This is a genomic window from Arthrobacter sp. 05T444 (assembly GCF_056395905.1).
Genome location: NZ_JBFTKK010000008.1, coordinates 1 through 55,062 on the forward strand (window position 1 = coordinate 1; position 55,062 = coordinate 55,062).

Below are 55,062 nucleotides of genomic sequence, written 5' to 3' on the forward strand. Positions count from 1 at the left end.
CGTTCTTCGGGTCATAGATCGGGTACAGCCCCACCATGCCCTTGTAAACATTTGAACCTGTGTGGTCCATGCGGTGGTCGTGGAACCAGAAGAAACTCTGCTTCTCGCGGTCATCTCCACCGGCGGGCCAGTTCAGATACAGGTTGTCGCAGAACGTCTTCGGCAGGTAGCCCTCGTACTTGGGCCCGCTGGTCATGGAGTAGTGCGGGTTGCCGTCGCTCTCCGGTGCCGTGTGGCCGTTGTGCAGGTGGGTCAGGAAGGACCAGTCCGGGGAACCGAAGTCCTGGCGATCCAGGTTGAGCGGGTTCTCGTCCAAGTGGTTCTCGAAGCGGACCAGCGCCGGCCTGCCGTATTCGGCGTTGATCATGGGTCCGGGGAAGGTCCCGTTGAAGCCATAGATCGTGCTTTGCGGCAAAGTCCGCTTGGTGCCCGCAGGGTACGTCTTGCCCTTATCGTCAAACGAGACTGTCGGGCGGCCGTTTGCGTCGATCGGCAGCACCTGCGAGGTGGTGAACGCGTGCTGCCGCAACAGCAGGTCGATCTTATAGACGAGCGGGTCCGGATAGCCCACTTTGTTCGGCCAGATCTGGTGCTGCTCATTCTTAAAGGAACTCTGCTGGCCCTGGCCCGGGCCTGGCGGTTCGTTCCACTCGCTGTAGCCCTTCACAAAGCTGTCGCCCACCTTGGGTACAGGGGCCAGGGCCTTGGGAATAGTCAGCTTGTCGGTAAACGGGGCGATGATCAGCGGGCTGGTCGGGAAGGCCTCGATATAGAAGATCAGGTCGCCAAGCGCCGTTGACGTGGCAGCGAAAGCACCGTCCGGCGAGAGCAGACCTTTCTGGGCGAGCAGCGGGCCAGCCCAGCCCTGCGCCGCGACGAGCGCGGCGCCGGCTCCTCCGGCTGCCCCCAGCCGCAAGAGCGTACGGCGGGATACCCCGCCTGTGTTTGTAGATTCCTGCGACATCTGTCTGCGCCTCCTTCGTTTAGGGGCCGGAAAGGCCCCGCGGCCCCCGGTCATCGATACCCAGGCCGTTCCCGGAGCGTTGTGATCACCGGGGACTTCATGCCTTGCGGGGCCGACAGTGCGTTGTCGTTGCCCCGCGCAACCACTGTGGGGTGCAGGACTTGGGAAAACATTGCTATCAGCGGGGTGCATGACCCCTCAATGAGATGGGTATAGGAATGCCTGCCTGCAAGGTGGTCATCGGCTGGGCGAACGACGGCGGCACTCTTCTCCAGCGGAAACGCCGGGCCAGTTAGCCGGAACCGTTGCTTGCGTCCCGGCATGCGCATAGCCTGTGTCTCGCAAGTGTTCTTCAAACCTTGTTGGGGGGAGGCTTGAACAGCCTTCATCTCGAGGGGCACTTGCCGAAAAGGCTGGCTCCACGGTCTCAGCACGCCTGGAGCCAGCTTCGGCATCTCTGGACGCGAAACGCCGGCGGCAGGCAGCACAATCCGCTGCCCCTAAAGACTGGCTTCAGCAGTGTCCCGGGGAAGCGGCTCCTGAACATTCGTGCACGTAGCCGGGTTGCTCTCGCCAGGTCCTCCCGTGCAGGTCCTCCCACGCCACACGCGTACTCGTCAGTAACTTAGCGGCCTGGGAGGCCGATCGCCTTTGGTCAGGACCAGCGGCGGCCGGGCTGAATGCATGCACAGAAGTGCAAAGGGCATGTGGGCAGGCATGCGGGCTGCCTACGCTCGAAAGGCCGCCCCATGATCTAGGTCACACTCTCACCGTGGCCATTCTGGCCGGCGCACGTCCCGCAGACACGCAAAACGAAGAGGTTTCCATGTCGCTGCTCAAGAAAACTGTCTCAATAGCCGCCGTCGCGCTCCTTGCCGGCTGCCTCGGTGCGCTGCCCGCCCAGGCCGACGCCATCGATGTCTCTCCTCCCGGAGCCAATGACTGGTCCTGCAAGCCGTCGGCGGCCCACCCCTATCCGGTGATCCTGGTTCCCGGGACCTTCGAGAACATGGCGAAGAACTGGGTCACCATGTCTCCGTACCTCAAGAACGCGGGGTACTGCGTCTTCGCCCTTAACTACGGCGAAACCAACGGAGTGGACGCCACGGCACCCGTAGCCGACTCCGCCCGGGAGCTCGCCCCGTTCGTTGATGCGGTGCTGGCTGCGACGGGGGCAAAGAAGGTGAACCTGGTGGGACACAGCCAGGGTGGAATGATGCCGCGCTACTATATGGGATTCCTCGGCGGGGCCAAAAAGGTCAACCAGCTCGTGGGAATCGCACCCTCCAACCACGGAACGCAGGGAGTAATTGGCCCGCCGCCGGACGTCGTGCCGCCGGTGGCCGGTTCCGCCGGTTTCGCCTGCGCCGCGTGCGCAGACCAGCAGGCAGGATCGGCGTTCCTGCAGAAACTGAACTCCATCGGGGACACGGTGGCAGGTCCTGCCTACACCGTGATTTCAACCACGCACGACGAGGTGGTCACTCCCTACCAAAGCCAGTTCCTCTCAGGTCCGGCGAGGCAGGTCACCAACATCACCATCCAGGACAAGTGCCCGGCCGATCTGATCGGACACGACCAGACTCCCAACGACCCCGTGGTCCGGCAGCTCGTTGCCAACGCTCTCGGGATGACGGCCGGTCCCGCCGACCCCGCCTTCCAGCCCAGGTGCCTCTAACGGACCATGCCGCCGCAACGTGCTCAGAAGAGCGGGGCGAGCCCGTTCCAGCCGGCCCCCACCCGCACACGTGAAAGGAAGGTGCCGGCGCCGCTGCCGGGGTAGAGCCACAGCACGCCGGCGGCGTCACGCGCCAGCACGTCAGCGGTGCGGTCACCGTTGAAATCACCGGGGCTGACGACGGCGGTCATGACGTTCCAGCCGACGCCTACCCTGACGCGGGGGAGCCAGCCGCCGGTACCGCTGCCGGGGTACAGCCACAGCAGGCCGGTGGCTGTTTCCCGTGCCAGCACATCCACGGCACCGTCGCCGTTGAAGTCGCCGGGGCCCACGAGGGCATTGAAGACGTTCCACCCGGTGCCCACCCTGACGCGCGGCAGGAATCCTCCGGTGCCGCTGCCGCGGTACAGCCAGAGGCCTCCAGTGGCGGTTTCACGCGCCAGGACGTCGACGCGCTGGTCGCCGTTGAAGTCACCCGGCCCAATGATGGCGCTGAAGATGTTCCAGCCGATGCCCACCTTAACGCGGGCCAGGAATCCGCCGGTGCCGTTGCCGCGGTAGAGCCAGAGGTTGCCGGTGGCCGTCTCACGGGCAAGCACGTCCAGCGGGCCGTCGCCGTTGAAGTCGCCAGGGGTCTCAAGTGCGTTGAAACCGTTCCAGCCGGTACCGATGCGCTGGCCGGGAAGCCTGCCGCCGTGCCCGGTCCCCGGGTACATCCGCAGCTCTGCGGTGGCCGTGACCCGGGCCAGGATGTCGGTGTTCCAGTCCCCGTTAAAGTCCGCCGTCGACCGCGACAAGGCGGACGCAGGGACGGGCAGGGGAGTGAACGCGTACGGGTCGCAGGTCAGGTCGTAGTCCCGGACGTCGTCGTACCACTGTGACAGGTACACACGCCCACCGGAGAAGCTGGGCTTGCGGCAGAGATCGAGGGCCTCGGAGGGGAAATCGAGACGGCCGGCCGTGGCCCAGACGGGCACGCCGGGCAGCCGCCAAGAACCGGTAATGCTTGCCCAGCCGGAGGCGAAGGAATAGACGCCATAGGAGAAGCGGGCATCCCGCAGGCCGCGCATCAGGCCCTCGATGACATATCGGTTTTCGCGCTGCTGCAGGGCAGTGGCCGTGGGCCAGGGCTGGGCGGGCCGGGGTTCGACGTCGATCCAGACCACCCGCGGCGTGAATCCTGTCCGGGTAAGGCTGGCCACTGCGAAACGTGCTTCGGCGTAGCCCACGTTGGACAGCTGGCCGGCCCGGGTGGCGGCAGACCACGGCCCCTGCGACCGGTACGTTGTGAGCTGCGCCGCGGTGGGGAAAGCCGCCATGGTGTACGCCTGGGCGGGCTTGCCGCTGGTCCTCACGAAGCCCACCTGGCTGGCAAGGCACGGGTTTTCGGTGAAGGGGAGACCCTTCGTCAGGCCCACCACGACGAACTGGGATGACGCGGGCGGGAGAGGCAGGCCAAAGCCGCCGACCGCCGTCGGGCACTGGGGCCAGGAGATGTCATGGCCCCTCAGCGATACTGCCTGCGCAGGAGGTGCAGCCGGAACGTAACCGAGGAGCAAGGCCAGGAAGACGAGGAGCCCGATCAGGAGGCGCCGCGTCGACACCGCGGTCACGGCGACCACCGGCTCCTGACGGCGGCCACGGGGCAACCGCTGATGTTCCGCCCGCCGATGTACGTTGCGGGGTGTACCAGCCCGGAATCACGAGCTTCGCCATCCATTGCCGTTCGCTCCTTTGCCACCACCAGTTTACGTCCGGAGGCGGCGCCAGGCTCCCAAAGCCCGGCCAGGTCAGCTCACGGAAGCGCCGGCGGTCAGGAGCCGCTGGTGGCCTTGGTGCTTCCGCGGACGATCAGGTCGCACGGGAAGTTGACCCGCCGGGCCGGCTGGCCCGGACTGTGGATGCGTTCCAGCAGCATCCGCGCCCCGACACGGGCCATCTCGCGGCTGGGCTGCCGGACGGTGGTCAGGCTGAAGGAGTCCCAGGCGGCCATGTCGACGTCATCGTAGCCGATCACCCAGCAATCCTGGGGCTGGATCTCGTTGGCGCGCAGGGCATCGAGGGCGCCAAAGGCCATCAGGTCGTTGGCGCAGAAAACAGCCTGTGGACGGTCCGCGCGTGAGAGCAGCCTGTTCATGACCTGGGCGCTGATGTCGTGGGAAAAGCCGCCCTGGAAACGGAAATGTTCCGGAACGGTGTGCCCCCGCTCCGCCATTCTGCCGAGGAACCCCAGGCCGCGCTCGCGGGAGGTGCTTGCGTTTTCAGCGCCACCGATGAACGCGACCTTGGTTTTGCCGTTGGCCACCAGATAATCGGCGACGGCGGCGCCGCCGTCAGTGTTGCTGCTGGTGACCTGGTCACATTCCAGGCCTTCCACGACGCGGTTGATCAGGACGATGGGGCTGTTCTTTTCTATGGCAGCCTGCAGTTCCAGCGAGTCTTCCGTGGCGGTCGTGAAAATGACTCCGTCGACGGCATGTTCCCGGATGGCCTTCAACGCGTCGTGGTGACTGCCGCCGCCCGCGTTCCAGATAACGACGCGGAAGCCCGCTGAGTCGAGCTCGCGGCTCAGCTCGTCAAGAACCTCCGGGTAGAAGGGGTTCGTGAGGTCGGCAACCACCACTCCGATGGTGTTCGTTTTCCTGGTCTTCATGGCCTGGGCGCCGGCATGAGGTACGTAGCCCAAGGTTTCCATGGCTGCCTGAACGCGCGCCTTCGTGGCAGGCGAAAGCTTCGCGGAGGAGGACATGACTCTGGACACGGTGGCCTGTGAGACGCCGGCCAGTTCTGCCACATCACGGCTGGTAACCATTGCGTCGCCCTCCTTTCATCTTGTTTACGCCGCAGGTGCGCAGAGGATTCCCGCTCTCCGTTGTTTCAGAGTAGCCAAAGTTTCGGACCTGCACCTGCAGGCGACTGCCTTTGGAGGCAGCCGCCTGCCTTTGCAGTGGCGGGGTATTACCGGCCGGTTGTCGGGTCGTATTCGGCGCTAAGGCCACGGCGGAACCGGACCCGGGGCGCCGTCTCAGGCGACCACAGCGCTCCTACAATGGTGATGATCGACGTGACCACCATGTAAAGGGCAACGAGCCAGTACCGGTCGAACTCAGGACCGATGAGTGCCGTGGCGATCAGCGGTGCGAAGCCTCCGGCGAAGACAGCCGCGACCTGCGGACCGACTGAGGCTCCGGAATAGCGCAGTTTGGGTTCAAAGAGTTCGGTGAAGTAGGCCGGTTCCACGGAATAGCAGAGGTCGCGGCCGACGTTGCAGGTCAAGATGAGCACGAGCACGAGCATCAGGAAGTCACCTGTCTGCACGGCCCAGAAGAAGGGGAAGGCCATCAGGAGCATGGTGGTTGCTCCGGCGATCACGGTGTAGCGGCGTCCCCAGCGGTCGGATACCCAGCCCCAGAACGGGATGGAGAAGATGCCCAGGCCTGCCATGATCATGGTGGCCAGCAGGATGCTGTTCTTTTCCAGCAGCACTGCGGGGCCGTAGGCGAGCAGGAACGTCGTGTAGATGTAGTAGTTCGCGTTCTCGGCAAACCGCATCATGATGACTTTGAGGATGGTCAGCGGGCGGGTCTTGATGACTTTGACCACCGGCATCTTCTCGATCTCACCCTTGCGCTTGATTTCTTCGAACGCCGGGGATTCGTCCACCTTGCTGCGGATGTAGAAGGAGAGCGCCACCAGCAGGATCGAGACGAGGAACGGGATGCGCCATCCCCAGGCCACAAAAGCCTCCGGTGAGATCAGGTAGCCCATGATGTAGAAGGCGCCGTTGGCCAGCAGTGTCCCTTCCGGCACGCCGATCTGCGGCCAGGAGCCGAAGAACCCGCGCCGCTCGGCCGGGGCGAACTCGGTGGCCATCAGCGCGGCGCCGCCCCATTCGCCGCCGACGCCGATGCCCTGCACGATCCGCAGGAGGACCAGCAGGATCGGGGCGGCGATGCCGATCGTGGCGAAGTTGGGCAGGCAGCCGATGAGGAAGGTGCCGCCGCCCATCAGACCGAGCGTCATCATGAGCATTTTCTTCCGGCCCAGGCGGTCGCCGAAGTGGGCAAAGATGACGCCTCCGATGGGGCGCGCCGCGAAGCCAATAGCGTAGGTGCTGAAGGAGAGCAGGATACCGACGAACGGACTCGCCTGCGGAAAAAACTGCGAGTTGAGGATGATGGCAGCGGCGACGCCGTAGACGTAGAAGTCGTACCACTCGATGCAGCTGCCCAGCACGGAGGAGACGAGGGCCTTGCGGCGCATCTTTGGATCAATGGCGGGTGGCGCTGGGGTTGCTGTTGTCGCGGGGGTGCTCATTCAGAGACTCCTTTGTCTTCGACCGGACTGTGAGCGCAGCCACACCGGCTGCCTCGTGAAAAGGAGTGTATACGTATTCAATTCATCACTACAAGCCCTTGTGTCGAAAAATGTATACGTATACACTCGTTCATCATGCAGGCCGGATGGCTTGGATCGGGGCGCTCCAGCAGTCGCCCATCAATGAAGATGGAAGGTAAGCCTGATGACGGTTACAAATGAAATCAGTTCGGCCGTGGAGTCAACGATGCTGAAAGAGCCTGCCCGGAACAGCGTGGCCCGGGGAAGTACGCCCGAGGTCCGGGCGACCGTGGAGGGCGTCATCGCAGATATCCGCGAACGCGGCGACGCAGCCGTCCGCGAGTATTCGGAGAAGTTCGACAAGTACGCGCCCGAATCGTTTCTCCTGAGCCAGGATCAGCTTGACGAGATCATGGCCCGCGTTCCGGAGCAGACCATTGAGGACATCAAGTTCGTCCAGGAACAGGTCCGGGTCATGGCGCAGAAGCAGCTTGCGTCCCTGTCCGACTTCGAAATCGAAACCCTGCCCGGAGTGTTCCTCGGGCAGAAGAACGTACCGGTCCAGGCTGCCGGCGCGTACATACCCGGCGGAAAGTACCCGCTGCTGGCCAGCGCCCACATGACCATCATTACTGCCAAGGTCGCCGGCGTGGAGCGCGTCGCGGCGTGCACCCCGCTGATCCAGGGCGAGGTGCCGGACGCCACCGTCGCGGCCATGTATCTGGCCGGTGCCGACGAGATCTACCTTTTGGGCGGCATCCAGGCGGTCGCCGCGCTGGCCATCGGCACCGAAACCATCAAGCCGGTCAACATGCTGGCCGGCCCCGGCAACGCCTTCGTCGCCGAAGCCAAGCGCCAGCTCTTCGGTGAGGTCGGCATCGACCTCTTCGCCGGGCCCACCGAGGTCCTCATCGTTGCCGACGAACACGCGGACCCGTTCATCGTCGCCGTCGACCTCCTGTCCCAGGCCGAGCACGGGCCAGACTCGCCCGCCGTCCTGATCACTACCAGCGGGGAGCTGGGCCGCAAAGTCATCGAGCACATCGACACCATCCTCGTGGACATGCCCACCCGCGATTACGCCGCGGCCGCATGGCGCGACTGGGGCGCAGTCCACGTCGTTGAAAATCTTAACGAAGCGTACGTCCTGGCCGACGAGTACGCCTACGAGCACGTTCAGATCCTCACGCAGAACCCGCGCGAAGCCCTTGACAAGATGCACGACTACGGCGCACTCTTCCTCGGCGAAGGGACCTGCGTGTCCTATGGGGACAAGGTCATCGGCACCAACCATGTGCTTCCTACCCGCGGCGCCGCCCGGTATACCGGCGGCCTCTGGGTGGGCAAGTACCTGCGCACCGTCACGTACCAGGAAGTGACCAACACCGAGTCCAGCGCCTTCTTCGGTGAGCTCTGCGGCCGCGCATCCAGGGTGGAACGGTTCGAGGGCCACGCCCGTTCGGGCGACGTCAGGGCGGCGAAGTACCGCGGCACGTCCCTGCCCTGGTCGGACCACACCTTCGAAAGCTAAGGGCCAGGGTGCTGAATTTCCGCCTGGACGGCAAGAATGCACTGGTCACGGGGGCATCCCGCGGACTCGGCAAGGCCATCGCCGATGGCCTTGCCGAGTGCGGCGCCACCGTGTATGGAACCAGCCGTGACGCCTCAAGTGCCCGCCAGATCAGCGAACGGTACGGAACGCCCTCCCTTCCCATCGACGTGACCCGGACCAAGGACCTGCGTCGATTCGCTGCCACCCTGATGCATGACAGCGGAGGTATTGATCTGCTGGTCAACAACGCAGGCGTCAATGTACCCAAGCCGGCGCTGGAACTGACAGCCGACGACTGGGATACCGTTTTTGACACCAATCTCAAGGGCAGCTTCTTCCTGACCACGGCCATCGCGCAGCACTGGATGGACCGGGGAACGCCGGGCGCCGTCGTCAACGTCGCGTCCCAGGCGGGAATCGTCGGAATCGAGGAACGGGCAGCCTACGGGACCAGCAAGGCCGGCCTGATCCATCTCACCAAGATCCTGGCTCTGGAATGGGCCCCGGCCGGAATCCGGGTCAACGCCGTCGCACCGACCTTCGTGCGCACGGAACTGACAGCATCGACCCTCAGCAGACCTGAATGGGCTGCGGAGCTGCTGTCCAGAATCCCGATGGGACGGTTCGGTGAACCGGAAGACATCGCGGGGGCGATCGCGTTTCTGCTCAGTGACGCCGCCTCGCTGATCACGGGCCACACGCTGGCCGTCGACGGCGGTTACACGATCCGCTAACCGTGCCCGGCCCTTCGGTCCTGCGCGCCCGACCTTTCCTAGGAGCATGTTCATGACAATCGTTGACACCTTTACAACCACGGCCGTCGTCGGCTCAGGCTACATGGGCGGCGGAATCGCGCAGGTACTGGCTTTGCACGGCTACGAAGTCGCACTGGGCGACGTCGACGGCGAGACCGCCGAACGGGCGCGCGTCAGGCTAGTCGAACAAGCCCGCGGGTTCGAGGCCCACGGACTGTTCCCGGAGGGGGCGGCCGAGGTCATTGCGGGAAACCTTGCCGCTGCGGGCAGCATTGAGGAAGCGGTGGCGGCGGCGGACTTCATCGCCGAGGCGGTTCCAGAAGACCCAGGGCTAAAAGCCAATATCCTTCGCCGGATCTCGACGGCTGCTCCGGCCGGCGCTGTCATCGGCACGAACACCTCAGCCATCCCCATCGGAGAACTGGCCCTGTCGGTGGCCGGTCCGGAGCGGTTCCTCGGCGTCCACTGGATGAATCCCGCCCCGTTTATCCCCGGTGTCGAACTCATACCCGGCCCGGACACAGACCCCGTTGTCCTGGACCTCGCCGAGGAGCTCATCCGCGGCGTGGGTAAGACACCGGCAAAGGTGGCTGACACGCCGGGATTCGTCGCCAACCGGCTCCAGTTCGCGCTGTACAAGGAAGCGGTTCAGATTGTTGACGATGGTGCCGCTACACCTGAGCAGATCGACACAGTAGTCAGAAACACCTTTGGGTTCCGCCTGGCTTTGTTCGGGCCCTTTGCGATCGGGGACATGGCGGGACTGGACGTCTACGAATCATCGTTCCGTACTTTGGAAAGGGCCTACGGTGATCGGTTTGCGGCTCCGGAAGCGCTAGCCGTGATGGTCAAGGATGGAAACCTTGGCCTCAAAAGCGGCCTCGGTTTCCTGGGCATCGATCCGGATGACCGGGACGCGCTGCTGGCCTACCGGGACAGTGCTTACGGGCGGCTTTCGCACCTGCGGGCGGAGCTTGGAGAGGCGCCAGGGCTGTAGGCGGTACGTCCGGAGGCGGCGCCAGGCTTCAGCGGGCGGGTTGGATCCCCGAATCCTTGATGTACTGGGCCACGCGGTCCCCGGCAAGGGCCGTCCTGATCTTGGTGATGGCTGCCGGGTCCTGCAGAACTATTGACCGTCCGTCGTCGGACGTGCCGACACCCGCCGTGGGAAGGGCAAAAAACACGCTGTCCTGCAGCCGGATATTCCGCAGGCTGTACGCCAGTCCCGCCACGGCTGGCGCGTCCAGGCCGGCATTGACGGCGAAAAACGAGGAGACGGAGCTGACCACCTTACGGAGCGTCTCCGGGTTCGTCAGCGTTTTCGGGCTGAGGAGCTTTGCGATCAGCGCCTTCACGAAGGTTTGTTGGTCCCGCACCCGCTGGTAGTCGCCGTCAGCGAATGCGTAGCGCTCGCGGACAAACTCAAGTGCCTGGGCACCGGTGAGGGTCTGCTTGCCGGGCCTGAACACGTGGCCGCTGTCGTGGGTTGAAGTGAACGGCGTCCTGACGTCCACTTCAACCCCGCCCAAGGCGTCCACCAACCCCGTGAACCGTCCGAAGTCGATCAGGACAGTGTGGTCGATGTGCACCCGGAAGAGTGACTCGACGGTCTGCGTCATAAGGGGTACGCCTCCCAAAGCCAGGCCGTCATTGATTTTGGAGAAGCCGTGGCCCGGAATGGCAGCCCAGGTGTCCCGCATGACGGAGATCCCGTAGGCATGCCTGCGGTCCGCGGTGATGTGAACCATGATGATCGCGTCCGCCCGCTGGTCCGTGGCGACCCTCGCGGCGGCCGCCTTCGCATTCGGCTCCCGGGTGTCGCTGCCCAGCAGCAGGATGTTGACGCCCCGCCCCCGGAGCTTGTCGACGGGGACCGCGGGAGCCGAAGGCGTCGCCTTTGGCGAGGGAGTGGCGGTGGGGGATGCGGACGTTGCCGGAGGAATGGCCGGGGCGGCCGCCCGGTTGCCAGGGTGGCCCTGTACCCAGACGAAGACGCCTGCCAGGACGGACATAAGGACCCCCAGCGTTACAAGGAACAGCAGCACCTTAGGCTGGACGCGTCGTCGCTGGTCGCTCATGGGATAACTATGTGCCTGAAATGACCCGATGGGAAAGGACTCGCCGGGCGGCCTGAATGTGCCCTGAAAAAGCCCGGAATCGGTGCGGCTTTTGTCCCTTCCACCCTCCGCAGCCCCGGACGGGGCTGCGGAGTCAATGGTGGAACTAGCTGGCTCGGAAGAGGTCCTTCGCGACCGCCATGGCGGACATCGCCTTCGGCCATCCAGCGTAAAAGGCCAGGTGGGTGATCACCTCGATGAGCTCCTGCTCGCTGGCGCCATTGTCCTTGGCCCTGCCCAGGTGGTGGGCCAGCTGCTCAGTGCTGCCGCTCGTGATGAGACTCGCGACCGTTACAAGGCTGCGCTCCTTCGGGGTCAGCTCCGGTCGCTCCCAGACCTGGCCGAACAGGACATCGTCCGTGAAGCCCACCAGTGCGGGCGCGAAATCGCCAAACAACTTCTCCGCGCCGGAAGGTTCCTTAGTGTCTGTCATTGTCTTCACTTTCTCAGTAGTCGTTCAGTGCCAATGCCCCTGTGGCAACGCTTAGCTGAGGGTGGCGGTGTCTATGACGAAGCGGTACCGGACGTCGGAGACCAGGACGCGTTCGTAGGCGTCGTTGATCTTGCTGGCCGGGATGACCTCGATCTCCGCGCCGAGCTGGTGTTCGGCGCAGAAGTCGAGCATTTCCTGGGTTTCGCGGATGCCGCCGATGGCGGAGCCTGCGAAGGACCGGCGCCCCATGATGAGTGAGAACACGTTCACCGGGAGCGGTTCCGCCGGTGCGCCCACGTTGACCAGGGCGCCGTCGAGGGTCAGCAGCTGCAGATAGGAGCTGATGTCGATCTTCGCGCTGACCGTGTTGATGATCAGGTCGAAGGTGCCCGCGAGCCGTTCGAACGTGCCGGGATCGCTCGTGGCGAAGTAGGCGTCCGCACCCAGGCGCAGGCCGTCTTCCTGCTTCTTCAGGGACTGGGAGAGAACAGTGACGTCGGCGCCCATGGCGTGGGCGAGCTTGACGGCCATGTGGCCGAGCCCGCCGAGGCCGACAACCGCGACCTTCTTGCCGGGGCCGGCGCCCCAGTGGCGCAGCGGCGAGTAGGTGGTGATGCCGGCGCACAGCAGGGGAGCGGCGACGTCGAGTTCGATGCCCTCAGGGATGGTGACCACGAAATCTTCGGCCACTACGACGTGGGTGGAGTAGCCGCCCTGGGTGATGGTTCCGTCGCGGTCCACGGCGCCGTAGGTGCCTGTCATGCCGGCGAGGCAGTACTGCTCCTCGCCCTTGAGGCAGTTGGCGCACTCCATGCAGGAGTTGACCATGCAGCCGACGCCGACGCGGTCGCCCACCTGGTGCCGGGTGACCTCGGCGCCGATCTCGGTGACGATGCCGGCGATTTCGTGGCCGGGGACCAGCGGGTACTGCTGGGGTCCCCAGTCGCCCCGGACGGTGTGGATGTCTGAGTGGCAGATGCCGGCGTACTTGATCTCGATCAGGACATCGTGGGCGCCGACGTCCCGGCGCTCGATGGTGGTGGGAACGAGTTCCCCGTCAGCGGACGGGGCGGCGTAAGCGTTGGCGGTAAGCATGTGTCTCCTGTTTCAGGATCGGTTGGCAATGCCCCGCCAGAGGGGATCACCCGGCGGACCTTGTCGGCCGCGAGCGGGGCGGGGCACCATCCATACAACCCTGTTTGGTTCGGATGAGGGAGTCACTGCTGATACAGGTACTGGCAGGGACTCCCTCCGGGCCCCGCAAACTCCTAGCCTTGAGGCTATGGATAACCGCAACGAGATCCGTGACTTCCTCGCCTCCCGACGCGCCAAAATCAGCCCGGAACAGGCTGGACTGCCGGTCTACGGCGGTAAACGGCGGGTGCCCGGACTCCGCCGAGGGGAAGTGGCGACGCTTGCGGGCGTGAGCGTCGAGTACTACACCCGGCTGGAGCGCGGAAGCCTCGGCGGCGTGTCGGAGAGCGTGCTTGAGGCGTTGGCCAGGGCACTTCAGCTCGACGACGCCGAACGGTCGCACCTGTTCGACCTGGCCCGGGCTGCCAACACCACACAGCCGCGGCGTCGTCCCGCCCAGCAGCGCGTCCGGCCGAGCGTCCAGTTCGCCCTCGATTCGATCACCGACGCCCCGGCGTTCGTGCGCAACGGGCGCATGGACATCCTGGCCGCCAACCGGCTGGGCTATGCGCTGCACTCCGAGATGTACGTCAGCCCAGGGCGGCCGGCCAATTACGCCCGGTTCATCTTCCTGGAGGAGGAACGCTCCCGCCGTTTCTTCCCCGACTGGGAGCTGGCGGCCAACAACATGGTGGCCATCCTGCGCGCCGAGGCCGGCCGCGACCCATTCGACCGGGGACTGAGCGACCTCGTGGGCGAGCTCTCAACCCGCAGCGGCGAGTTCCGCACCCGCTGGGCCGCGCACAACGTGCGCCGCCACACCACCGGATTCAAGCACTTCCACCACCCCGTCGTCGGCGAGCTGCACCTGATGTTCGAGGCGATGGACCTCTCCGCGGACACCGGACTCTCACTGTTTATCTATCCGCCCGAGCCCGGTTCTCCCTCCGCGGACGCCCTGCGGCTCCTGGCGAGCTGGGCGGCAACGCAGGCCCTGGCTGCCGAAAGCCAGACCGGGCGTGAAAACGAGGCCGAGCGGACCCCGGCAGCCAAGGCCCCGGCCGCCAAGACACCGGCCACGCGGCAGGACTCGGCCCCGGCGGCCGCGGGGGACGGCGTCTGACCGTGCCCACGTAGACTGGCAGGATGCGGTTGGTAGCAAGTGACATAGACGGAACGATCCTTGGGCACGACGGAAAGATCAGTGGCCGCACGGTCCGGGCATTCCACGCCTGCCGGGAGGCCGGCGTCGAACTTGTCTTTGTCACGGGCCGCCCGCCGCGCTGGCTGCACCCGCTCGAAGAGCAGCTGGGGCACACCGGCACGGTGATCTGTTCGAACGGCGCGGTGGTGTGGGACCTCGAGGCGGGCCAGCTGGTATCCGCCCGGACCATGGCCCTCGCGGACGTTTTCGAGGCCCGCCGGATCATCAAGACACTTCGTCCCGCAGCCCTGTTTGCCGCCGAGACCCTCACCGGCTTCCACCTGGAACCGGGCTTCATCGAGAACGGCTCCAGTGAGCTTCTTTCCGAGTTCACCCCCGCTCCGCTGGCCGAGACGCTCACGGCGGATGACGCCGTCGTGAAGTTTCTCGCCATCGTCCGCGAAGGCACCGCGGATGACTTCCTCGCGGAGGTGACTCCAGCAGTCGGTAATCTAGCCACCGTCACGCACTCGGCACCCACCGTCGCCATGCTGGAGCTGTCGGTCCCGGGCATTAACAAGGCCGTGACGCTGGCTGAATACGCTGCGTCGCGGGGAATCGACGCCGCGGACGTGGTGGCCTTCGGTGACATGCCCAACGACATCGAAATGCTCCGCTGGGCCGGCCACGGTTACGCGATGGCCAGCGGCCATCCGGAGGCGATCCGCGCCGCCGGGCAGCAGGCACCGCACTTTGACGACGACGGCGTGGCCCAGATTCTCGAGGAAAAGCTCGCCGAACTCGGCGTCAGGCTGCCGTAAAACGACCGTGGCTCTGCCCTTTTTCTCCCCTTCGGGCCGTGGCGCCGGTGCCGCCGGAGGCGCGCCCGTCGCCATGGCGCACCGTGGCTTCTCCCGCGAGGGCCTGGAGAACTCCATGGCAGCGTTCCGCGCCGCCGTCGGGATCGGCTACCGGTACCTGGAAACGGACGTGCACACGACATCCGACGGCGTGCTGCTCCTCTTTCACGACGCGGCACTGGACCGGATCACGGACGGCGCCGGACGGATCGCAGAGCTGACCGCCGCCGAGGTTGCACGGGCCAGGATCGGGGGCCTGGAACCGGTGCCAACGTTCGATGAACTCGTGGCCGCCTTCCCCGACGCCCGGTTCAATCTCGACGTCAAGGACTGGAACTCAGTCCGCAGCCTCGCGGCCGCCATCGAGCGGCACGCCCTGCACGACCGTGTCCTCATCGCCAGCTTTTCGGACCGCCGACGCCGGGCGGTACTGCGGCTGCTCAGCCGCCGCACTGCCTCCTCCGCGGGGACGGCGGCCAATGCAGCCTTCGTGGCGCTCTCGCCGCTGCTGGCCGTGCCCGGTGTGGGTGCGCTGGCGCGGGCGGTCGTGGGCCGTGTGCTGCGCGACGTCGATGCCCTGCAGGTGCCGGTCCGCTACCGTGCTGTTCAGGTGGTGACCCCCGGCTTTGTCCGCCGCGCCCACGACCTGGGGCTGTACGTCCACGTGTGGACCATCAACGAGCCGGCCGAGATGCACAGGCTCCTGGACCTCGGCGTGGACGGCATCGTCTCCGACCGCGCCGACCTGCTGAGGGAAGTTCTGGTGAGCCGGGGCGCCTGGTCCTAGCCGGAACCTCCGGCGTGGCCGGATTTCGCGGCATCTGACTGGTCCAGAATCATCAGCATGCTTACAATTAGTCCAGTGCCCCCGGGTAGTCCAGTGCCCCCGGGGCCCCGGAGGGCCGAGCTCCACCGTCACCAAAGTCCGTTGTATTTGCATACGACCCTAACCACGGAGGACCGCAGGAACATGAGCAGCTATCACCCCGAAAACGACCCCGCCAACCCGGACCAGCCCGGCTCCGCCGATGCGGCCGGCGAAAAGGAACATGGAACCGAACGGAAAGACCCTGCCGGTTCGCCCAACCCCGACCCGCTGAATGGAAACATCACCGGACTCGAGCCCGGCGGAGGCGTGCCGCCGGGTGAGACGCCGCCGGCGGAGGACCAGATGAGCGGGGACCAGGGGCACGAGGAGTAGCCCAGAGTCCATACTCCGAGGGCAGGGCAAGCCCGGTATCTTTCACATCTTGAGCAGGGGAGTCTTCAATGGCTGATCGGCTGGTTGCCGACGTAATGGTGGAACGCCTCAAAGCCTGGGGCGTGGACAGGGTCTTCGGATACAGCGGCGACGGTATCAACGGCTTTATGGGTGCCCTCCGCCGCGCCGGCGACGGCGGCAAGTCGGGCGGCGTCCAGTTCGTCCAGGCCCGGCACGAGGAGACTGCCGCATTCATGGCTGTTGGCCACGCCAAGTACACCGGGGGAGTGGGCGTGGTGACGTCCACGCAGGGACCTGGTGCGGTGCATCTCCTGAACGGCCTTTACGACGCCAAGCTGGACGGAGTCCCGGTCGTGGCGATCATCGGGCAGCAGAGCCGCAGCGTGCTGGGATCTGCGTACATGCAGGAAATCGACCTCCTGACCCTGTTCAAAGACGTGGCGGCACAGTTTGCGCAGATGGTGAGCACCCCGGAGCAGCTTCCCATGGTCCTGGACCGCGCCTTCCGCACGGCGCTTGAGACGCGGACGCCGTGCGTCGTGATCGTCCCGCACGACATTCAGAAGGCCCCGGCGCCGGAACTGGAGCAGGAGCACGGCATCATCGTGACCGCACCGGAATGGCGGCCCGCGCGGGTACTGCCGCGCGAGGACGACCTCGTGAAGGCCGCCGAGGTGCTGGACACCGGCCGCAAGGTGGCACTCCTGGTGGGCCAGGGCGCGAAGCATGCCCAGGCCGAGGTAGTGGCCATCGCGGAAAAGCTCGGCGCAGGCGTCACCACCAGCCTGCTGGGTAAGCCCTACGTCGACGAGACCCTGCCCTTTGCCGCGGGCACCATGGGACACCTTGGTTCCACGGCCAGCGCCCACCTGATGGGACACTGCGACACCCTGCTGATCATCGGTTCGAACGATCCCTGGACCGAGTTCTATCCCAAACCGGGCGCCGCCCGGGCCGTGCAGATCGACATCGACGGCCGGAAAGTGGGCAACCGCTACCCGGTGGAGGTGGGCCTCGTGGGGGACGCTGCGGAAACCCTGCGGGAACTCACCGCACGCCTCGGAAACGGAGCCGCCGGCGAAAGCGGCGAGGGGGCGGCCAGCGAGGCCCGCAAACAGGGGCGCGCGGGTGTGGAGGAGCAGGTTCACAGCTGGCATGCGCTACAGGAGGAGCGCTCCCGCGTGCCGGCGAAGCCGGTCAACCCGGAACTCGTGGTGCGAGAGCTCAACGGCCGGCTCCCGGCCAACGCCCAGGTGAGTGTCGACGTCGGCAGTTGCGTTTATTGGTACGCCCGCCAGCTGACCCTTCCGCCGGGAGTGCCGGCGCACCTGTCCGGGACTCTTGCCAGCATGGGCTGCTCCATTCCGTACGGCATCGCGGCCAAGCTTGCCCGGCCGGAGCGGCCGGTGGTGGCGCTGTCGGGCGACGGCGCCATGCAGATGGCGGGGATTGCAGAACTGGTGACCGTCGCACACCGCTGGCGGCAATGGGCTGATCCGCGCTTTGTGGTCTGTGTCTTCAATAACCGCGACCTCGCCGAAGTCACGTGGGAGCAGCGGGAAACAGAGTCCGAGCCGCGGTTCCCGGACAGTCAGGAGATCCCGGATTTTCCGTATGCCGGCTACGCGGAACTGCTGGGTTTGATGGGGATCCGGGTCGATTCCCCGGGGCAACTGGCCAGCGCCTGGGACCGCGCCTTTGCGGCGGACCGCCCCGTGGTGATCGAGGTCCTGACGGATCCGGACGTCCCGCTCCTGCCTCCTTTCCCCGCAGGCGCCGAGAAGCTGGACGGCATGCGGTCCGCCCTCTCCGCCGAAGGGCCGGACGGAAGCGGCGCCCGTGAACTCCTGGACACATACGCCGGCCAGGAGGAAGCACGCGCCTGATGGCGGGCGCGTGCTCCGGCCAATCAGTGGTTCAGGGAGCCGGCATGACGGAACCGGCAAGCGCGCGTTCCTGAGCCTTGCTGGCAGGATGGTGCCATGCGCATCCTCATCGCCCCGGACAAGTTCAAGGGTTCCCTCACCGCCATCGAAGCCGCCGCCGCCATCGCCGAAGGCGCCCTCCGCGTCTATCCCGACGCCGTAGCCAACCAGTTTCCGGTGGCCGACGGCGGCGAAGGGACGCTCGAAGCTGCCGTTGCCGCCGGGTACGAAGAGCGGCTCAACGCCGTCGTCGGGCCCATTCTCGCCCCAATCGGCGCGGCGTGGGCGCTGCGGAAGGATGCTTTCGGCGGAGCCACGGCTGTGATCGAGACTGCCCAGGCTTCCGGCCTGGCCCACATGGAGCCGACGCCGGAGAACTCCCTCCGCGCCCACAGTTATGGCTGCGGCCAGCTGATTGCCGCGGCCCTGGACGCCGGCGCCACGGAGATCGTGCTGGGCGTTGGCGGTTCGGCCATGTCCGACGGCGGCAGCGGCGCCCTGCGTGCGCTGGGGCTCAAGCCCCTGGACACGGCCGGAAACGTGGTGCCGCTGGGCGGCGGATCGCTCGCGGAAGTGGCAGCCCTGGATGTCTCGGGCCTCGATCCCCGCCTGACCGCCGTAAACTTCCGGATCGCCGTCGACGTTCAGAATCCGCTGTACGGCGCCGACGGCGCGGCACACGTCTTCGGCGCGCAGAAGGGTGCTGATGAGGACGCCGCCGAAAAGCTCGACGCCGGCCTGCGCAACTGGGCGTCCATCCTCAGGGAGGCCACGGGCCGGGACGTCAACGTCCCGGGATCCGGAGCGGCGGGCGGCTTCCCGGCGTCGTTCCTGGCCTTCACGCACGCCACCCTCGAAGGCGGCTTCGCCCTCGTCGCCGGGCTGACCGGGCTGGCCGAGCAGCTCAAGGACGCCGACCTCGTCATCACCGGCGAAGGTTCCATGGACTCCCAGTCCCTCACCGGAAAGGCACCCATCGCGCTCGCGGACGCCGCCCGGGAACGGGGCATCCCGGTGATCGTGGTGGCGGGGCGGATCCTGGTCACGCCGGAGGACCTGGCCGAACACGGCGTGGTGGCCGCGGCGCAGCTGCTGGACGTCGCCTCAAGCCCGGAAGACGCCGTCGCCAATGCCGCAAAATACCTTGCGTGGGCCACTTCCCAGGTGCTCGAAGGCGCTTAACACCGCATGCTTCGCCCCTAGGCCGGACCTTGCTGGACAGGTGCGCTCAGGCGCCGGTTTCGTAGTGCGGTTCGGCGACGGGTTTGGATTCGGGGGACCCCTTCTCGCGCAGGTAGACCGATGTTCCCACCAGCACCGCCACGGCGAGAAACTCGCTTTGCCAGTTCTGGAAAGACTCGAACCAGAACCGGCTCGTGGCGAAGTAGCCCAAGACGCTTACTGTCGGCTGGCCGTGGCTCTCCTGCTCGCTGTTGTAATCGTCGGCGCCACCAATGCCGTGCAGCACGAACGAGGCCAGGAACAGCAGCAGGAACATGATCGAAAGGGAGTGTTCATAAAGCTTCAGCACCACTCCGCCGCGCTTCACGGGCCACGGGGTGGCGTCCTTGATGGTGGCATTGCGGGGATCCTCGTCCTGCGGCGCGTCCTTTCCCATGGGTTTGGATTCCGAGGAGCCCTTCTGGAAAAGGAACACGGTGAGGATGACGTACATGCCCATCTGCAGGAATTCGGACTCCCAGTTTTCAAACGTGGCTTCCACAAAAGCGCCGGTGCCCAGATATTCCGCGACGGTGACGGCCGGCTGCCCGTGAGCGAGCTGGTCTTCGCTGTAGTTGCTGGCGCCGGTGAGGATCATGCCGCCAAAGAACGCCAGGAAGAGCCCCACGTTTGCCAGCAGCAGCCCGTGTTCCTTGGCCCATTTACGCATTGTTCCTCCGTGCTCTTTTGATTGATGCCCCGCCCTCACTGGAGCGGAGCCGGCAGTTTCTGTCCGGCTTCCGGGCCTGCTATCTCCGGGCCTGCCGGTGAAGATGCAGGGGGACATAAACGAGAAGGACGGCCAGCACCGCGAGCAGTACCAGCCCTGCGGTGAGTCCGGCGGTGCGCCCGGCCGTGACGTCGAAGACCAGCGCCGCAGTCCCGACGCTGAGGCATGCCACGCCGCCCAGTGCGATCTTGGTGATGTTGTCCGCACTGGACACCAGAGTCTCTTTGAGCCGGTGGCGGAACAGCCGCCGGTGCACGCTGACCGGCAGGAGGATGAAGGCGGTGGTCAGGGCGGCAAGCGCCACATTCACCAGATAGAGGCCGATCTGGAAGTCGTCGAGTTCCTTGAACCGCTGCTGAAAAGGCAGGGTCAGCAGGAAGCCGGCAAGGATCTGCACGCCCGTCTGCAGCACCCGCAGCTCCTGCAACAGCTCCATCCAGTTGCGGTCGAGCTGTTCCTCGCGGGTCTCATTCCTGCCGCTGCCTGCTGGGGCGTCCGGATCACTCATGCATCGACCTCCATCTGGCCTCAGGCGGGCCCGCCTGCTCCCAACGTAGGCTCAAGCCGGACCGAATTCAACAACTGCTAAGTTTGCTGACTAATTTCTATCAGGATGTGGACTTGGTCCTCAAACCTGCGTTAGGTTCGAAGAGTCGGACGCCCAATGGCCCACGGAGGGAGCCGTGGAAAGCGAACCGTGAAGCCGCCTCAATGGCCAGTCCCGCATGACCCTGCCCGTTAGAACCCTGACCGTTAGTAGGTGGACTATGAGTGACTCAGCAAAGCAGACTGACCAGCCCAGGGATCCCCGTGGTACCTACCACTCGGGACCCTTTCCCGAGCAGGAACAGAAGCAGCCGGGACTCACCGCCCCGATGGATCCGCAGCCGGACCATGGCGAGCTGAGCTACGAGGGCAGCGACAAGCTGCGGGGCAAAGCCGCGCTCATCACCGGTGGCGACTCCGGCATCGGCAAGGCGGTGGCTATTGCCTTCGCCCGCGAGGGTGCGGATGTCGCCATTTCCTATCTTCCCGAGGAGGAAGAGGACGCCCAGGACACGGCGGAATGGATCCGCAAGGCCGGCAGGCGGGCGCTGCTTCTCGCCGGCGACGGCCGGAGTGAAGAGTTCAGCACGAAGATCGTGGACGACGCAGTAGCGGAGTTCGGCAGGCTGGATGTGGTGGTGCTCAACGCCGCCTACCAGAAGAACCGGGACAGCTTCGAATCGCTTCCCACCGAAGAGTTCGACCGCGTCTTTCAAACCAATCTCTACTCACTGCTGTGGACCGCCCGTGCCGCCGTGCCGCACCTGACCGTGGGTGCGTCGATCATCACCACCGCTTCCATCCAGGCGTTCAACCCCTCACCGGGACTGATCGACTATGCCATGACCAAGGCGGCCCAGGTTGCCTTTACCAAGGCCCTGGCCCAGGAGCTCGGGCCTAAGGGTGTCCGCGTGAACGCCGTGGCGCCGGGCCCCATCTGGACTCCGCTTATTCCGGCCACGGAATGGCCTGACAAACTGCCCAAGTTCGGCCAGGACACGCCGCTGCAGCGCGCCGGCCAGCCTGCGGAACTCGCCCCGGCCTATGTCCTGCTGGCGTCCGACGCCGGCTCGTACATCTCCGGGGCAGTTCTGCCCGTCACCGGCGGCAAGGGGCTGTGAGCCGGGCCCTGGGCCGCACGGAGACCACGTTTTCCAGCAATTTCCAGCCAATCAGGAGGAACACATGAGCCATGACAACCAGCACGCCGCCCCTGAAGAGGAAGCGGGAGGCTACGGCACGCCCACCGTTGAGCAGGAGGTGGGCGGAAAGCAGTTTGCCCAGCCCCGCGAGGAGGAGGATTTTGACGCAGCAGGCCTGAACCAGAACAGCCCGGACGGCGAGACCTTCGGCACAGGTACGCCGAACCTCAGCCACTTTGCCGAAGAAGATCAGGACAGCGCGGGTGAACCCGGTGCCGGCCGCTTCGGCGGGACAGACGAGCAGCTCCATGCCGAGGGTGATGCCAGCGGAGCCGGCTTCGATACCGTCCCCGGTGAGTCCCCGATTCCCCGAGACGCCGATGCCTCGCCGGGCGCCGGGGCTGAAACAGCCGACGCGCGTGCAGGAGACGAAGCGGTACCGTCAGCGGACGCCGAGATCGATGAGGGCAACGCGGACGCCCAGGGCTCAGACCAGTTCTCTTCGGAGCCGGACCAGGACGCCGCCGGCCTGCCGGACGGCAGCGGCAACGATCTGCCGAAGGAAAAGTCCCCGAACGACGATGACGAGACGTTCGACGCCGGGTAGCAGCCCAGTTCTTCAGGTGCCGGCGTCTTAGGTGCCGGCGCCGCACTCCTGCACCACTTTGCCGGCGGAAAACACTTGGCGCCCCTGATTTTCAGGGGCGCCAAGTGGCCCGCGGGCTCAAAACGGTGCAAATATGCTCCGGACATTCCTCGGGCGTGGCACATGCGCCCGTGAGAAGACAGGCCCGGGGCCTAGCGCTTCTTCGGTGACCGCTTCGCCGCCGCGTTGATGGCTGCCTTCGCGGCCGGGGGAAGTCCGGACGGCCCCTCGGTCTCCGGTTCGGCCGCGGTGCCCCGGGCCTTCGCGATGGCCTTCATGCCGTGGTAGATCACCAGAGCCGCGGCGGAGCCCAGCGCAATGCCGGTGAACTTGAGGTCCCCGATGGTCCACGTGTAATCGGCGATGCCGATGATGAGCGCGACGGCGGCGGTGGTCAGGTTCACCGGGTTGGAGAAGTTGACCTTGTTCTGGACCCAGATCTTCACGCCCAGGATGCCGATCATGCCGTAGAGCATGGTGGCGGCGCCGCCCAGCACACCCGGCGGAACCGTGGCGATCAGCTCGCCGAACTTGGGCGAGAAGCTCAGGAGGATCGCGAAGATACCCGCCACCCAGTACGCCGCGGTGGAGTAGACCTTGGTGGCCGCCATGACGCCGATGTTCTCGGCATAGGTGGTGGTACCCGATCCGCCGCCGAAGCCTGCCAGTACGGTGGCCGCTCCGTCGGCCATCAGTGCGCGGCCGGAGACGCCATCCAGGTTCTGCCCGGTCATGGCGGACACGGACTTTACGTGCCCGATGTTCTCGGCCACCAGCACCAGCACCACCGGAACGAAGAGGCCCACGACGCCCAGGTGGAACTCCGGCGTCTGGAAATGGGGCAGGCCGACCCAGGCCGCGGCGTCCATCTTGGAGTAGTCCACCTCGCCGCGGACCATGGCCGCGAGGTAGCCCACCACCACGCCCGCGAGAATGCTAAGCCGGCCGACGATCCCGCGGAACAGGACGCTCACCAGGATGATTGTCACGAGCGTGATCAGCGCGGTCACGGGGGCTAGGTCGAAGTTGTTCTTGGCCGCGGGCGCCAGGTTGAGGCCGATCAGCGCCACGATGGCGCCGGTGACGATCGGCGGCATAAGCCTGTTGATCCAGCCCGCACCGAACTTCTGCACGATGGCACCGATCACGGCAAGCCCGGCTCCCGCCAGCACCACCCCGCCCAGGGCGCCGGGGACGCCGTACTGCTGCTGGGAGGCCATGATGGGTGCGATAAAAGCGAAGCTGGAGCCGAGGTAGCTGGGCACGCGGCCCCGGGTGATCACCAGGAACAGGAGCGTGCCGATGCCGGAAAAGAACAGGGTTGTGGCCGGGGGCATTCCGGTGATGATGGGCACCAGGAACGTGGCGCCGAACATGGCCACCACATGCTGCATGCCCACGCCGATGGTGATTGGCCAGGTGAGCCGTTCCCCGGGGGCGACCACTTCGCCTGGGCGGACCGCTTTTCCGTTGCCGTGCAGCTTCCATTTGGTTCCGAGCATGCTCATTGCCGGGGGCCTTTCAGAGGGATAGCCCGCGGGTTGGGGGCTGGGATCTTCCGGTGCAACAATACCGCGCCAGGCCCGGGCGCCAAGAGGGTTCCAGCGGGCGGATGTGCCCAAGCTCACGTCCCGTAACCGGCCGTCACGGGAAGAGGGCTGCTCCCGGCACGGTTGTAACCATGGAAAGCAGGAGTGCACCGCCACGCCCAGCAGGGACGGCGGCAAAGCGAAAGGGAACTGAATGACAATCGCCCATGAAGAAGCCGTGATCGATTCCGCAGCCGTGGACGCGATTTTCGCTGAAGCCCGCACGGCCAACGCCTTCACCGGTGAGGTCACCGAGCAGCAGGCCCGCGCCATCTATGAACTGACCAAGTTTGGTCCCACCGCGTTTAACTCCCAGCCACTGCGCGTCACGTACGTGCGCTCGGACGAGGCCCGCGCCAAGCTCGTGGACTTCCTCTCCGCCGGGAACCGCGCCAAGACGGCCTCCGCGCCGCTCGTTGCGGTCCTCAGCTACGACACCTCGTGGCAGGAGCAGTGGGACAATTTCCTTCCGGGGTACAACGCCCCCAAGGCCATGTACGACGCGTCCCCGGACCTCGCAACGTCCACAGGCAACAACAACGCGCACCTGCAGGCGGGCTACTTCATCCTCGCCGTGCGTTCCCTCGGCTTCGCCGCAGGCCCCATGACGGGCGCGGACTTCACCGCGATCGACGCCGAGTTCTTCCCCGCCGGTGACCAGAAGAGCTTCCTCGTGGTCAACATCGGCCGGCCCGGAGCTGACGCCTGGGGCGAGGCCAAGCCCAAGTTCGCCTACGAGCACGTCGTCCGCACCGTCTGATCCGCCCGTCAAGGCTTCGCCCGCGCAAGCTTTCGCCCGGTGCGAGCCTTCGCCTGGTCCAAGCCTTCGCCCGGTCCAGGCTTCGAAGCGACCAGGCGGACAGCCTCAGGACGCGCGATTGCCTCCGGCAACATGGGGGACATTCCGGAGGCAATCGGGGCAGTATTTCTGCAGCTTAGAGCTGCAAGGCATGCATCCGGGCCTACCCCAAGTTTAGTCCTGTTCCCTGGTTGAGAGCATCCCCGGTGGCACACTTGGGGTATGCGGAACCTCATCATGGTGGCGTTCATTGAGCCGGCCTCGGAGGGGCAGGAGTTCCTGCGCACCGACTGGCCGCTGCACATCACGCTGGTGCGTTTCAATGTTACGGACGACGGCGGCACGGCCCGGTTCGCGTCGCTCGCCGAGGTGCCGGCCAAGCAGGCGCTGGGCTCAGTGCTGTCCATCGGCGGGGACCACCACTTCGGGCATCAAGGCTCCGTACCCGTCAGCCTGGTTAAGGATGACCCCGCGCTGCAGGCGTTGCACGAATCCCTGGTGCAGGCGGTGGAGCAGCTTTCCGGCCGTGTCGCGAGCCCGCACCACACCCGGCGGCTCTTCCGCCCGCATGTGTCCCACCACGGTGAGCAACGCGTGAACCCGGGCGACGCCGTCGTGCTTGACCACATTGCACTCGTGGACATGGCGCCGGATGGTGACCGCACCATCCGGCGCATCCTCAAGCTGTGGGAGCTTAGGAAATAACCCCGTCCACCAGGGCCTTGGCTTCCGCCTGGACCTGCTTCAGGTGGTCGGCGCCCTTGAAGGACTCAGCGTAGATCTTGTACACGTCCTCGGTGCCGGAGGGGCGGGCGGCGAACCAGGCGTTCTCCGTGACCACCTTCAGGCCACCGATGGAAGCTCCGTTGCCCGGCGCCTCCGTCAGTTTCGCGGTGATCGTCTCGCCGGCCAGGTCGGTGGCCGTGACATCCGACGACGACAGCTTCCCGAGCGCCGCCTTCTGTTCCCGCGTTGCAGCGGCGTCGATGCGGGCGTACACGGGTGCACCAAACTGGTCGGTGAGGCCCTTGTAGAGCTCCGACGGGGACTTCCCGGTGACCGCGGTGATCTCCGAAGCGAGCAGGGCCAGCAGGATGCCGTCCTTGTCCGTGGTCCAGACGCTGCCGTCCATCTTGTTGAACGAAGCGCCGGCAGATTCCTCGCCGCCGAACGCGCCTTCGCCGGACAGCAGGCCCGGCACGAACCATTTGAAGCCCACCGGCACCTCGACCAGCTTGCGGCCCAGGCTTCCGGCGACGCGGTCGATGATGGAGGACGACACGAGTGTCTTCCCGATCACGGACTCCGGGTTCCAGCCTGTGCGGTGGCGGTAGAGGTAGTCGATCGCGACGGCGAGGTAGTGGTTCGGGTTCATCAGCCCGCCATCGGGTGTCACGATGCCGTGGCGGTCCGCGTCGGCGTCGTTTCCGGTGGCGACGTCGTAGTTCGCCCCTTCGGACATCCGGTTGATGAGCGAGGCCATGGCGGACGGCGAGGAGCAGTCCATGCGGATCTTCTCGTCCCAGTCCAGCGTCATGAAGGCCCACTGCGGGTCCACGGTGGGGTTGACCACGGTGAGGTTCAGGTGGTGCCGTTCGCCGATCTCGCCCCAGTAGTCCACGGAGGCGCCACCCATGGGGTCCGCACCGATCCGGACGCCGGCCTCGCGGATGGCGTTCAGGTCCAGGACCGACGGAAGATCGTCAACGTAGCTGCTGAGGAAGTCGAACTTGCCCGTGGTCTCGGCCTCGAGAGCTTCAGCCACCGGAATCCGCTTCACGCCGCGAAGACCGTTCTCCAGCAGTTCATTGGCCCGGTTGGCGATCCAGCCGGTGGCGTCGGTGTCCGCAGGTCCGCCATGCGGAGGGTTGTATTTGAAGCCGCCGTCACCGGGCGGGTTGTGGCTGGGCGTGACCACAATGCCGTCCGCCTGCGGAGCGCCGGCCGGGGCGTTCCTGTTGTAGGTCAGGATGGCGTGGCTCAGGGCCGGGGTGGGGGTGTAGCCGTGGCGGGCGTCGATGAGGACCTTCACGCCGTTGGCGGCAAGAACTTCCAGGGCGGAATTCTGCGCCGGTTCGCTGAGCCCGTGGGTGTCTTTGGCCAGGAAGAGCGGACCGGTGATGCCCTGCCCTGCCCGGTATTCCACGATGGCCTGGGTGATGGCCACGATGTGAGCCTCATTAAAGGACGCCTTCAGGCTGGACCCGCGGTGCCCGGAGGTTCCGAACGCCACACGCTGCCCGGGATCACCCAGGTCAGGCGTGACGTCGTAGTACGCATCGAGAAGAGCGGTCAGGTCAACAAGGTCTTGGGATTGGGCAACTGTACCCGCGCGGCTAGCCATGGGACCAGCATGCCAGACGTGGCCGGAACGCAACACGAGTTGTCCGTAATCCGGTCCCTATGACGCCGAATTTCAGGAAATAGTGCGGCTAGTTGGAAATCGACATGGAAAAACTGAGTACTCACCGCCAAAAGTACCTATATACCGGCTGTTTATGCGGCTGCTACCTTCAAAAAAGAATGACGACGGCGGTCGCTGCCGCCGGCCGGAAAAGATAACGGGCGGCGTGCAAAAGGAGCACGTCACGGAACGGGTCCCCGATTGGCTGTGCCTCAACGGGTCGACGATCCGAACAGTGACGCTCTGAATGGTAATGAATGGGGGTGTGGGCAATGGGGGCTGCAGATGGGGCATTCGAACAGTCGCGGTTGTCGCCGGAACGGATTGCGCGGCTGAAACGCGACCTTGACCGGGCGGAGCACGCCGCTGCCGGCTACCAGCAGCTGGTGGCAGGCACGCTCGGCCTGCTGCTGCCCCACGGCTGGTTTCTCCTGCACGATGTCCACTGGCCCGGCCGCCCCTTGGCCAGGCTGGATCACGTACTGGTGGGGCCCGGCGGGGTGGTGGTCATCAGCTCCAAGAGCTGGAATGGCCACGTTGAGGTCCGGGACGGAGTGCTGCGGCAGAACGGCTATGCCCGGCACCCTGTTATAGAAGTGGCGCTGGGGCAGGCCGCTGCCGTGGCCGCCCTTCTTCCGGCGAACCGGCGCAGGTTCGTGCGCTCCATGGTCTGCATGGCGGCGCAGCACGAAGTTTCCGGAAATACCGCCTGCGGGGTGGAAGTGCATGGGACCGACCGGCTGGTGGCGGCGGTGGCAGCATTACCCCGGGTGCTTGACTCGGAGTCCGTGATCGGACTGTATGCCCAGCTCGGCCAGCTCCTCACGCAGCCGCAGGTCCCGGAGGGGCCGGGCACCATGGCGCGGCCTGCCCGCGCCATGGTCCAGGAAGGGTTGAGGGCGCCGGCTCCCCGGCAAGCGACTACACAGCCTCCAACTGTTGGATCATCCGCCACTGCGATATCCCAGGCATCACGCCCGGCTGCCCCTGGTCCGAGCGGCCGATGTCCTCCGGTTGTCCCTCACCACGCAATCCCCTCCTCCCGGGTCCAGTATCCCGCTGGCCGGGGGCAGGCTGGCCGGCACTCCGGCGTCCGGAACGGCTTTCCTCAGCCGGGGCGGCGCCGTTCCCCCGGCACCCGTGTGGCGCGGTACATGGGAGGGGCGTTGATTGCAGGCTTTCTCTTATCAGCACTCCTTCTGCCGCCCCTTTGGGTCGTCTGGGAGATTTTGCCCCGCTAAAGTCACCGATGGTGATTGACGGGTTGCCCGTGCCATTGCCCGGGGCGGCTGTACTGTTTTGCTTAGGACACTTTCAGAGGGGATCCCCATGACAGAGCAGCGCCCCAACGGAACGGGCGGCGACCCAACGCCGGATGGCTACCAGCCGCCGTCGTATATTCCGCCGCAGGGTTCGGACATTCCGGCGCCCCCGCTGTACACGCCGCCGCTCTATGGCCAGGAATTCGGCCAGGGACGGGGCGGGTCAGGCTACGACGGCGGCCCGTACGGCCGCCCCTACGCCCAGCCGGGGAGCCCCTACGGCAACCAGGGTAGCCCCTATGGCCAGCAGTACGCCGGCCCCTACGGCCAGCCCCACTACGGGATGCCGGCTGAACCGAAAACGCTGAGCATCGCCAGCCTGTGCTGCGGCATCGCAGTCTTCGTCGGTTTTGGGTTCGTCATCCTGCCGCAGATTGCGGCGGTCATCCTGGGGCACATGGCCCTGCGGCGTGAACCGTCGGGACGCGGGCTCGCCCTAGCCGGTCTGGTGATGGGATACGTCGGCCTGGCCCTCACGGTGCTGGCCATTATCAGCCTCGCGCTCCTGTTCAGCGTCGCAGCCACCAACTCGTACAGCACCATCTGAGGAGCGGCCCGGGGAACGGGAAGCAACCCGTCAATCTGTCAGCGGCCGGACCAGTCGCCCGCCGTTGACCTCCAGCCAAGCACGCCGGCGATGAATCATGCCGCCCACTCCTTCGGCCCACATCCGCGCCCAGCCGCCGCCGAGGATGCGGGCGTTGTGCTCCATGCGGTCAAACGACAGAAGGGCGGCATCCGCGCGGCCGGCGGACGGTGCCGCCCACACGCAGCACGCCGTCGGTGACATCGCCCACCGGCAGAACTTCGACGTCGGAAACCTCACCGGGGGAGGGGACGTACAGGCGCTGCTCAACCGGGAGGCGTGTGGCTGGGGTCATCCGGCCAGCGTACGCCTCGTCGGGTGTCCCGGCACGGCTGAGAACCCCGCCAGTACGCCAGCTGCGCCTCATGCCCCAGCTGCGCCTAATACCCCAGCTGGGCCGCGACCTGCAGGAGCAGCGCTTCGGATCCCATCGGGCCGATCAGCTGAATGCCCATGGGAAGTCCCGCGTCCGCGCTGCCACCGCCGGTCCAGTGCACCGGGATGCTGACGGCGGGCAGGCCGCAGACGTTCACCATGGAGGACCACGGGGCGAATTCGCACTGCTTCCGGTAGTCGCCGTCGGCGTCGCCCGCCCATTCCGACGCCGGCCAGTGGCCGTCCCCGTGGGCCGAGCCCGTGAACCAGCCCACCGGCCGCGGCGTTTGGGCGAGTGACGGCGTCAGGATCAGGTCCCATTCGGCGTACTGCGCCAGGGTGTCCCGTTGGAACTGGCGCAGGAAGGCGAGGGATTCGTTCAGTTTCGCTGCGCTGCGCTGCTGTGCCCGGCGCCGGAAGGTTCGCGTGAGCGGGGCCAGCAAAGCCTCGCGCTGCGGTGCTATCCGGGCCGCTCCGACGCCGGCCGTCCAGGCCGTGGTGAAGGCGTCCGGATAACGGTTGTCGTAGCGGATGGCGGTCTCGACGACGTCGTGCCCGGCGTCTGTCAGCAGCCGGGCGCCGGCTGCCAGGGCATCGAGCGCTTCGGGTTCCGGGGTGAACGGGAAGATGGCGGACCACGGGCTGTCCAGGCTCACACCGATCCGCAGCTTGGGCGGTGCGGCCTTGACGGCTTCCAGGTAGCGGGCGCCGCCCGGTGCCGCGTTCACCGCACTGCCCTCAGGACCCTCCGCAGCCAGCGCGTCGAGCATGAGCGCCGCGTCCGCGGCGGAGCGCGCCAGCGGTCCTGAAACCACCAGCCCGGCGGGATCGCCGCTGCTTTCCCCCGCCGGAACCAGTCCGCGGCCGGGTTTGAGTCCCACTAAGCCGCACGCGGCAGCAGGAATCCTGACAGACCCGCCGCCGTCGGACCCCGGCGCGAACGGCAGCAGTTTGGCTGCCACCGCGGCGGCACTTCCGCCGGATGAACCGCCCGAGCTGCGGCTCAGCGCGTGCGGATTGCGCGACGGCGGGGCGATGAGGTTCTCGCTGTAGGCCGTCAGCCCGAATTCCGGAACCTGCGTCTTGCCAAGTGAGATGGCCCCGGCACCCTTTAGTGCCGCGGCGAGGGCGCCGTCGACGGGAGCCGGGCGGCGGTCCAGGGCTGCGCTGCCGTGCGTTGTGACCACGCCGGCCACGTCGGTCAGGTCCTTGAACGCCAGCGGAACACCATGGAGCGGGGGCAGCTGCTCGCGGGGAAGGCGGGCTTGCAGCTCATCGGCCGCGGCGGCATCGGCCAGGGCCATGTCCGCGGTGACCGTGATGAACGCGCCCAGCCGGGGATTCGCGGCCTCGATCCGCCGGAGGAAGTGGGCTGTTGCCTCTCGCGCGGAGAGCTCCCCGGACCGCAGTTCGTCCCTGAGCAGCACCGCTGAGAGGTCGTGGATCTCACTCAAGGCGGCGCATCCTCCCGGGCGCGGGCAACGCCCTGTCGCCGGACACGTCGCGGGCCGCGGGAGTGCCGGCTGGCAGGGCTGTTGTCCTTTGCATGATCCAAGAAGCGTAACGTGCCGCCCGTGGGCCGCGGGGCTGCCCGCTGGCGATACGCTGGTGCTGAGAGCTTGCAGCCGAGGAGAGGACTCCCATGAGCGACTTCGATACCGTCACCGTCAACGAGGTTCCCGCGGACGCCACCATTCTAGATGTGCGCGAAGACTACGAGTGGGTGGCCGGCCACGCCGAAGGCGCGGTGCACATCCCCCTGGACCAGCTGCCCGGCCGCATCGATGACCTGGACCCGGACCAGGACCTCTACGTCATCTGCCGCACTGGCGGACGGTCATTCCGGGCCGCCCAGTGGCTGGTCGGCCAAGGCTACTCGGCCCTCAATGTCGCAGGCGGCATGGACCAGTGGCTCGAGTCCGGCAAGCAGCTGGTCTCGGACAATGGGCTCAAGCCCGTGGTTCTCTGACCCGCTCGGCCACCGCTGCCCTTCCCCTATATAACTCGTAAGGAATACTGATGTCTGCCTCACGTCCCACCTATACCTTCCTTGGCCCCGAGGGCACGTTCACGGAGGCGGCGCTGATGCAGGTCCCGGACGCGGCAGACGCCATCCGGGTTCCGTCGTCCAACGTGAACACCGCGCTGGACAAGGTGCGCGACGGATCTGCTGACGCTGCAATGGTCCCTATCGAGAACTCCGTCGAGGGCGGCGTTACGGCCACCCTCGATGCCATCGCCACGGGACAGGAACTCCGGATCATCCGCGAGGCGCTTGTTCCCATCAGCTTTGTCCTCGTGGCGAGGCCCGGCACGGACATTTCTCAGATCCGGCGCGTCTCCACCCACGGCCACGCCTGGGCCCAGTGCAGGCTGTGGATGGATGCGCATATCCCTGGTGCTGAATACATTCCGGGCTCTTCCACTGCCGCCGCGGCGATGGGCCTCCTGGAGGATGACGCCCACTACGATGCCGCCATCTGCGCTCCCATTGTTGCCGCGGAACAGCCGGGGCTCCACGTGCTGGCCGAGAACATCGGCGACAACCCCGGTGCTGTGACGCGCTTTGTTCTCGTAGGGCGTCCCGGCGTTCTTCCAGCCCGGACCGGCGCGGATAAGACCACCGTGGTAGTTCCGCTGCCTGAAGACCGTCCCGGTGCCCTTATGGAGATCCTGGACCAGTTCGCCACCCGCGGGGTGAACCTGAGTCGGATCGAATCCCGGCCCACCGGGCAGTACCTTGGCCACTATTTCTTCAGCATCGACGCCGACGGCCATGTGGCGGACGCGCGGGTCGCAGACGCACTTGCCGGGCTGCACCGCATCAGCCCCGCCACGAGGTTCCTCGGCTCCTACGGGCGCGCGGATGCGCAAAGCCCGGTGGTGGCGCCACATACTTCCGACGAAGCATTCCAGGCTGCGCATGCGTGGGTCGGAGATATTCTCGCGGCGGACTCGCTGGGCTCCGAAATGACCGTAAATGCTTCGCCCACAGCGTAGACAAATGCCCCTGACGGCACTTCCCTGCCCCTAGGACTGTGCGTATGCTTGCCTGATCAACAAGGGGGGCGGCCCCAACGAAGGGAGCGGGTCATGTCAGATAGTGCCAGCGCCGACAACGACGGCCAGGGAATGATCGTCAATCCCAAGCCGACCGCTGAAAACCAGGACTGGGACGGGGACGACGCCGACCGGGCGGACCGCCTGCGCTTCGAAGAGGAACAGGCCATGATCCGCGAGCAGTCCGAGGCCCGTGCAGCCGCCAAGGCCGCCGAGGCCGCCAAGCATGCTGGAACCGCCAAGTCCGCCTAGGCCTGGCTGCCGCCCGTGCCAATGCCGGGCATGGCCCTGACCCGGATCAGCAGGGATCCGGGATCCACCTGAACCGTGACTTTAGTGGCTTCTCCGGAGGTGTCGCCGTCCAGTTGTGTGGGCATGGGCTCCGGGCATCTGATGACCACCTTCCCGGAGCGGTAGACGCTCATCACGGGCAGGTGCCGCTTGTGCTTGAACAGAATCTTCGTGTACATCGCCAGCCAGCCCACGGCGCTTCGCGGGCTCATCACGACGACGTCCAGCATTCCGTCGTCGATCATGGCCTGGGGGATCAGGTCGATGCCGCCGGGTACGAGTCCGCAGTTGGCGAAGAGGACGCTGCGGATCTTGCGCATCTGTTCGGGCTGGTCGTCCAGCGAAATCGACACTTTCTTCCGGCGTCCGGGCATGTGCCGGACGCCTGCCTCGGTGTACGCCAGCCAGCCCACGGCACGCTTTAGCCCGGCATTCGTATCACCCACCACCTCGGCGTCCATACCGATGCCGGCGATAACCAGGAATGCATGGTTGGACGAAGCGCCGGTCGCCGAGTTCTCGATGTGCATCCGGGCCGTATCGATGTACCGCTGATGGCCGAAGAGGGCCGTCTGGACGTTGCCGTATAGGTCGTACAGGTCCACGTCCACATTGCGCGCCAGCAGGTTTCCCGTGCCGAGCGGGATCAGGCCCATCGCCACACCCGTGTGGGCGAGCGACTCAGCCACAACGCGGACGGTGCCGTCACCGCCGCCCACAAGGACGACATCGGCGCCGTAGTGGAGCGCTGCCTGCACCTGTGAGTGGCCGGGGTCATCCGCCGTCGTCTCAAAAAACCGTGGGGCCTCCCAGCCTGCCGCAAGGCAGGCGCGCTGGATGGCGGCGCGCGCCTCGGCCGACTTGGCCTTGATGGGGTTCAGAACCACGGCAACACGCTGGCGTTCCAGGCCGTGCGCATGGGTGTCTTCCCGCACGGCGCTGCGCGCATGCAGGGCCTTGAGGCTGCGCACGCCCCACCAGCTGGAGACGGCGAATGCCAGGGCCCCAGCGATCAGGACGTAGAGAAGCAAGTCGCTCATGGTGCTTCAACACTATCCCGCCAGGCACCGCTCCCAGTTCGGCGGGGCGTCCAGCAACGGGTCCGCAATCGGAGCCCCCGGCAATCGGGAACAGCGTCCGCGCCGGGCAGCCCGGCATATTCGATACTCTTGTCTGGTGATCGACGTAAAAGACCTCAGCGAAAATCCGGACAAGTACCGCGCCAGCCAGCGCGCCCGAGGTGCGGACGAAACCGTGGTGGACGCGATCATCGACGCGGATGCCGCGCGCCGGGCCGCGCTGATCAGCTTCGAAAACCTCCGCGCTGAACAGAATGTGTTCGGCAAGAAGGTGGCCCAGGCCAAGGGCGAGGAGAAGCAGGCACTGCTCTCTGAGGTCCGCGAGCTCGCCGGTGCCGTCAAGGCCGCCTCCGCCGAAGCCGACGCCGCGCAGGCCAAGCAGGAAGAGCTGCTGCGTACCATTCCCAACCTCATTGAAGACGGCGTGCCCGAAGGCGGCGAGGACGACTACATTGTGGTCAGGACCGTCGGCGCACCCCGCGAATTTCCCGACTTCGAGCCGCGCGACCACCTGGAGATCGGTGAGCTGATCGGCGCAATCGACATGGAGCGGGGCGCCAAGGTGTCCGGCTCGCGGTTCTACTTCCTGCGGGGCGTCGGCGCCAGGCTGGAGATGGCGCTGCTGCAGATGGCCATGGACCAGGCCATCGAGGCCGGCTTTGTCCCCATGATCACGCCCACATTGGTGCGTCCCGAGATCATGCAGGGCACCGGTTTTGATGTGAAGCACGACGCCGAGATCTACCGTCTCGCCGAAGACGACCTTTACCTGGTGGGAACCTCCGAGGTGGCGCTGGCCGGGTACCATGCCGACGAGATCCTGGACCTCACGGCGGGTCCCATCCGTTTCGCCGGCCAGAGCTCCTGCTACCGCCGCGAGGCCGGATCGCACGGCAAGGACACCCGCGGCATCATCCGCGTGCACCAGTTCAACAAAGTGGAGATGTTCATCTACACCACCGTTGAAGAGGCCGCCGCGGAACACGGGCGCCTGCTGGCCTGGGAAGAGGAGATGCTGGCCAAGTGCGAGCTCCCGTACCGCGTGATCGACACCGCCGCGGGCGACCTCGGCATGTCCGCGGCCCGCAAGTTCGACTGCGAAGCCTGGGTCCCCACCCAGGGCAACTACCGGGAGCTGACCTCCACCTCCAACTGCACGACATTCCAGGCCCGCCGCCTGAACATCCGCGAACGCGTGCTCAACGAGGACGGCGCCCCCAAGGGCACCAGGGCTGTCGCCACGCTCAACGGCACGCTGGCCACCACCCGCTGGATAGTGGCCATCCTGGAGCACCACCAGAACCCGGACGGCTCAGTCAACGTGCCCGCGGCCCTGCAGAAGTACCTCGGCGGCCTCCAGGTCCTGCCTGTCCTCTAACCCCGCCGGCGACACCGGGTAAACACTCACACCGGGGAAAAGCTGTGAATATTTACCCGGTGTTCACACAGTGCTGTGGCCTGCGTCCTAGCGGGTGTCAGGGGTGTCTGCTGTACTAGGAGGCATGACTACAATGACTGAATCCTCAGCCGCTGGCATCGAAGACCAGCGAGAAACCCCGCAGAAACTCATGATCGCGCTGGACGTGGACGGCACCCTCGTTGACCACGACGGCCACATGTCCGCCCCTGTCCGCGAAGCCGCGCAGGCCGTGGTGGCAGCAGGCCATGAGGTCATGATCGCCACCGGCCGTTCGCTCAACGCCACCCTTCCGGTGATTGAGCAGATCGGCATCGACCGCGGCTACGCCGTCTGCTGCAACGGCGGCGTCACGCTGCGCCTGCATCCCGAGCTGACAGACGGCTACGAGATCATCCACAAGGCCACCTTCGACCCCGGCCCCGCGCTGCGCGCCCTCCGCAAGCGGCTCCCCTCGGCCAAATACGCCCTGGAGGATGAGGACGGCAACTTCCTGTCCACTGAGCGGTTCCAGGATGCCAGCTTCGGAGTCGAGGCCATTGGCACCGACTTCCAGACCATGCTTGAGGCCACCGCGGTCCGCGTGGTGGTGTTCAGCGCCGAGAACACCCCGGAAGAGTTCAACGAGGCCATCCAGCACATCGGCCTCGCCGGCGTGACCTATTCGGTTGGCTGGACGGCCTGGCTGGACATAGCTGCAGCCGGAGTCACAAAGGCCAGCGCCCTCGAAAAGCTCCGCAGCAGCCTTGGCGTGGACGCCTCATGCACCGTGGCCATCGGCGACGGCCGCAATGACATCGAGATGCTCACCTGGGCGGGCCGCGGCGTTGCCATGGGCCAAGCCCCCGAGGAAGTGGCCGCCGCCGCGGATGAGGTCACCAAGTCCGTTTACGACGACGGCGCCGCCCACGTTCTGCGCAGTCTGCTGTAACGCCGGCTGCCACCGAGCAACTGGCACCGACGTTCGGCAAATGGCTGCGCCCGTTCAGTCAGGCCTCCTGCGCTCCGCCGCCCAGACAGCCAAGGCCGCGCGACTGTGCAGTCCCAACTTCGTCAGGGCATGCGCGACGTGGTTCTCGACGGTACGCGCCGAGAGCGAGAGCTGCGCCGCGATCGACACGTTGCCGAGACCTCGGCGCACAAGCTCGGCGATCTCGAGTTCGCGGGGCGTCAGTATGTCCGGCTGCAGCCCGCCGCCGACGGCCCGGAGCTCCGCCGCGGCCTCCGCGAATGAGAGCTTCTCCCCGGCTTCCCACGCGACCGCGAAGCTGTGCGGTCCGAGCAGCAGCTCCGCGGTCGACTGTACTTGGGCGAGGTCCGCAAGCGCGATCTCGTGGAACCTCCCCCCGGCCCCCTCCCGACGCGTGGTCGCGGCGGCCGCCCGCACCGCCGTCGTCGGGTCCCGCGTCACAGTCAGCGCCGCGAGGCGGGCGAGCGCGACGCCGCGGTAGGAAATGTCCCCCACTCGGGCGAAGGCGTCCACCCCTTCGAAAAGCCTGGCCCGGCCCACCACGGTGCGGCCCAGATTCGACTCGGCGAGGCCCAAGTAGGTGAGGATCTGACCTTGGGCCCAGAGGTCCCGCGCGTCGACGGCAAGGTCCACAGCCTCATGGAGGATGCCGATCGCCTCCTCGTCGCGACGGGCCCACACCGCCGCCATACCCAGCATGCCGACGGCCCTGCTCCGTCCGGCCGCATCGCCGAGCTTCGTATAGACATCCAGAGCCGCCCGGCACGACTCCACTGAACCCTCGGTGTCTTTGGCAAGACATCGGGCGATGGCCTGGTAGAAGAAGGCGGATCCTGCCCCTGCCGAATCCCGTTCGAGGATGGCGAGCGCCTCCGCAGCCAGCCGGTTCCCGGCCTCGGTCTCCTGCCGCGACGTGTGGCAGACGGAAGCGGTTACAAGCCCTTCGGCGCGCGCCTCATCAGCGATTGGATGACGTTCCAGAAGACCGATGGCCCGGGAGAGCCCTTCGTCCTGGGCATTGCGGAACCACAGCTCGCGCGTCGCGCCCATGAGCCGAAGGCCTTCGGCAGGTGCGGCGACGACCGCGAAGTCGAGAGCCGCCCGGAGATCGGGCAGGCGATCGACGGCTTGCCCGTTGCGTGAGCTCTCCATCACGCTCAATGGCCGGTCGGTACCGAACTCTGCCGCGATCCACGCTAGGTGGCGCCTCTGCACCCCCTCGAGCCGTCCGGCGTCGAGCCCCTCGCGAGCGAACTCGCGCAGGCTCTCGAGAAGGCGGAAGACCGTGTGGCCGGCACTGTCGACGGATGGCTGGAGCAGGGATCGGGCGACGAGGTCTTCTAGGTCCTCGAGTGACGCACCCGCGACGGCGGCCACCGCCCGTGCGTCGAACGGGCTCGCGAAGACGGCGCATGCCTCGAACGCAGCGCGCTCGCGCTCCCCCAGCGCGTCCACGCTTGTAGCGATGCAGGCCCGCAGGCTGCGATGGCGGGCCGGCCCTGTGGCAGATCCGGATCCAAGGGCACGCAGGCGCCGCTCGAGCAGCGGCAGCATCTCCGCCGGCGTCATGACGGACATGCGAGCGGCTGCCAACTCAACGGCCAGCGGCAGCCGGTCCAGGCGCGCGCACAGCTCCCGGGACGCGGAGCGGGACTCCATGGAGAACGAAAGCGACGGTCGCACCGCTAGCGCGCGCTCCCAGAAGAGAGTCTCGGCATCGTCGTCGAGCATGGGCCCCACCGGGACGATACGCTCGCCCGCGACGTGGAGGGGCTGTCGGGTCGTGACCAGGACGGTACATTCCACGGCCGCTTCGAGGAGCTCGGCCACGAGCGCAGCCGTCTCCTCAAGGACATGCTCGGTGTTGTCCAGCACGAGGAGCACCCGCTCTCCGCCGTCGAGCCACCACAGGATCGCGTCGAGGGCACCCTCCCTCTTGACGCCGCGAAGTCCCATGGCCTCTGCTACCGCGAGCGCCACCGGGGCGCCCTCGGGGATACGGGTGAGGTCGACGAATACCGGATGGCCCAAGCGGTCGCCGGCGGCGTGCACCGCGGCGAGGGCTATGCGTGTCTTCCCGACGCCACCGGGTCCGGCGAGCGTCACGAGGCGGCTCGACAGGAGAGCGTCGGTGACAGCGGCGAGTTCGGCATTGCGACCAACGAAGCTGCTCCCAGACGCCGGGAGACGCCCGGGGACCCGCGTCTTGGGTGCCGTGGGGAGGGTTCTCCTGGCCATGCCATCAGTATCTGCGGGGCGAAGGAAGGGTGTCCAGCCCCCAAATGAGTAGGCACTTGAGTAGCCGCCCCGATGTCTCGGCCAGCCCTCGAAACCTAATATGAAGGGCATCAGGAAGGGCATACAGACCGAAAGGAGCCCGCCATGTACGCCACAGCACCAACCCCGACCCGGGCACCCGCACCGCCGACGGTGCACGAGCGGGCCGTCATCACGTGGGTCGCGATCTTCCCGCTCGTCGCGCTCAGCCAGTGGGCGCTCACACCGTTGATCGGGCCATTGCCACCTGTGCTCCGGGCGCTCGCGGTCACGCTCGTCGTCGTCCCCGTCGCCGTATACCTCGTCGTCCCCCGCCTGATAGCGACGTATCTGCGGCTTGCGCGCCGGCGGTAACGCATCCCCGCTTGACCAGCCAATTTATTGTGTGCGCTCCACTACGAGGCACGAGCGGGTTCAACGCGGCAGAACCAGCGCAACGCAAAGAAGCCTTACGGCAGCCACAGGGGCGCTAGCGGACCTCGAGAATGAGGGACAGCAGCCGCGCGGCGGCGGGGCGGGCGGCATGCTCCTCGTTCCACTGCGACCTTGAAACGGCCTTGCTGACGGCCTGGGACGTGATGCCCAGCTCAGCGGCCACCGCCTTCTGCTGGCCCCTGACGCCGGGGGTCAGCAGATCGAGGACACGCCATTCTGCGTCGCTCCGGTCCCGGACGATCTGGCCCAGTAGCCGCATGACGGCTTCACATTCTGCGGCAAGGTCTGCCAGCGGTCCTTCGACGGCCACCGGTATCCGGTCTTTGCCGTTGCGGAGCCGGTCCACGGCCCGGCGCGCGTAGACGAGCCCGTGCCCGGAAGCGTCCTTAATCTGGTTCGGCAGGGGCTCGTTGACAGGCCCTACCCCGACCCCCACATACCAACTGCCGCACCGCAGGGCGATCAGCGCTGCCTCCACGGTCTGATGAGGGCAGTCCAGGATCCCCTGGACCTCGTCCTCTACCGAGCGATCGAAGTCCAGGCGTGCCGGGATATGCCGCAGATCCTTGAGCAGCGTCGGGACCCGGTCGCCGTCGCGCCGGCTGTCTGTTTGGTTGATAGTCAGCGTGAACATGGTGAAAAACAGCCTACCGGTTGGTAGCCGCGAGACAAGCTGGCCACTCCCGAAATTGGGCCCGGACACAGCTGTTGCGGGAGCGCCCGGCTGGACGCGGCCGGCCTGGAACTTGCGGTTAAACACCGACGGCGGCGGGTGCGGTTCGCAGGGAACCCCCGCCGTCGTCGGGCAGCCTTCAAGAAAGCGTCAGTGCGCTGCAGGCACGTAGCGCTTGATGGACGCCTCGAGCTCAGCCTCTGCGGCGGCGCGGTCGGCCCAGCCCTCGGCCTTGACCCACTTGCCCGGCTCCAGGTCCTTGTAGCGGGTGAAGAAGTGCTCGATCTCCTTGATCAGGAACTCGCTGACATCGCTGACTTCCTGGATGTGGTCGAAGCGGGGGTCCGCCGGCACGCACAGGACCTTGGCGTCTCCGCCGCCGTCGTCGGTCATGTTGAAGACGCCGATCGGGCGCGCTTCAACGATGACGCCCGGGTGCAGATCGAAGTCCTGCAGGAGCACCAGTGCGTCCAGCGGGTCGCCGTCTTCGCCGAGGGTGTTCTCGAAGAAACCGTAGTGGGTGGGGTAGTGCATGGAGGTAAAGAGGACGCGGTCCAGGCGGACTCGGCCGGTCTCATGGTCGACTTCGTACTTGACGCGCGATCCCTTGGGGATCTCGATGGTCACGTCATGCTTCATGGAATGCTCCTCGACGATTGCTGGGTGTTCGCGGCACGCTGGAAGGACAGTCATTGCCGCCGACTACTATTGAGGATATAGCGAGAGGCCCAGGTTTCAGGAACTAATGGGGTAATTTCAGGACTTTGAGGACCAGCAGCATGAGGGGCACCAACGGCACGGCAACCGGCCGCGCAAGACGCAGTGCGCCGTCCAGCCGATCGATCACCCGACCACTCCGTGCACTGATTCGGGCTTGGCCAATGCTGCTGCTCACGGTCCTTCTGGCCGCCCTGGCCCTTCCTGCGGGGATGCTGATCGCGCAGGGCTTGACCGGCCCGGACCAGTCCGCGGAGGTCCCCGCGCCAATACCCACCTGGCAGCTTGTGCCGGACCGGCTGTCCGTCCCGCAGGGAATTGGGCCGCTCAGCAACACGGCGCCCGTTCCGGTACCTGCGGAGGTTGCGGCCAGGCTCGGTCCCGTCCTGAAGACCGACGGCGGCGGCACCTTTACGGGGATTGTCCAGGACGCGGCCACGGGCACGGTGTTGTTCGACCGGGGCGGCGCGGCCAACAGGATCCCGGCCTCAAACATGAAGCTGCTCACCGCTGTGGCGGCGCTGCGGGGGATCGGTCCGGAGACGCGGTTCAGCACGAAAGCCGTCGCGGGGCCGGCAATCGGGGCCAAGGCCGGTCCGGCCGCCAAGTCAAGGGCGGTGGTGCTCGTGGGCGGCGGGGACGTCCTGCTGGGCGCGGGCGAATCCGCCGAAGGCAAGGTACTCGGCCACGCCGGCCTTGCCACCCTCGCCAAACTGACTGCCGAGTCGCTGCGCCGGGACGGGTTTGCGGGATCGGTGGAGGTGCTCGTGGACGACTCCCTGTTCACCGGACCTTCCCTCAGCCCGGCCTGGAGCCCGGACGACGTCGCTGCCGGGGAGGTGGCGCCGCTCTTCCCGCTGGCGCTGAACTCGGCACGTTTCGACCCGGCAGTGGTCACCGGGTCGCGTCCGCAGGATTCCGCCATCGCCGCTGGCGAGGCCTTCGCAGCGGAGCTCAAAGCGGCCGGGGCCGCCGCCGGACTGAAGGTGGCGCCCGGCGTCGGACGTCTTGAAGGGAAGCCGGCAGCGGACGCCGCCGTGCTGGGGGAAGTGGAGTCGGCGACGGTCAGCCAGCAGGTGGACCTCATGCTCCAGACGTCGGATAACTACCTGGCCGAGACCCTGGGCCGGATGGCTGCGGTGGCCGCCGGGCAGCCGGCAAGCAGCGAGGCGGCCAAGGCCGCCGTGCTGAAGCAGCTCGCGGACCTCGGAATCCCGACCGGCGGCATGGCTGTTGCGGACGTTTCCGGGCTGGCACTGGACAACCAGGTCTCCGCCCGGCAGTTCGCTGAGGTAGTCCGCGCCATCACGTCGGGCCGGGACACCCGGCTCAGGGCAGCGCTGGCGGGCTTCCCGGTGGCAGGCCTCACGGGGACGCTGGGCGACAGGTATATAGACGAGTCCAGTGCTGAAGGCGCCGGGCTGGTCCGGGCCAAAACGGGAACCCTGAACACGGTCATTGCGCTGAGCGGGTACGTAGTGGACGCCGACGGGCGGCTCCTGGTGTTCTCGTTCATCGGCAATGGCCTGACACCCGGCGCCGACGGAAATAAGCCGGCGCTGGATGCCTCCGCCACGGTGCTAGCCGCCTGCGGCTGCCGCTAAGCGCTGAGGGCAGCAACCGGCCGCGGCAGGCCTGACGCGCACGGCTGTTCGCCGGTCAGCGAACTTAAGGCGCGTAGCCGGGAGCGTGTGGTCTGATGGAGCGTATGGAGTCAACAGCAGGCCAGACATCAGCCCCGGGCCCGGCCCTGATCAACTGGGAGCTCGCCGCGTCCGCGGCCGCCCGACTGGCTCCCGCCGGCCCGCCCCTGAAGGCCGCCGAGATCGGCGAGGCCGTTCACCAGCTGCGCGAGCTGGCCGATGCGTCCGTGCCGCACGTACACCACATCACCGGCCTGGAGGCCGCCCGCGATCTCCGGGATTCCAATGTGCTCGTAGTAGACCGGGCGTCCTGGGCCAAGGCCAACACCCAGAGCTTCGCCGTCATGCTGAAGCCCGCCATCGAGCGGATGATGGAGAACCGCAAGGGAACCATCAGCCCCGGGGCGGCCAGCGTCAGCGGTGCCATCACGGGCAGCCAGCTCGGTGCGGTGCTGGCGTTTCTTTCCAGCAAGGTCCTGGGTCAGTACGATCCCTTCGCCGCGCTCGCCGAAGGGTCCACGGCGCCATCGGGCGGCCGCCTGCTCCTCGTGGCGCCGAACATCATCTCCGTGGAGCGCGAGCTCAACGTGGCGCCTGAGGACTTCCGGCTCTGGGTCTGCCTGCACGAACAGACGCACCGGGTGCAGTTCGCGGCGGCGCCGTGGCTGCGGCACCACATGCTGAACGAGATCGACAACCTCAGCGGCCACCTCCTCGGCAACGTCGACTCCCTTATGGAACGGGCCTCCGCAGCCGCCCGCTCCCTGAAGGACCGCACGGCATCGGGCGCCACACCGGGCCGCGGCGCCATCCTTGACCTCCTGCAGAACCCTGAGGAAAAAGCGGCACTGTCCCACCTCACGGCCGTGATGAGCCTGCTCGAAGGCCACGCCAACGTGGTGATGGACGCCGTCGATGCGAGCATCGTCCCGTCCGTGAAGACCATCCGGCAGCGGTTCAACGCCCGCGGCAAGGACCGTGGGGCCATCGAGAAGTTCATCCGCAGTCTCCTGGGACTGGATGCCAAGATGCGCCAGTACAGCGACGGTGCCAAGTTCGTGAGAGCCGTGGTGGATGTCGCCGGCATGGAGGGCTTCAACCGGGTCTGGGAATCTGCCGGGAACCTGCCCACCGAGCCGGAAATCCATGACGCCAGGATCTGGCTCGACAGGATGGGACTCTAGTCTCCGTGCAGGGCGTTTCCAGCGGACCACCGCTTTCAGGCGGACCACCAGTTTCCAGCGGACGCCCGCTTTCCGGCGGCCGACGGCGGCCGGGCCGGCTGGTGCCGGTCGTCGGCACCGCGCGGAAAATGGTGCAGGACGCCCTGGCCCGGGCCGGTTATCCGGACCGGGTCCTGGTGGCGTGCAGCGGCGGACCCGATTCGCTGGCGCTCGCCGCCGTGGCCGCCTATTTTGCCCGCCGCGGCCACGTCGACGGGCAGCCGGTGGCCGTGGGCGCCGTGGTGGTGGACCATCAACTGCAGCACGGATCCGCGGATGTGGCTGCCCGCACCGCCGAGACCCTGGCGGAACTCGGCCTCAGCCCAGTAGTGGTCCGTGCCGTTGAGGTGGCCTCCAGCGGCATGGGTCCCGAGGCTGCGGCGAGGGACGCCCGGCATGCCGCCCTTGAAGCCGCTGCAACGGAGTGCGATGCGGCCGCCATACTCCTGGGGCACACCCTCGACGACCAGGCCGAGCAGGTACTGTTGGGGCTCGCCCGCGGCTCGGGCACCAGGTCACTGGCCGGAATGCGCCCCGTCCGAGGGAAGCTGCTGCGGCCTTTCCTCGGACTGCGGCGCGCGGACACCCTCGAAATCTGCCGTGCCGAGGAACTCGATCCGTGGCACGATCCCAGCAACGCCGATCCCGCCTTTGCCCGTTCGCGGACCCGCGTGGAGGTCTTGCCGCTGCTGGAGGAAAAGCTCGGCCCCGGAGTCGCGGAATCCCTGGCCCGCACCGCCGCCATTCTCCAGCTCGACGCGGACTATCTGGAAGAGGTGGCCAACAACACCTTCACGGCCCTCGCCGAGCGGGACGGGCCGGACATCAGCCTTTCCGAGGCGGCCCTCAACGAACTGGCGCCGGCCATAAGGTTCCGGGTGATCGCCAAGGCGGCGGCCGACGTCGGGGGTCAACAGCCCAGCTACCAGCGGCTACTGGCCGCGGAAGCGCTGTTGCGGCGGAAGGGATCGGCGGGGCCCGTGGAGCTGCCGGGGGGAGTGAGCGTGTACCGGCTTTCGCTGGCACAGCTGCTGGCGGAGGAGCGCGGCCGGGAGAAGGGCGGGACTGCAGGGGTTCCCCGGGAGGGCGCCCGCTGTGGGAAGCTTGTATTCCGGCTTCACACTCCGGCCCGAAAATAGTCGCACCCGCATCTACACAGGAGCAATTGGTGGATTCATCCGACGTCCAGGCAGACCTCAAGCACGTTCTCTACACCAAGGAACAGATCCAGCAGCGCATCACCGAGCTGGCGGCGCAGATCGACAAGGACTATGAAGGGCGCGAAATCCTGATCGTGGGGGTGCTCAAGGGCGCGGTTATGGTCATGGCGGACCTTGCGCGTGCGCTGCACAGCCACATCTCGATGGACTGGATGGCCGTCTCCTCCTACGGCTCTGGCACGCAGTCCTCCGGTGTGGTGCGCATCCTGAAGGACCTCGACACGGACCTGATGGGCAAGGACGTGCTGATCGTTGAGGACATCATCGACTCCGGCCTCACCCTCTCCTGGCTGAAGACCAACCTGGAGTCCCGCGGCACCGCTTCGGTGGAAATCTGCACGGCCTTCCGCAAGCCCACTGCGGCCAAGGTTCAGATCGACGTCAAGTACGTCGGCTACGACATCCCCAACGAGTTCGTGGTGGGCTATGGCCTGGACTACGCCGAAAAGTACCGCAACCTGGACTTCGTGGGCACCCTGGCGCCGCACGTTTACGAGTAAGCGCCTCTTGGGCCACCACGCCGCCGCCGGACCTTGGAATCACAGGTCCGGCGGCGGCGTGACCCGGTTAAAGAGGTGCAGAAAATGCTGCGGCTGGCTCCGGGTGAAGCCTGCCCTTTTGAGAAGCCTGCGCTTTTGAGGTGCGCCAGCCTGGTGACGCCGCCCTTCCGGGCCGCGACAATTCGCGGCCACGGGTCCGCCGCGGTGGGAAAGTGGTGCAGAAATGCGAGAGCACCGATTGCGCCCCTGACCTGCACGGACGCTGCCACGCGGCCTCCGCATTGCGCGTTTCCGCTACGCCCACAGGGAACTTTTGTCCTACACCGTGCGTGAATTACTCCGGCGGTGTATAGCTAGAAGCTGACGCAGCACCACACGCGCGCAGACCACGCGCCGTGCAGCACTACCAGGAGGGACGGGGCCTGCCCCCGAACAGATGAAAGCTAAGAGTTTCTTCAAGGGCCCGGGCATCTGGATCATCGTTGTGGTCGGCATGCTCCTGCTGGCCTTTGCAACGTTGGCTCCGGGCGGTGCCACACGGATCGACACCCAGCCCGGCCTCGAGCTGCTTGCGCAGAGCGGCAAGGTCGAACAGGCAAAGATCTTCGACGGCGAAAACCGCGTGGACCTGGTCCTGAAGGACAACCTGGTCATCGACGGGCAGGACAAGGGCAAGAACGTCCAGTTCTTCTTTGTCAACGACCGCGGCCCGGATGTGGTCAAGGCCGTCACCGACTCCAACCCCTCCAAGGGCTACACAGACCAGCCGGTAGAGAGCAACTGGCTGTCCGGACTGTTCTCGCTGCTGATCCCGGTCCTGCTGCTCGGCGTCCTTTTCTGGTTCCTCCTGTCCCGGATGCAGGGCGGCGGCTCCAAGGTCATGCAGTTCGGCAAGTCCAAGGCCAAGATGGTCAACAAGGACATGCCGCAGGTGACCTTCGCGGACGTCGCGGGTGCCGATGAAGCCGTTGAAGAGCTCCAGGAAATCAAAGAATTCCTTGCCGAACCCGCCAAGTTCCAGGCCGTGGGCGCCAAGATCCCCAAGGGCGTGCTGCTGTACGGTCCTCCGGGCACCGGCAAGACCCTCCTGGCCCGCGCCGTCGCGGGTGAGGCCGGCGTGCCGTTCTTCTCCATCTCCGGTTCGGACTTCGTTGAAATGTTCGTCGGTGTTGGTGCTTCCCGCGTCCGTGACCTCTTCGAGCAGGCCAAGGCCAACTCGCCGGCCATCATCTTCGTCGACGAGATCGACGCCGTCGGGCGCCACCGCGGTGCCGGCATCGGCGGCGGCAACGACGAACGCGAGCAGACCCTCAACCAGCTGCTGGTTGAAATGGACGGCTTCGACGTCAAGACGAATGTCATCCTAATCGCTGCCACCAACAGGCCGGACGTCCTGGACCCGGCGCTGCTCCGCCCGGGCCGCTTCGACCGGCAGATCTCAGTTGAAGCCCCGGACCTCGTGGGCCGCGACCAGATCCTCCAGGTGCACGCCAAGGGCAAGCCGATCGCACAGGGCGTTGACCTCAAGGCCGTGGCCAAGAAGACCCCGGGCTACACCGGCGCGGACCTCGCCAACGTGCTGAACGAGGCGGCCCTGCTGACCGCCCGCTCCAACGCCAACCTGATCGATGACCGCGCCCTGGACGAAGCGATCGACCGTGTCATGGCCGGCCCGCAGAAGCGCAGCCGCGTCATGAAGGAACACGAGCGCAAGATCACGGCCTACCACGAAGGCGGCCACGCCCTGGTGGCCGCGGCATTGCGCAACTCGGCACCGGTCACCAAGATCACCATCCTGCCCCGCGGCCGCGCACTGGGCTACACCATGGTGGTCCCGGAGAACGACAAGTATTCCATCACCCGCAACGAGCTGCTGGACCAGATGGCCTACGCCATGGGCGGCCGGGTAGCCGAGGAGATCGTCTTCCACGATCCCTCCACCGGCGCCTCGAACGACATCGAAAAGGCCACCGGCACGGCCCGCCAGATGGTCACGCAGTACGGCATGAGCGAACGCGTCGGTGCTGTCCGCCTGGGCCAGGGCGGCGGCGAGCCGTTCCTGGGCCGCGACGCCAGCCATGAGCGCAACTACTCGGACCAGATCGCCTACATCGTGGATGAGGAAGTCCGCCGCCTGATCGACCAGGCCCACGACGAGGCCTACGCCATCCTCACCGAAAACCGCGACGTCCTGGACCGGCTGGCCCTGGAACTGCTGGAACGCGAAACCCTGAACCAGGCCGAGATCGCCCACGTCTTCCGCGACATCCGCAAGCGCGATTTCCGCGAAGTGTGGCTGTCCAAGGAAACCCGGCCCGTGCAGGCTGCCGGCCCGGTGGAGTCCCGGCTGGAGAAGGCTGAACGCGAGGCCCAGGAAGAAGCCAAGGAAGCCCGGCTGGAAGAACCGCTGGACGCGCTGCCGCCTCATCCCCAGGGTGTTTCTGAAGACGCCTCCTTCCAGGGCGGGGTAACGGAAGCCGGCTCGGACGGCTACCGCGGCTAAGCTCTTGCTGTGACTCACTTCGACGACGACGACCTTGCCGCCTCCGCCGATCACTCGGCGGTGGGGGGATCCGGCCACCACTACAGGGTGGACCGGCCCCGGATTGAAGCGGCGGTGCGCGAAATTCTCCTGGCCATCGGCGAGGATCCGGACCGCGGCGGGCTGCAGGATACGCCCAAGCGGGTTGCCAAGGCCTACGCCGAGGTCTTTGCAGGCCTGCACCAGGATCCGGCAACCGTACTGTCCACTACCTTCGACCTCGACCACGAGGAACTGGTGCTGGTGAAGGACATTCCGTTCTACTCAACCTGCGAGCACCACCTCGTGCCGTTCCACGGTGTGGCCCATGTGGGCTACATCCCGTCGCACGACGGCAAGGTGACGGGCCTGAGCAAGCTGGCGCGGCTGGTAGACATTTTCGCCCGCCGTCCGCAGGTCCAGGAACGGCTCACCACGCAGATCGTCGAGGCGCTCGTCACTTATCTCAAGCCGCGCGGAGCCATCGTGGTGGTGGAATGCGAACACATGTGCATGTCCATGCGCGGCATCCGCAAGCCCGGGGCCAAAACCGTCACAAGCGCGGTCCGCGGGCAGCTTCATGACCCGGCCACCCGTGCCGAAGCCATGAGCCTCATACTCGGAAGGTAATAAACAGACTATGGATTCCCTAGCTGCAGCACCTGGAACCGGACCCGCAACATCCCCGCTGCCCATCCTGCGCAAACCGCGGCCGGCTGCTAAATTTGAAGACCTGCCCACCGGACGCGCCCTCGTGATGGGCATCCTCAATGTCACGCCGGATTCGTTCAGCGACGGCGGCAAGCACCTGACGGCGGACACCGCCATCGCCGCCGGCCTCCGGATGTTTTACGCGGGAGCCGACATCATCGACGTCGGAGGCGAGTCCACGCGTCCGGGCGCGGAGGACGTCAGCCCCGAAGAGGAGCAGCGGCGGGTCCTGCCCGTCATTGAGGCGCTGGTCAAGGCCGGCGCGCTCGTCAGCATCGACACCACCCATACCTCCACGGCTGAAGCTGCCCTGGCGGCCGGAGCCGCGGTCATCAATGATGTCTCGGGCCTCACGATCGAGCCGGGAATGGCCGAACTGGTGGCCAAGAGCAAGGCGCCGTACGTCCTGACCCACCGCCGCGGCGACGCCAAGACCATGACCTCCCTGACGGAGTACGGAAACGTGGCGGACGACGTCGTCGCAGAGCTGAGCGGCGTCCGGGACAAGCTGTATGCCGCCGGCGTGCTTCCGGAGCAGATCATCATTGACCCGGGCATCGGCTTCTCCAAGACGGACGAGCAGAACTGGGAGCTGCTCAGGAACCTCGACCGGCTTGAAGCCCTGGGCCACAAGATCCTCGTGGGAGTCTCGCGCAAGCGATTCCTGGGCACCCTCCTGACCGTTGCCGGCAAGGCGGCGCTCCCGGAGGAGCGCGACGCCGCTACCGCCGCCATCACGGCCGTCACCGCTGCCCGCGGAGCCTGGGCTGTGCGGGTGCACGACGTCGGCCCAAGCCTGGACGCTGTCAAGGTTGCGTCCCGCCTGGCCACACCCAGTCCCGGCCGCTGACCAGGAAGGGCTGAGCAGGACCACGATGGACAGGATCTCACTGAGCGGCGTCACCGCCACCGGCTACCACGGAGTGTTCGATTTTGAGCGCCGCGAGGGCCAGCCGTTTGTGGTTGATGCCGTGCTGCACCTGGACTTCAGCCGGGCTGCGGCATCAGACGACGTCAGGGACACCGCCCATTATGGCGAAGTGGCCGGGCGGATCACGGACTGGATCACAGGTGAACCCCTGAACCTCATCGAGGCCCTGGCCGTCAGGATGGCAGAAGGCCTGCTGAAGGAATTCAAAATCGAGGCCGTGGAGATCACAGTGCATAAGCCGAAGGCGCCCATCGAGGTCCCGTTCGGGGATGTGGCCGTAACCGTCTACCGGGAGCGCACATGAACGCCCGGTACACGAGGGTGGTGCTTGCCTTGGGCAGCAACCTGGGCGAACGCAACGACACGCTGTCTGAAGCCGTCGCTGACCTCGTCGACGGGCCGGAAGTGCGGCTCCTCGCCGTCTCGCCGGTGGTTCAGACCAAAGCCGTAGGCGGCCCTGAAGGCCAGCCGGATTTCCTCAACATGGTGATGACCGTGGAGACCACCCTCGAACCCCTTGAGCTCCTCAGGCACTGCCAGTCGGTCGAGAACAAGCACCACCGGATCCGCGAGGTGCGCTGGGGGCCGCGGACGCTCGACGTCGACATCATCGCTTACGGCGACCTGGAAAGCTCCGATCCGCAGCTGACCCTGCCGCATCCCCGGGCGGCGGAGCGGGCCTTCGTGCTCTACCCATGGTCCCTGATCGACCCTGCGGCAACCCTGAACGGGACGCGGATCGGTGAGCTCGCAGCCAGGGCCGCCGACTTCCCGGACCTCACACCGTTCGACGGTTTCGGCGACTTCAACGGAGTGCCCACGGCGGGGGCGGTGGAATAACAGTGAAGCCCATGAATCCGCTGCTGCTCGCGGTGGTCGGCCTGGCCGTGGCCATTGCCGGCTGGTCCGCTGCCGTCCTGAGCGGCCGGTACGGCATGGCCACACCGGTGCTGCCGCCCACGGGGCTGGTGACCATGGGCGTGATCGTGGTCCTCACGCTGGTGCTGGGCATCCGCGTGCTCCGCTGGCGGAACGGCAAGAAGAAGAAAATGCTCAACCCGATCCTGGCCGCCTGGACGCTCGTCCTGGCCCAGGCCTGCGCCTACACGGGCACGGTGCTGCTCGGCTGGCACGCGGGGATCTTCGTGGAGCAGCTGCGGATCTGGAGCCTGCGCAGCAGCCAGGAACTCACCGGGCTCGCCTTGGGCATGGGGGGCGGCGGACTGGTCATGATCGTGGTGGGGCTCGTCGTCGAGCGTTTCTGCAGGATCCCGCCCGAAGACGGCGAAGATGCTGCGAAAGGGCTGCCGGGCCACCCACGTCCCGGCAAGGCCAAAGGGGAAGGCGAATATGCCTACCGCGGCGATTGATCCGCCCGGGATCACCTGGCTTCGGGTTTCCCCCAAATACGTCACTGTCCGCCTGGTGGAGTGGGCCGTGGGCAACTTGATTGCCGTCGGGCTGCTGAGCTTGCCCCTGGTCTTTGTGCTGCTCGGCTGGTGGAAGTGGCCGCCGTTGTGGCTGGCCGTTACGGTCCCGGCGTTCCTGCTCGTGCTGGCACTGTGGCGTCTGACCCTGATTCCGCGGCAGGTCCGCGCCATCGGCTACGCCGAGCGCGACGACGATCTTCTGATCCGCGGTGGCATCTTCTTCCAGCGCGTCATGGTGGTGCCGTACGGGCGGATGCAGTATGTGGACATCAGCGTGGGGCCGGTGGAGCGCGGACTGGGGCTGTGCACGCTCAAGCTTCACACAGCGTCCGCCGGAACCAACGCATCGATTCCGGGGCTGCCCGCCGAAGAAGGGGCCCGCCTGCGCGAACAGCTCTCGGCGCGCGGTGAAGCCAGGCTGGCCGGACTGTGAGCGGGGACGGGCTTTCTTCCGGAACGCCCGACGGCGAGTGGCTGAGGGTGCATCCGGCGTCGCCCTTTGTGCGGGGCTGGGTTGCACTGGCGGCCATCGGCTACTTCTTCGGGCGTGACACATTCGAGAGAATGCTCCGGGGCGAGCCCCTCGTGGATGACCAGATTGCCGGACGTGCCCCGTGGCTCGTCGGCGGCGGCGCTTTGGTGCTGCTGCTGGCGGTCCTGGGGTTCATCATGTCCTGGTACTTCACCCGGTACCAGGTGGCGGAAGGCTACGTCCGCGTCAACACGGGCTTCCTGTTCCGGCAGCAGCGGCAGGCGCGCCTGGACCGGGTCCAGGCGATCGACATCGTCCAGCCGCTGCTCGCGAGGATTTTCGGGCTCGCGGAGCTGAAGTTCGAAGTGGCTGACGCCGGTGAGTCCGCGGTGCGGCTTGCCTACCTCCGCATTGACGATGCCCGGCAGCTGCGCGCCACCATCCTGGCCCGTGCCTCGGGGGCGGGGCTGGACCCCGACCATCCCGAAGCGCCCGCGCCGGAGGCGCCGGAGCGCCGGGTGCTGCAGGTCCCTCCGTCGCGCCTCATCGGATCCCTGCTCCTCAGCGAGCAGAGCGTCGTTATCGTGCTGGGCGGCGCGGCATCCGTGCTGCTGTCCGCGTTGACGGAAAACCGGGCTTTCTTCCTGTATCTGATCCCCGCGGCCCTGGGCCTGTTTGCCGCGTACTGGGGCGCGTTCCACAAAGGCTACAACTTCACCGCTGCCATCTCCCCGGACGGCATCCGGCTCCGCTACGGACTGCTGGACACGCAGGCGCAGACTCTTCCGCCGGGGCGGATCCAGGCGCTGAAGGTGTCGCAGCCGCCGCTGTGGCGCATCTTTGGCTGGTACCGGATGCAGGTCAACGTTGCCGGCTACGGGGCCGCCGGGAACAATGGCGAGGCGGCGTCCCGCACCACGCTGCTGCCCGTGGGAAAGATCGGCGACGTCTTCAACATGCTTGCCCTGGTCCTGCCGGACCCCGGAACTGACGACCCCCTCCGCGTTTTCCAGGCCGGGCTGGACGGCCTGGATTCCGACGGCGGTTTTGTCACCACCCCGCGCCGCGGCCGCTTCCTCGCCCCGCTGGGCTGGCGACGGAACGGCTTCGCCGCCACCGACACCGCACTGCTGATGCGCTCGGGGCGCTGGTGGCGCCAGCTTGTGCTGGTGCCGCATCAGCGCACGCAGTCGATGGCGCTGCACCAGGGCCCGCTGGCCCGCCGTTACGGCCTGGCGGACCTCGTGCTGCACACCACCGCCGGTCCCGTCGCCCCGCGCGTGATTCAGGCGGGCGTGGACGAGGCCCAGGCACTCTTCGACCACCAGGCCGCCCGCGCCCGGGATGCGCGGAAGCGCCAGACCAGCGAACACTGGCTCGCGCAGGTGGCTCCGATTGCAACGCTGGCTGCGCCCGACGGAACCCAGGATCTCGATCAGCGGAGTCCGCTCGATCAGCCCCGCCCCCACTCACCGCAACAGGAAGGCCCGCAACGTGGCTAAGCCCGGACGCCTCGGCGTTGGAATTATCGGCGCCGGCAAGGTAGGCGCGGTCCTCGGGGCGGCGCTGCGCGCGGCCGAGCACGCCGTCGTCGGGGTTTCCGCCGTGTCGGACGCAAGCCGGGAACGGGCGGAAACGCTGCTTCCCGGCGTTCCTGTCCTGGACGTGCAGGACATCGTGGAACGCTCTGAGCTGGTGCTCCTCGCAGTGCCGGACGACGCCCTCGGCGGCTTGGTCGAGGGGCTGGCGAAGCTTGGCGCCTGGCAGCCCGGCCAGCTCGTGGCCCACACCTCGGGCCGCTTCGGCGTCGGGATCCTGCACCCCGTCCGCGCCGCCGGGGCCGTGCCGCTGGCCCTGCACCCTGCCATGACCTTCACCGGCATGAGCCTCGACCTGACCCGGCTTCTGGACTGCACGTTCGGCGTCACGGCGGACGCCGTGATGCTGCCCATCGCCCAGGCCCTCGTGGTGGAAATGGGGGCGGAACCGGTGGTGATCGCCGAGGCTGACCGCGTCATCTACCACGCTGCCCTGGCGCACGGCTCGAACCACCTGGTCACCCTCGTGGCGCAGGCGTCCCAGTTGCTCAGCGAAGTGGGCGTTGATGCTCCTGAACGGATGCTCGGGCCGCTGCTGAGGGCTACGCTTGAGAATGCCCTCGCCTCCGGCGAGTCCGCGTTGACGGGGCCGGTGGCCCGCGGTGACGCGGGGACCGTCGCGGCGCACGCACGGGCGCTCCGGGAGCACGACGGCGGTGCCGGCGGCGACATCCTCGCGGCGTATCTCGCGATGGCGCGGGCAACGGCGCGGCGGGCCGAAGGCAGGGGGCTCTTAAAGCAGGACCAGCTGCAGGGCATCCACGACGCCCTGAAAAATACAGAGGAAGACGGCCCCGGGGCCAAGGGAGGACACTGACATGGCAATCCGACTCGTGACCACGGCGGCCTCCCTCCGCGCCCAGAGCCGTCACCTCCTGACCCAAAAACAGGGCTCCTCCCAGGGGCTGGTGCCCACAATGGGTGCCCTGCACGAGGGCCACGCCCGGCTGGCGCGCACCGCCGTCGAACAGAACGACGTGGTGGTGGCCTCCATTTTCGTGAATCCGCTGCAGTTCGGCGAGGCCGTGGACCTGGAAAGGTATCCGCGGACCCTCGAGGCGGACCTGGCGCTGCTCGAGGCGCAGGGGGTGGACCTGGTGTTCGCCCCCTCGGTGGAGGAGATGTACCCGGACGGGCAGCCCATGATCCGGATCACGTCCGGCCCGCTCGGCGAGAAATGGGAGGGGGCGTCACGGCCGGGGCATTTCGACGGCGCCCTCACCGTGGTGGCCAAACTCCTCCACCTTGGAATCCCCGCCACAGGGCTGCCCGGGGAAGGTGCGTTCGTCACCGGCGCCGGGGGAGGGCTCCCCGCCTACCGCGCCTACTTCGGCCAAAAGGACGCCCAGCAGCTCGCCCTGGTCAAGCAGATGGTCGCGGACCTGAACTTCCCGGTGGAGATCGTTCCCGTGCCCACCATCCGTTCCGCGGACGGGCTGGCGCTGTCCAGCCGCAACCGGTTCCTCTCGGCGGAAGAACGCGATGCCGCCCTGGTTTTGTCGCGGGCGCTGCGGCTCATCGAGGAACGGGCCGACGCCCGCAAGCCCCTCGAAGTGGAGTCGGCGCAGGCCCTGATCGAGTCCCAGCCGTTGGTGGAACTGGACTACCTTGAAGTGGTGGACCCCCGGACGCTGGAGCCACTCGCCGAGAACTGCCGCGAGACCCCGTTCCGCGGCGAGGGCCTGGCCATCGTTGCCGCGAAAGTCGGTGCCATCCGGCTGATCGACAACCTTCCGCTGAATTCGTAGGCCGGCGCCCCGGGCTTGGGGGCCCGGGCCGGCAGCCCGCGGTTGCCCGGGCTGCCCCGCAGCCGTCCGCGTCGGACCGCTGCCCATGTACGGGAATGCCTCGGGTCACTAGACTGTTGCAGTCTGCAGCGGCGCCGATCGCCAGCCATCCTTCCGAACTCACTGAGGCCTCGCCATGTCTACTGAAGTAACGTCAAATTCCCACGGTGAACCGGGGCCGGAGAAGTCCGGAAACGTGAAGTCCGCCGGGCTCCGGTCCCCGCAGCAGCAGCCAGCCGCCGACAAGATGTCCCGCGAGTCGGTGACGGTCATCGCCACGCTGCTCGTGGCCACCTTCGTGGTGATCCTCAACGAGACCATCATGAACGTTGCCCTGCAGCGGCTCATGGTGGACCTTCAGGTGGATGCGCCCACGGTGCAGTGGCTGTCAACGGGCTTCATGCTGACCATGGCCGTCGTCATTCCAACTACCGGGTTCATCCTGCAGCGGCTGTCCACCCGGGCCGTCTTTTTGCTGGCCATGGGACTCTTCTCCGGCGGAACCGCGCTGGCGGCTCTGGCACCCGGTTTCGGGGTCCTGCTGCTGGCAAGGATCGTCCAGGCCGGCGGCACTGCCATCATGCTGCCCCTTCTCATGACCACCATCCTCACCCTTGTTCCGCTG

General features: G+C 66.7%; 55 protein-coding genes (1 of these 55 only partly in view). 37 read left to right on the plus strand and 18 right to left on the minus strand.

Annotated elements, in window-relative coordinates:
* On the minus strand, window positions 1-964 hold a 964-nt coding region (locus AC1DD3_RS09540; RefSeq protein ID WP_476881502.1), incomplete at its 3' end, for a multicopper oxidase domain-containing protein.
* 826 nt (window positions 965-1,790) lie between these two features.
* On the opposite strand from AC1DD3_RS09540, the gene AC1DD3_RS09545 reads away from it, so the two are divergent.
* Window positions 1,791-2,642 (plus strand): lipase family alpha/beta hydrolase, encoded by an 852-nt coding sequence (locus AC1DD3_RS09545; RefSeq protein ID WP_476881581.1) that lies wholly within the window; start codon window positions 1,791-1,793, stop codon window positions 2,640-2,642.
* 23 nt (window positions 2,643-2,665) lie between these two features.
* Here the strand turns inward: AC1DD3_RS09545 and AC1DD3_RS09550 are convergent, their stop codons facing one another.
* The 3 genes from AC1DD3_RS09550 to AC1DD3_RS09560 form a co-directional block, all read right to left on the minus strand.
* Window positions 2,666-4,255, minus strand: a complete 1,590-nt coding sequence (locus AC1DD3_RS09550; protein ID WP_476881503.1) for an FG-GAP repeat domain-containing protein — start codon at window positions 4,253-4,255, stop codon at window positions 2,666-2,668.
* A 200-nt stretch (window positions 4,256-4,455) separates the two neighbouring features.
* Window positions 4,456-5,454, minus strand: a complete 999-nt coding sequence (locus AC1DD3_RS09555) for a LacI family DNA-binding transcriptional regulator (protein WP_476881504.1) — start codon at window positions 5,452-5,454, stop codon at window positions 4,456-4,458.
* Window positions 5,455-5,600: 146 nt separating this feature from the next.
* Entirely contained in the window at window positions 5,601-6,959 is a 1,359-nt protein-coding gene (locus tag AC1DD3_RS09560; RefSeq protein WP_476881505.1) for an MFS transporter, read from the minus strand.
* 205 nt (window positions 6,960-7,164) lie between these two features.
* Between AC1DD3_RS09560 and hisD the strand changes: the two genes are divergently transcribed.
* Genes hisD through AC1DD3_RS09575 form a run of 3 tightly spaced genes read left to right on the plus strand, consistent with a single transcriptional unit; the run spans window position 7,165 to window position 10,284 of the window.
* Entirely contained in the window at window positions 7,165-8,511 is a 1,347-nt protein-coding gene (hisD, locus tag AC1DD3_RS09565; RefSeq protein ID WP_230117830.1) for a histidinol dehydrogenase, read from the plus strand.
* Between the two features lie 8 nt (window positions 8,512-8,519).
* Window positions 8,520-9,266, plus strand: a complete 747-nt coding sequence (locus AC1DD3_RS09570; protein WP_230117831.1) for an SDR family NAD(P)-dependent oxidoreductase — start codon at window positions 8,520-8,522, stop codon at window positions 9,264-9,266.
* 52 nt (window positions 9,267-9,318) lie between these two features.
* The gene (locus AC1DD3_RS09575) at window positions 9,319-10,284 is read left to right on the plus strand and encodes a 3-hydroxyacyl-CoA dehydrogenase family protein (RefSeq protein WP_230117832.1); all 966 of its coding nucleotides are present in this window, start codon (window positions 9,319-9,321) and stop codon (window positions 10,282-10,284) included.
* Window positions 10,285-10,312: 28 nt separating this feature from the next.
* On the opposite strand, the gene AC1DD3_RS09580 is transcribed toward AC1DD3_RS09575, so the two are convergent.
* The 3 genes from AC1DD3_RS09580 to AC1DD3_RS09590 form a co-directional block, all read right to left on the minus strand.
* A complete protein-coding gene (locus AC1DD3_RS09580; protein WP_476881506.1) occupies window positions 10,313-11,365 on the minus strand; it encodes an LCP family protein in 1,053 nt (350 codons plus the stop codon).
* Between the two features lie 145 nt (window positions 11,366-11,510).
* A complete protein-coding gene (locus AC1DD3_RS09585; RefSeq protein WP_230117834.1) occupies window positions 11,511-11,837 on the minus strand; it encodes a carboxymuconolactone decarboxylase family protein in 327 nt (108 codons plus the stop codon).
* Window positions 11,838-11,888: 51 nt separating this feature from the next.
* Complete coding sequence (locus AC1DD3_RS09590; RefSeq protein ID WP_476881507.1) at window positions 11,889-12,932, minus strand: NAD(P)-dependent alcohol dehydrogenase; 1,044 nt, start codon at window positions 12,930-12,932, stop codon at window positions 11,889-11,891.
* Between the two features lie 187 nt (window positions 12,933-13,119).
* Between AC1DD3_RS09590 and AC1DD3_RS09595 the strand changes: the two genes are divergently transcribed.
* From AC1DD3_RS09595 to AC1DD3_RS09620, 6 genes are all read left to right on the plus strand, one after another.
* On the plus strand, window positions 13,120-14,094 hold the full coding sequence (locus AC1DD3_RS09595; RefSeq protein ID WP_230117836.1) for a helix-turn-helix transcriptional regulator: 975 nt from the start codon (window positions 13,120-13,122) through the stop codon (window positions 14,092-14,094).
* Window positions 14,095-14,117: 23 nt separating this feature from the next.
* Window positions 14,118-14,936, plus strand: coding sequence for an HAD family hydrolase (locus AC1DD3_RS09600; protein ID WP_230117837.1), 819 nt, complete (start codon window positions 14,118-14,120; stop codon window positions 14,934-14,936).
* A 7-nt stretch (window positions 14,937-14,943) separates the two neighbouring features.
* The gene (locus tag AC1DD3_RS09605) at window positions 14,944-15,762 is read left to right on the plus strand and encodes a glycerophosphodiester phosphodiesterase family protein (protein WP_476881508.1); all 819 of its coding nucleotides are present in this window, start codon (window positions 14,944-14,946) and stop codon (window positions 15,760-15,762) included.
* A 183-nt stretch (window positions 15,763-15,945) separates the two neighbouring features.
* A complete protein-coding gene (locus AC1DD3_RS09610) occupies window positions 15,946-16,176 on the plus strand; it encodes a DUF6480 family protein (RefSeq protein ID WP_476881509.1) in 231 nt (76 codons plus the stop codon).
* Between the two features lie 68 nt (window positions 16,177-16,244).
* Window positions 16,245-18,083: a thiamine pyrophosphate-requiring protein gene (locus tag AC1DD3_RS09615; protein ID WP_476881510.1), complete on the plus strand. Its 1,839-nt coding sequence runs from the start codon at window positions 16,245-16,247 to the stop codon at window positions 18,081-18,083.
* A 96-nt stretch (window positions 18,084-18,179) separates the two neighbouring features.
* Entirely contained in the window at window positions 18,180-19,304 is a 1,125-nt protein-coding gene (locus AC1DD3_RS09620) for a glycerate kinase (RefSeq protein ID WP_476881511.1), read from the plus strand.
* A gap of 46 nt (window positions 19,305-19,350) precedes the next feature.
* Here the strand turns inward: AC1DD3_RS09620 and AC1DD3_RS09625 are convergent, their stop codons facing one another.
* Window positions 19,351-20,013, minus strand: a complete 663-nt coding sequence (locus tag AC1DD3_RS09625; protein ID WP_230117841.1) for a DUF6766 family protein — start codon at window positions 20,011-20,013, stop codon at window positions 19,351-19,353.
* A gap of 79 nt (window positions 20,014-20,092) precedes the next feature.
* Window positions 20,093-20,581, minus strand: coding sequence for a DUF6328 family protein (locus tag AC1DD3_RS09630; RefSeq protein WP_230117842.1), 489 nt, complete (start codon window positions 20,579-20,581; stop codon window positions 20,093-20,095).
* Between the two features lie 259 nt (window positions 20,582-20,840).
* On the opposite strand from AC1DD3_RS09630, the gene AC1DD3_RS09635 reads away from it, so the two are divergent.
* Window positions 20,841-21,740, plus strand: a complete 900-nt coding sequence (locus AC1DD3_RS09635) for an SDR family oxidoreductase (protein WP_230117843.1) — start codon at window positions 20,841-20,843, stop codon at window positions 21,738-21,740.
* A 64-nt stretch (window positions 21,741-21,804) separates the two neighbouring features.
* Window positions 21,805-22,368, plus strand: a complete 564-nt coding sequence (locus AC1DD3_RS09640) for a hypothetical protein (protein WP_476881512.1) — start codon at window positions 21,805-21,807, stop codon at window positions 22,366-22,368.
* A 191-nt stretch (window positions 22,369-22,559) separates the two neighbouring features.
* Here AC1DD3_RS09640 and AC1DD3_RS09645 read toward each other — a convergent pair whose 3' ends face one another.
* Window positions 22,560-23,915, minus strand: coding sequence for a uracil-xanthine permease family protein (locus AC1DD3_RS09645; RefSeq protein WP_476881513.1), 1,356 nt, complete (start codon window positions 23,913-23,915; stop codon window positions 22,560-22,562).
* A 235-nt stretch (window positions 23,916-24,150) separates the two neighbouring features.
* Here AC1DD3_RS09645 and AC1DD3_RS09650 point away from each other — a divergent pair, with 235 nt between their 5' ends.
* Together AC1DD3_RS09650 and AC1DD3_RS09655 are read left to right on the plus strand one after the other, a co-directional pair.
* Window positions 24,151-24,756 carry a malonic semialdehyde reductase gene (locus tag AC1DD3_RS09650; RefSeq protein ID WP_230117846.1) on the plus strand — a complete coding sequence of 202 codons (606 nt, stop codon included), beginning with the start codon at window positions 24,151-24,153 and terminating at the stop codon, window positions 24,754-24,756.
* A 261-nt stretch (window positions 24,757-25,017) separates the two neighbouring features.
* On the plus strand, window positions 25,018-25,500 hold the full coding sequence (locus AC1DD3_RS09655) for a 2'-5' RNA ligase family protein (RefSeq protein ID WP_230117847.1): 483 nt from the start codon (window positions 25,018-25,020) through the stop codon (window positions 25,498-25,500).
* Here AC1DD3_RS09655 and pgm read toward each other — a convergent pair.
* Entirely contained in the window at window positions 25,490-27,139 is a 1,650-nt protein-coding gene (gene pgm / locus AC1DD3_RS09660; RefSeq protein WP_230117848.1) for a phosphoglucomutase (alpha-D-glucose-1,6-bisphosphate-dependent), read from the minus strand. The two genes, AC1DD3_RS09655 and pgm, sit on opposite strands and share 11 nt — an antisense overlap.
* Before the next feature lie 332 nt (window positions 27,140-27,471).
* Here pgm and AC1DD3_RS09665 point away from each other — a divergent pair, with 332 nt between their 5' ends.
* On the plus strand, window positions 27,472-28,440 hold the full coding sequence (locus AC1DD3_RS09665) for an NERD domain-containing protein (protein ID WP_230117849.1): 969 nt from the start codon (window positions 27,472-27,474) through the stop codon (window positions 28,438-28,440).
* Window positions 28,441-28,528: 88 nt separating this feature from the next.
* On the plus strand, window positions 28,529-29,068 hold the full coding sequence (locus tag AC1DD3_RS09670) for a DUF4190 domain-containing protein (RefSeq protein ID WP_230117850.1): 540 nt from the start codon (window positions 28,529-28,531) through the stop codon (window positions 29,066-29,068).
* Between the two features lie 30 nt (window positions 29,069-29,098).
* On the opposite strand, the gene AC1DD3_RS09675 is transcribed toward AC1DD3_RS09670, so the two are convergent.
* The 3 genes from AC1DD3_RS09675 to AC1DD3_RS09685 all read right to left on the minus strand — a co-directional run bounded on the left by AC1DD3_RS09675 (window position 29,099) and on the right by AC1DD3_RS09685 (window position 30,936).
* Window positions 29,099-29,233, minus strand: a complete 135-nt coding sequence (locus tag AC1DD3_RS09675) for a hypothetical protein (protein WP_476881514.1) — start codon at window positions 29,231-29,233, stop codon at window positions 29,099-29,101.
* Between the two features lie 4 nt (window positions 29,234-29,237).
* A complete protein-coding gene (locus AC1DD3_RS09680; protein WP_476881515.1) occupies window positions 29,238-29,402 on the minus strand; it encodes a hypothetical protein in 165 nt (54 codons plus the stop codon).
* Between the two features lie 85 nt (window positions 29,403-29,487).
* Entirely contained in the window at window positions 29,488-30,936 is a 1,449-nt protein-coding gene (locus AC1DD3_RS09685; RefSeq protein WP_230117851.1) for an amidase, read from the minus strand.
* 188 nt (window positions 30,937-31,124) lie between these two features.
* Between AC1DD3_RS09685 and AC1DD3_RS09690 the strand changes: the two genes are divergently transcribed.
* The 3 genes from AC1DD3_RS09690 (at window position 31,125) to AC1DD3_RS09700 (ending at window position 32,794) form a co-directional block, all read left to right on the plus strand.
* The gene (locus AC1DD3_RS09690; protein ID WP_230117852.1) at window positions 31,125-31,451 is read left to right on the plus strand and encodes a rhodanese-like domain-containing protein; all 327 of its coding nucleotides are present in this window, start codon (window positions 31,125-31,127) and stop codon (window positions 31,449-31,451) included.
* Between the two features lie 50 nt (window positions 31,452-31,501).
* Window positions 31,502-32,482: a prephenate dehydratase gene (gene pheA, locus AC1DD3_RS09695; protein WP_230117853.1), complete on the plus strand. Its 981-nt coding sequence runs from the start codon at window positions 31,502-31,504 to the stop codon at window positions 32,480-32,482.
* Between the two features lie 93 nt (window positions 32,483-32,575).
* A complete protein-coding gene (locus AC1DD3_RS09700) occupies window positions 32,576-32,794 on the plus strand; it encodes a hypothetical protein (protein WP_230117854.1) in 219 nt (72 codons plus the stop codon).
* Here the strand turns inward: AC1DD3_RS09700 and AC1DD3_RS09705 are convergent.
* Window positions 32,791-33,873 (minus strand): diacylglycerol/lipid kinase family protein, encoded by a 1,083-nt coding sequence (locus AC1DD3_RS09705; protein ID WP_230117855.1) that lies wholly within the window; start codon window positions 33,871-33,873, stop codon window positions 32,791-32,793. The genes AC1DD3_RS09700 and AC1DD3_RS09705 overlap by 4 nt on opposite strands.
* Before the next feature lie 136 nt (window positions 33,874-34,009).
* On the opposite strand from AC1DD3_RS09705, the gene serS reads away from it, so the two are divergent.
* Window positions 34,010-35,290 (plus strand): serine--tRNA ligase, encoded by a 1,281-nt coding sequence (gene serS / locus AC1DD3_RS09710; protein WP_476881516.1) that lies wholly within the window; start codon window positions 34,010-34,012, stop codon window positions 35,288-35,290.
* A 124-nt stretch (window positions 35,291-35,414) separates the two neighbouring features.
* Complete coding sequence (locus AC1DD3_RS09715) at window positions 35,415-36,260, plus strand: HAD family hydrolase (RefSeq protein WP_476881517.1); 846 nt, start codon at window positions 35,415-35,417, stop codon at window positions 36,258-36,260.
* A gap of 54 nt (window positions 36,261-36,314) precedes the next feature.
* Here the strand turns inward: AC1DD3_RS09715 and AC1DD3_RS09720 are convergent, their stop codons facing one another.
* Window positions 36,315-38,648 (minus strand): ATP-binding protein, encoded by a 2,334-nt coding sequence (locus tag AC1DD3_RS09720; RefSeq protein WP_476881518.1) that lies wholly within the window; start codon window positions 38,646-38,648, stop codon window positions 36,315-36,317.
* A gap of 33 nt (window positions 38,649-38,681) precedes the next feature.
* Between AC1DD3_RS09720 and AC1DD3_RS09725 the strand changes: the two genes are divergently transcribed.
* Complete coding sequence (locus tag AC1DD3_RS09725) at window positions 38,682-38,930, plus strand: hypothetical protein (RefSeq protein WP_230117859.1); 249 nt, start codon at window positions 38,682-38,684, stop codon at window positions 38,928-38,930.
* A 115-nt stretch (window positions 38,931-39,045) separates the two neighbouring features.
* On the opposite strand, the gene AC1DD3_RS09730 is transcribed toward AC1DD3_RS09725, so the two are convergent.
* Window positions 39,046-39,645, minus strand: a complete 600-nt coding sequence (locus AC1DD3_RS09730) for a hypothetical protein (protein ID WP_230117860.1) — start codon at window positions 39,643-39,645, stop codon at window positions 39,046-39,048.
* Window positions 39,646-39,834: 189 nt separating this feature from the next.
* On the minus strand, window positions 39,835-40,323 hold the full coding sequence (locus AC1DD3_RS09735) for an inorganic diphosphatase (protein ID WP_230117861.1): 489 nt from the start codon (window positions 40,321-40,323) through the stop codon (window positions 39,835-39,837).
* Window positions 40,324-40,463: 140 nt separating this feature from the next.
* Between AC1DD3_RS09735 and dacB the strand changes: the two genes are divergently transcribed.
* The 15 genes from dacB to AC1DD3_RS09810 all read left to right on the plus strand — a co-directional run.
* Window positions 40,464-42,005 carry a D-alanyl-D-alanine carboxypeptidase/D-alanyl-D-alanine endopeptidase gene (gene dacB / locus AC1DD3_RS09740; protein WP_476881519.1) on the plus strand — a complete coding sequence of 514 codons (1,542 nt, stop codon included), beginning with the start codon at window positions 40,464-40,466 and terminating at the stop codon, window positions 42,003-42,005.
* 104 nt (window positions 42,006-42,109) lie between these two features.
* Window positions 42,110-43,228, plus strand: a complete 1,119-nt coding sequence (locus AC1DD3_RS09745) for a zinc-dependent metalloprotease (protein WP_476881520.1) — start codon at window positions 42,110-42,112, stop codon at window positions 43,226-43,228.
* 128 nt (window positions 43,229-43,356) lie between these two features.
* Window positions 43,357-44,406 (plus strand): tRNA lysidine(34) synthetase TilS, encoded by a 1,050-nt coding sequence (gene tilS, locus AC1DD3_RS09750; RefSeq protein ID WP_476881521.1) that lies wholly within the window; start codon window positions 43,357-43,359, stop codon window positions 44,404-44,406.
* A gap of 29 nt (window positions 44,407-44,435) precedes the next feature.
* Window positions 44,436-44,987, plus strand: coding sequence for a hypoxanthine phosphoribosyltransferase (hpt, locus tag AC1DD3_RS09755; RefSeq protein WP_078027431.1), 552 nt, complete (start codon window positions 44,436-44,438; stop codon window positions 44,985-44,987).
* 436 nt (window positions 44,988-45,423) lie between these two features.
* Window positions 45,424-47,490: an ATP-dependent zinc metalloprotease FtsH gene (ftsH, locus tag AC1DD3_RS09760; RefSeq protein ID WP_230117864.1), complete on the plus strand. Its 2,067-nt coding sequence runs from the start codon at window positions 45,424-45,426 to the stop codon at window positions 47,488-47,490.
* Window positions 47,491-47,499: 9 nt separating this feature from the next.
* Complete coding sequence (folE, locus tag AC1DD3_RS09765) at window positions 47,500-48,138, plus strand: GTP cyclohydrolase I FolE (protein ID WP_230117865.1); 639 nt, start codon at window positions 47,500-47,502, stop codon at window positions 48,136-48,138.
* 10 nt (window positions 48,139-48,148) lie between these two features.
* Window positions 48,149-49,069, plus strand: coding sequence for a dihydropteroate synthase (gene folP / locus AC1DD3_RS09770; RefSeq protein WP_476881522.1), 921 nt, complete (start codon window positions 48,149-48,151; stop codon window positions 49,067-49,069).
* A 25-nt stretch (window positions 49,070-49,094) separates the two neighbouring features.
* Window positions 49,095-49,454: a dihydroneopterin aldolase gene (gene folB, locus AC1DD3_RS09775; protein WP_230117867.1), complete on the plus strand. Its 360-nt coding sequence runs from the start codon at window positions 49,095-49,097 to the stop codon at window positions 49,452-49,454.
* A complete protein-coding gene (gene folK / locus AC1DD3_RS09780) occupies window positions 49,451-49,990 on the plus strand; it encodes a 2-amino-4-hydroxy-6-hydroxymethyldihydropteridine diphosphokinase (protein WP_230117868.1) in 540 nt (179 codons plus the stop codon). Before folB ends, folK begins: the two co-directional genes overlap by 4 nt.
* Before the next feature lie 2 nt (window positions 49,991-49,992).
* Entirely contained in the window at window positions 49,993-50,520 is a 528-nt protein-coding gene (locus AC1DD3_RS09785) for a DUF3180 domain-containing protein (protein WP_230117869.1), read from the plus strand.
* The gene (locus AC1DD3_RS09790; protein ID WP_476881523.1) at window positions 50,501-51,013 is read left to right on the plus strand and encodes a PH domain-containing protein; all 513 of its coding nucleotides are present in this window, start codon (window positions 50,501-50,503) and stop codon (window positions 51,011-51,013) included. Before AC1DD3_RS09785 ends, AC1DD3_RS09790 begins: the two co-directional genes overlap by 20 nt.
* The gene (locus tag AC1DD3_RS09795; protein WP_476881524.1) at window positions 51,010-52,554 is read left to right on the plus strand and encodes a PH domain-containing protein; all 1,545 of its coding nucleotides are present in this window, start codon (window positions 51,010-51,012) and stop codon (window positions 52,552-52,554) included. Before AC1DD3_RS09790 ends, AC1DD3_RS09795 begins: the two co-directional genes overlap by 4 nt.
* Window positions 52,547-53,467 (plus strand): Rossmann-like and DUF2520 domain-containing protein, encoded by a 921-nt coding sequence (locus tag AC1DD3_RS09800; protein ID WP_476881525.1) that lies wholly within the window; start codon window positions 52,547-52,549, stop codon window positions 53,465-53,467. Before AC1DD3_RS09795 ends, AC1DD3_RS09800 begins: the two co-directional genes overlap by 8 nt.
* Window position 53,468: 1 nt before the next feature.
* Window positions 53,469-54,398, plus strand: coding sequence for a 4-phosphopantoate--beta-alanine ligase (locus tag AC1DD3_RS09805; RefSeq protein ID WP_230117873.1), 930 nt, complete (start codon window positions 53,469-53,471; stop codon window positions 54,396-54,398).
* Window positions 54,399-54,573: 175 nt separating this feature from the next.
* Window positions 54,574-55,062, plus strand: partial view of an MDR family MFS transporter gene (locus AC1DD3_RS09810; RefSeq protein WP_476881526.1) — the 5' end (the start) only. 1,023 nt of this gene lie beyond the right edge of the window; only the first 489 of its 1,512 coding nucleotides appear in the window; it begins with the start codon at window positions 54,574-54,576; the stop codon falls past the right edge of the window.

What these genes read in the sequence shown, in the direction of transcription:
- AC1DD3_RS09725 (WP_230117859.1), top strand. Translation starts at nt 38,682, where the DNA reads ATGTACGCCACAGCACCAACCCCGACCCGGGCACCCGCACCGCCGACG.
- AC1DD3_RS09600 (WP_230117837.1), top strand. Translation starts at nt 14,118, where the DNA reads ATGCGGTTGGTAGCAAGTGACATAGACGGAACGATCCTTGGGCACGAC.
- AC1DD3_RS09655 (WP_230117847.1), top strand. Translation starts at nt 25,018, where the DNA reads ATGCGGAACCTCATCATGGTGGCGTTCATTGAGCCGGCCTCGGAGGGG.
- AC1DD3_RS09630 (WP_230117842.1), bottom strand. Translation starts at nt 20,581, where the DNA reads ATGAGTGATCCGGACGCCCCAGCAGGCAGCGGCAGGAATGAGACCCGC.
- AC1DD3_RS09640 (WP_476881512.1), top strand. Translation starts at nt 21,805, where the DNA reads ATGAGCCATGACAACCAGCACGCCGCCCCTGAAGAGGAAGCGGGAGGC.
- ftsH (WP_230117864.1), top strand. Translation starts at nt 45,424, where the DNA reads ATGAAAGCTAAGAGTTTCTTCAAGGGCCCGGGCATCTGGATCATCGTT.
- AC1DD3_RS09545 (WP_476881581.1), top strand. Translation starts at nt 1,791, where the DNA reads ATGTCGCTGCTCAAGAAAACTGTCTCAATAGCCGCCGTCGCGCTCCTT.
- AC1DD3_RS09715 (WP_476881517.1), top strand. Translation starts at nt 35,415, where the DNA reads ATGACTACAATGACTGAATCCTCAGCCGCTGGCATCGAAGACCAGCGA.
- AC1DD3_RS09575 (WP_230117832.1), top strand. Translation starts at nt 9,319, where the DNA reads ATGACAATCGTTGACACCTTTACAACCACGGCCGTCGTCGGCTCAGGC.
- AC1DD3_RS09635 (WP_230117843.1), top strand. Translation starts at nt 20,841, where the DNA reads ATGAGTGACTCAGCAAAGCAGACTGACCAGCCCAGGGATCCCCGTGGT.
- AC1DD3_RS09555 (WP_476881504.1), bottom strand. Translation starts at nt 5,454, where the DNA reads ATGGTTACCAGCCGTGATGTGGCAGAACTGGCCGGCGTCTCACAGGCC.
- pheA (WP_230117853.1), top strand. Translation starts at nt 31,502, where the DNA reads ATGTCTGCCTCACGTCCCACCTATACCTTCCTTGGCCCCGAGGGCACG.
- AC1DD3_RS09700 (WP_230117854.1), top strand. Translation starts at nt 32,576, where the DNA reads ATGTCAGATAGTGCCAGCGCCGACAACGACGGCCAGGGAATGATCGTC.
- AC1DD3_RS09705 (WP_230117855.1), bottom strand. Translation starts at nt 33,873, where the DNA reads ATGAGCGACTTGCTTCTCTACGTCCTGATCGCTGGGGCCCTGGCATTC.
- folP (WP_476881522.1), top strand. Translation starts at nt 48,149, where the DNA reads ATGGATTCCCTAGCTGCAGCACCTGGAACCGGACCCGCAACATCCCCG.
- AC1DD3_RS09650 (WP_230117846.1), top strand. Translation starts at nt 24,151, where the DNA reads ATGACAATCGCCCATGAAGAAGCCGTGATCGATTCCGCAGCCGTGGAC.
- folB (WP_230117867.1), top strand. Translation starts at nt 49,095, where the DNA reads ATGGACAGGATCTCACTGAGCGGCGTCACCGCCACCGGCTACCACGGA.
- AC1DD3_RS09675 (WP_476881514.1), bottom strand. Translation starts at nt 29,233, where the DNA reads ATGGAGCACAACGCCCGCATCCTCGGCGGCGGCTGGGCGCGGATGTGG.
- AC1DD3_RS09690 (WP_230117852.1), top strand. Translation starts at nt 31,125, where the DNA reads ATGAGCGACTTCGATACCGTCACCGTCAACGAGGTTCCCGCGGACGCC.
- AC1DD3_RS09615 (WP_476881510.1), top strand. Translation starts at nt 16,245, where the DNA reads ATGGCTGATCGGCTGGTTGCCGACGTAATGGTGGAACGCCTCAAAGCC.
- AC1DD3_RS09730 (WP_230117860.1), bottom strand. Translation starts at nt 39,645, where the DNA reads ATGTTCACGCTGACTATCAACCAAACAGACAGCCGGCGCGACGGCGAC.
- AC1DD3_RS09595 (WP_230117836.1), top strand. Translation starts at nt 13,120, where the DNA reads ATGGATAACCGCAACGAGATCCGTGACTTCCTCGCCTCCCGACGCGCC.
- AC1DD3_RS09735 (WP_230117861.1), bottom strand. Translation starts at nt 40,323, where the DNA reads ATGAAGCATGACGTGACCATCGAGATCCCCAAGGGATCGCGCGTCAAG.
- AC1DD3_RS09610 (WP_476881509.1), top strand. Translation starts at nt 15,946, where the DNA reads ATGAGCAGCTATCACCCCGAAAACGACCCCGCCAACCCGGACCAGCCC.
- AC1DD3_RS09805 (WP_230117873.1), top strand. Translation starts at nt 53,469, where the DNA reads ATGGCAATCCGACTCGTGACCACGGCGGCCTCCCTCCGCGCCCAGAGC.
- AC1DD3_RS09680 (WP_476881515.1), bottom strand. Translation starts at nt 29,402, where the DNA reads ATGACCCCAGCCACACGCCTCCCGGTTGAGCAGCGCCTGTACGTCCCC.
- AC1DD3_RS09590 (WP_476881507.1), bottom strand. Translation starts at nt 12,932, where the DNA reads ATGCTTACCGCCAACGCTTACGCCGCCCCGTCCGCTGACGGGGAACTC.
- tilS (WP_476881521.1), top strand. Translation starts at nt 43,357, where the DNA reads ATGGTGCAGGACGCCCTGGCCCGGGCCGGTTATCCGGACCGGGTCCTG.
- AC1DD3_RS09580 (WP_476881506.1), bottom strand. Translation starts at nt 11,365, where the DNA reads ATGAGCGACCAGCGACGACGCGTCCAGCCTAAGGTGCTGCTGTTCCTT.
- dacB (WP_476881519.1), top strand. Translation starts at nt 40,464, where the DNA reads ATGAGGGGCACCAACGGCACGGCAACCGGCCGCGCAAGACGCAGTGCG.
- AC1DD3_RS09745 (WP_476881520.1), top strand. Translation starts at nt 42,110, where the DNA reads ATGGAGTCAACAGCAGGCCAGACATCAGCCCCGGGCCCGGCCCTGATC.
- folK (WP_230117868.1), top strand. Translation starts at nt 49,451, where the DNA reads ATGAACGCCCGGTACACGAGGGTGGTGCTTGCCTTGGGCAGCAACCTG.
- pgm (WP_230117848.1), bottom strand. Translation starts at nt 27,139, where the DNA reads ATGGCTAGCCGCGCGGGTACAGTTGCCCAATCCCAAGACCTTGTTGAC.
- AC1DD3_RS09620 (WP_476881511.1), top strand. Translation starts at nt 18,180, where the DNA reads ATGCGCATCCTCATCGCCCCGGACAAGTTCAAGGGTTCCCTCACCGCC.
- AC1DD3_RS09585 (WP_230117834.1), bottom strand. Translation starts at nt 11,837, where the DNA reads ATGACAGACACTAAGGAACCTTCCGGCGCGGAGAAGTTGTTTGGCGAT.
- AC1DD3_RS09670 (WP_230117850.1), top strand. Translation starts at nt 28,529, where the DNA reads ATGACAGAGCAGCGCCCCAACGGAACGGGCGGCGACCCAACGCCGGAT.
- AC1DD3_RS09645 (WP_476881513.1), bottom strand. Translation starts at nt 23,915, where the DNA reads ATGAGCATGCTCGGAACCAAATGGAAGCTGCACGGCAACGGAAAAGCG.
- AC1DD3_RS09560 (WP_476881505.1), bottom strand. Translation starts at nt 6,959, where the DNA reads ATGAGCACCCCCGCGACAACAGCAACCCCAGCGCCACCCGCCATTGAT.
- hisD (WP_230117830.1), top strand. Translation starts at nt 7,165, where the DNA reads ATGACGGTTACAAATGAAATCAGTTCGGCCGTGGAGTCAACGATGCTG.
- AC1DD3_RS09665 (WP_230117849.1), top strand. Translation starts at nt 27,472, where the DNA reads ATGGGGGCTGCAGATGGGGCATTCGAACAGTCGCGGTTGTCGCCGGAA.
- AC1DD3_RS09625 (WP_230117841.1), bottom strand. Translation starts at nt 20,013, where the DNA reads ATGCGTAAATGGGCCAAGGAACACGGGCTGCTGCTGGCAAACGTGGGG.
- AC1DD3_RS09720 (WP_476881518.1), bottom strand. Translation starts at nt 38,648, where the DNA reads ATGCCCTTCATATTAGGTTTCGAGGGCTGGCCGAGACATCGGGGCGGC.
- AC1DD3_RS09790 (WP_476881523.1), top strand. Translation starts at nt 50,501, where the DNA reads ATGCCTACCGCGGCGATTGATCCGCCCGGGATCACCTGGCTTCGGGTT.